The following is a 57,671-nucleotide window of genomic DNA, read 5'->3' as shown; positions in this document are numbered from 1 at the left end:
CGTTACCCGCACCGCGGTCAAATTCGTCACGGCATCAGTGACGGTCTACTGCCCCAGTCATCAAGGCCAAATCCCCAGCTAGTGGTGCAGCACAACGATTTTCTACTTTCTGCTTGTTGCGGGCATCAATAAGGCGTGCCAGTCCCCGAAACACCCTGTGCCGTGCCATGGTTCGTGGCAGCGGCGCCTGCGCCCAGGATGCGCCGACCAGTATCGCGTAACCGACAACCGTGGCCGCAAGCGGTGTGGCTACATTTGCCGCACTCGGAACGGTTTTATAAGAGACCGATGCGCCTACCATGGCCAGGGAAACTGGTTGTGCCCCAGCCGTATTCGTCGGGATCAGCTTTCGACCTCGTCGTCGACTGGCCAGCCGACCGCGGCCAGTCGCCGCTTGACCCGCTCGGTGTCTTCGGGCGACGGCATCTCATCGGTCAGCTTGGTGATTGCGACTCGCACATCCGTGACGTCCACCGACGTGTTGTTGCGGGAGATCACCGCAGCGGCGACCGCGATGACATCGTCGTCGGAAAGGCGGCGACGAAGCAGGGCGAGTAGCGGCACGTAGTCACGCGTCGGAATACCTTCGGGATAGCCGGCCCGCAGGAAACCGACCGCCAGCATCACTACATCCGACAGCGACATCGACTCCCCCGCTCTTCGACTCCCTGGTTAACAACCCTTGCTGGTCCCACCACAAGGGGGGAACCCCTTTCACCCATCAGAAACGGCCTGTTAACAGGCTGTCCAACGGGGCCACCGTTTGTACCGGTCCGCTTAAGGTTGCCGCGTGCGTCGTCCTGAACTGCCGGTCGCCGAGTCGATGGACGGACGCGCCCGGTTTTCTGGTCCTTCAGGGTTTCGTCGATGTCAGAATAAAATTCGGCTGCACGGTTTCCGGCCGCCGATCGTTGTTCAGTAAAGGGGAGCTCGAGCGGATGGATCGCCCGAACAGCGGGATCAGCCGACGCGGACTGCTTTTCGCGGTCGCGGGTGCCATCGCGCTGACCGCGGTGAACCAGCCGACACAAGCGTCGGCGATCATGCAGAAGTCGTCCCCCGGCCCGGTGGGACCCGCGGAGCGCGCGGACCTGGCGGAGCGGGCGGTGATGGAACGACACGTGCACACGCTCTGGTGGCAGTCGGGGATGCAACTGGGCACGCTGCACTGGCCGTCGTCCGTGTTCGACCAATTGTTGTTGTTCCGTTGGTGTTACTGGTGGCAGGCGCACTTGCTGGACTGCGCCGTGGATGCCGCGTACCGCGCACGCACCCCCGAACGCATCGACCGCATCGGCGCCATCGCGCGCGGCATTCACACCCGCAATTTGGCCAGCTGGACCAATTCGTATTGCGACGACATGTCGTGGCTGGTGCTCGCGCTCGAACGCGCCGACAGGCTGCTCGGCGTCCGGTTCGGCGACGCGGTTCCGAAGCTGCGGACCGCCCTGCTCAATGGCTGGAACCCGGCCGTCGGCGCAGTGCCGTGGAAGATCGGCCACGACTACTACAGCACCTCCGGGGTTGGTCCGACCGGCATTGCGATGGCGCGCCTGGGTAATTTGTCCCGCGCCGAACGACTCGCCGACTATCTGCACACCCGGCTGCGCGACAGCGAAAGCGGTCTGATCTTCGACGGCGTGCACGAACCCAGCGGGCGGATGGACCGCTCGCTGCTGACCTACTGTCAGGGCGTGGCCATCGGGCTGGAGACCGAATTGGCGCTGCGCACAAACGATCCGAGCCATCGCGACCGCGCGGCGGCGCTGGTCGCCGGTACCTCCAACAGGCTCGCCGACGGGAGTGTGATCGCCGGGTGCGCCGGCAACGACTCCGGGCTGTTCATGGGCATTCTCGCCCGGTATCTCGCTCAGACCGCGCTGGCTCTGGGTGACAGCGTCGCCGCGCAGCTCGTGCACGCCTCGGCGCGGGCCGCCTGGGACAACCGCGCCGAAGTGGACGGGCTGCCACTGTTCGGTGCGCATTGGAACCGCCCGGTCACCGCGCCGGCGGGTCTGGAAAGCTTCACCCAGTTCGCGGACTCGGCGCACGCATCCCCGCCGAACCCCAGCCGCGATCTCTCGATACAGCTGAGCGCCTGGATGCTGCTCGAGGCGGATCACCAGCTGACCGCCGCCGGGCACTAACCTGCGGTCACTCACTCGCTTCGAGTTTGCGTAGCTGACTCAGCCGCGCCGAACTTGGACTCGGTCTCCAGCCTTTCGAGCGCCTGCGCAAGCAGGCGCACGTTGTCTGCTCCGACGCTATCGACGAAGTGAGACAACGCGGCGCGGCGGCCCGTTGAATCGGCGATCTCGGCCAGCGCACCGAGCATCAACTCGGCGACCAACTCGTCGAGGCCCTGCGCCGCACTGTATCGGTAGGCACGATCGTTGCGGTATTGGACGACGAGGCCTTTAGCTGCGAGTCGGCGCAGGACCGTCATCACCGTGGTGTACGCGAGATTGCGTCTCATAGAAACCGCGAGGTGTATCTCACGTACGGTCTTGGGCCCCGGATCGCTCCACAGCCGCTCCATCACGCAGCGTTCGAGCGGACCCACCAGCCGCCGGTCCGGCATGACCACACTCCTGCCCCGGATCAGTTCCGGTTCCACCGGGGCAACGGTAGCGACGACGGCGGCCGTGAGGCGTCACCCATCGGGTGGATGCACGGGGTGAGCGCACCGAGCGGGTCGATGTGTGAAACGGTTGACTGTCGGTCGCAAACTTACGCGGGAATGTCCTGCGAATCACTTGCAACTAATTCATCGTCGGCACTACTTTTGCATGGGGTTGCAAGCCGCGCCAAAGGAGCCGCTTCGTGGTAGATGGTGTCGGTGAACGGAAACGCTCACTGCGCTTTGGATGGCAGAGCGCATTAACGCCGCAGGAGTGGCGGCGCGTTTCAGCCATGGTCGCCGTGATCGTGGCGCTGCATCTCGTCGGCTGGTCCACCCTGCTGCTGATCGTTGAGCCGGCACGACTAAGCCCGGGCGGCAAGGCCTTTGGCATCGGCGTCGGGCTGACCGCCTACGCGCTGGGTCTGCGGCACGCCTTCGACGCCGACCACATCGCCGCCATCGACAACACCACCCGCAAGCTGATGAGCGACGGCCAGCGCCCCCTGGCCGTCGGGTTCTTCTTTTCACTGGGCCACTCCACCGTGGTGTTCACGCTGGCGATGCTGCTGGCCATCGGGACCAAGGCGATCGTCGGGCCGGTCCAGGACGACTCCTCGGCGCTGCATCACTACACCGGACTGATCGGCACCAGCGTCTCGGGGGTGTTCCTCTACCTGATCGCCATCCTCAACGCCATTGTGCTGGTCGGAATCCTGCGGGTCTTCCTGCGATTGCGCCGCGGCCAATACGACCCGCGCACCGATGCCGCCGAACTGGAACGGCAACTGGAGCACCGCGGATTTCTCAACCGCTTCCTGGGCAGACTAACCCGTTCGATCACCAAGTCCTGGCACATGTACCCGATCGGCCTGCTGTTCGGCCTCGGTTTCGACACCGCCACCGAGGTCGCCCTGCTGGTGCTGGCCGGCACCAGCGCCGCCGCCGGGCTGCCCTGGTACGCGATCCTGTGTTTGCCGGTGTTGTTCGCCGCGGGCATGTGCCTGCTGGACACCATCGACGGCTCGTTCATGAACTTCGCCTACGGCTGGGCGTTTTCCAACCCGGTACGCAAGATCTACTACAACATCACGATCACAGGTCTGTCCGTCGTCGTCGCGTGGGTGATCGGCAGCATCGAACTGCTCAACCTGTTCACCGAACAACTGGGATGGCGGGGCCCAGTCTGGGACTGGCTCACCGGCCTCGACCTCAACACCGCCGGGTTCGTCGTGGTCGCACTCTTCGTCGCCACCTGGGCGCTGGCGCTGCTCGTGTGGCGCTATGGCCGCATCGAAGAGAAATGGACCGCCCCTTCGGACAGCACGCCCTAGATTCGCCGGGTATCCGCGTCCGCACGTGCTGGGCGGCGGGCGACATCCTTTCCAGCAGTTACTCTTTCGTCTCCCCCATTCAGGGGTGATGACCAGGCTAAGGCCGACCGTAGGGTATCGCCAACCCCCGGCTGCGCCTGTCGGCGTGGCCGAATCTGCAGAAAGACCAAGGTGATCGACAACCAGGCCAAGATCGTGTCGTGGTATGACAACGAGCGGGGATACGCCAACCGACTCGTTGACCTGGTCACACTGGTCGGCACGCCGCCGCACCAGCGGTGACGTCCGTGGTCTCGCTCGCAACGTCGCACGACTGCTTATTACTCGACCTGGACGGCACGCTGTTTCGCGGAGCACGCGCAATCGACGGCGTCGCTGAAGCACTTTCGCGGACCACCACCCGCAACCTTTTCTTGACGAACAACGCGTCACGCAGCGCAGCCGAGGTCGCACGACACCTGTGCGAGTTGGGCTTTGACGCGAGTCCGCACGACGTAGTCACCAGCGGCCGGTGCGCGGCACTTCTGCTGGGTGCCGAGTTGACCCCGGGCTCGCGGGTGCTGGTCATCGGCTCGGACGCACTGGCAGCCGACGTCAACGAGGTTGGCCTGCAGCCCATCCGGCGGTGGGCCGACGGCCCGGATGCGGTGGTCCAGGGATTCGCCCCGGACATCGGTTGGCGTGATCTGGCCGAGGCGGCCCTGGCGATTGGCGCCGGGACACCGTGGATTGCAACCAACCCCGATCTCACCCTGCCGACCGAGCGTGGCCTGGTGCCCGGAAACGGTTCTCTGGTGGCGGCGCTGCGTGCGGCAACCGGCGCCGAACCGCGAGTAGTCGGCAAGCCACACGGCTTCATCTTCCGGGAAGCGCTGTCTCGCGGCGACTTTCAGCGGCCGTTGATGGTCGGAGACCGGCTCGACACCGACATAGCCGGTGCGAACTCGGCCGGGCTGCCCAGCCTGTTGGTGCTAAGCGGGGTGAGTAGCGCAGCCGACGCGGCGTGTGCGCAGCCGGCACACCAGCCAACGTACATCGCTGCGGACCTGCGCGGGATCCATCACGACGACCCGGCAAGTCTCAGCTTTCACCGCCGGTAAATCCGGCCATCGTGACGGGTCGGCGCCCGCGTGCCCCCGCCTGACCACCCGACCGGGGGATGAACGAACGTCTCGCCGGTCCGACCATGGGTAGGTATCCTGCTGCCCGCCGGAGGTTCCCGCGCATGCTCACCCGTCACACCACGCTGGTCAAGTTCCTGATCGAGGAACGCCGACGCCACCCTGAAGCCAGTGGCGAACTGAACTCGCTGATTCTCGACGTCGCCCTTGCCTGCAAAGCCATTTCGACCCGGGTGGCGCAGGGCGAGCTCGGCGGTGTCTTGGGTGCCGCCAATGTGGTGAACGTCCAGGGCGAGGAGCAGCAAAAGCTGGATTTACTGGCCAACGACTACTTCCTGCGCGCCAACGAGTGGGGTGGTCAGGTGGCGGGAATGGCCTCCGAGGAGCTGGCCGATCCGTATCTACTGCCCGCGCAATATCCGCGCGGCAAGTACCTGCTGGTCTTTGATCCGCTCGACGGCTCGTCGAATATCGACGTCAATGTGTCGGTGGGAAGTATCTTTTCGATCCTGCGCGCGGCCAGTCCAGGTGCGGACCCGTCGCTCGAGGACTTCCTACAGCCCGGCTCTCAGCAAGTGTGCGCCGGCTACGCGATCTACGGTCCGTCGACCATGCTGGTGCTGACGGTGGGTACCGGCGTACACGCCTTCACGTTGGATCCCACGCTCGGGGAATTCGTCCTGACCCGCCCGTCGATCCAAATCCCGAATTCCACGCGCGAGTTCGCTATCAATGCCTCGAACAGGCGGTTCTGGGAGCCCGCGGTCCAGCGATACATCGACGAGTGCTTGGCCGGCCGGACCGGTCCACGCGGCAAGGACTTCAACATGCGGTGGGTCGCGTCGCTCGTCGCGGAGACACACCGAATCCTGAGCCGCGGCGGCGTATTCCTGTACCCGCGTGACACCAAGGACCCGGAGAAGCCGGGACGCCTTCGACTGCTGTACGAAGCCAGCCCGATCGCGTTCTTGGTCGAGCAGGCGGGCGGGGCCGCCAGCACCGGCCGTCGACGCCTCCTCGACGTCGTCCCGACAAGCCTCCATCAGCGGGTGCCTCTGATATTCGGGGCGTGCGACGAGGTCAAGCTGATCGAGGACTACCACCGCCAGGACTACGTACGGCCGTCCACGTCACCGCTATACGGCGTCCGCGGCCTGTACCGCAGCGTAGTCGGCTAATCAATCGTTCAATCATTCTTGGAGGCAACATATGTCGCGTCTGCACCCGATCATCTCGGTTACCGGATCCTCCGGGGCGGGGACAACCTCCGTCATGCGGACCTTCGATCAGATCTTCCGCCGCGAAGGCATCAATGTCGCGTTCGTCGAGGGCGACAGCTTTCACCGCTACGACCGAGTCGCGATGAAGGCCGCGATCGCCGACGCACACGCGCGCGGCGATCACTCGTTCAGCCATTTCGGTCCGGAGGCCAACCTGTTCGACGATCTGCAAAACCTATTCGAGACCTACGGCGAGACGGGTACCGGCAAGGTGCGGCGCTACCTGCATGACGAACAAGAGGCCGAACCCTATGGACAGGAGCCGGGTACCTTCACGCCGTGGGAGGAGATTCCCGAGGACACCGACATGCTCTTCTACGAAGGGCTACACGGCGCGATCGTCACCGACGAGGTGGACGTCGCTGCGCATGCCGACCTGCGGATCGGCGTGGTGCCGGTGATCAACCTCGAATGGATCCAGAAGTTGCACCGCGACAAAGTGACCCGCGGGTACACCTCGGAAGCGGTGACCGACACCATTCTGCGACGCATGCCTGACTATCTGAACTACATGTGCACCCAGTTCTCGCACACCGACGTCAATTTCCAGCGGGTACCGGTCGTCGACACGTCCAACCCCTTCATCGCCCGGTCGATACCGACCGCCGACGAATCGATGCTGATCATCCGATTCCGCGACCCGCACGGCATCGACTTTCCGTATCTGCTTGCCATGTTGCATGATTCGTTCATGTCGCGCCCGAACACCATCGTGTGCCCCGGTGGCAAGATGGATCTGGCCATGCAGCTGATCTTCACGCCGATGGTGCTGCGTCTGCTGGAACTACGCAAAGCGCAGCTGTCGGCGGCGCACTAACCTCGCCTCGGCGGTGGCGCAACCGCATCGGTCCCGGTGTGGGCGACCGCCGGATTGATCACGTCCAGAGCGGGTTTCGGATACACACCCAGGACGACAAGCAGCACCAGCAACGGAACGACAACGGCCAGTTCACGTGGCCGCAAATCACGCAGCGCAGCGTCTTCTTGCCGCTTGGGGCCCGTCATCACCCGCTGGTATAGCCAAAGAACGTAAATCGCGGAAAGCACCAGCGCAGTCGCGGCCACCACCGCAAACGCGGGGTACCGGGTAAACGTGCCGACCAACACCAAAAACTCGCTGACGAAGGGCGCCAGCCCGGGCAAGGCCAGCGAAGCCAGGCCGGCGATCAGGAACGTTCCGGCCAGCACCGGAGCGACCTGCTGTATTCCGCCGTACTCCGCGATAAGGCGGGTGCCCTTACGCGACACCAGAAATCCGGCAGTCAGAAACAATGCAGCGGTCGCCACGCCGTGGTTGACCATGTACAGCGTCGCGCCGGATTGACCCTGTTCCGTCATGACGAAAAGACCCAGGACGATGAAGCCGAAATGGCTGATCGACGTGTAGGCGATCACCCTCATGATGTCGCGCTGCCCGATGGCGACCAAAGCGCCGTAGATGATCGCGACAACCGCGAGCGTCGCAACCAACGGCCGAAACTGAATTGCGCTGTCGGGAAATAGTTTCAGGCAGTAACGGAGCATCCCGAAGGTACCGATCTTGTCGACGACGGCCATCATCAACACCGCGGTCACCGGCGACGCTTCGGTGGCTACCCTCGGCAACCAGGTGTGCAGTGGCCACAGCGGCGCCTTGACGGCGAAGGCGAACATGAAGCCGAGAAAGATCAGGTGCATGACCGCGGGACTGGATGCGATGCCACCGGAGGTTACCGTGGCCACCATGGCGCGGAAATCGAAAGTTCCGCCCATCGCCAGGTTCAATCCGATCAGGGCGGCCAGCATCAGCAATCCACCAAACAGGCTGTACAGCAGGAACTTCAGCGCGGCACGAGGGGCGCCCGGGCCCCCGTAACGGCCGATCAAGAAAAACATGGGGACCAGCATCGCTTCGAAGAAGACGAAGAAGAGCAGGACGTCCAGCGCAAGCAGCGAGACGAGCATCATCGACTCGACCACCAGTATCAGCGCCAGATAGCCGCGCGGTTGTTCGGCGTCGTTCCACCCGGCGATCAGTAGGAACGGCATCAGCACCGTCGTCAAGATCACCAGCACCAAGGCGACGCCATCGACACCGACGACGTATCCGGCCCCGAAAGACCTTATCCATGGCTGGCTTTCGACGAACTGGTAGCGGGGTTCCGCCGGATCGAAGAGAACGGTCAACGTGCCGGCGATCACCAGCACGCCGGTGGAGACGCCGACAGCGGCGTACTTGACCGCCGTCGGCCGGTTGGCCGGCATCGACAGGACCAGAAACGCTCCCACCAGAGGCGTCAGCCACAAGGCACTCAATAAGGGGAACTGACTCATGCCAGCTTCCCCACCACCATGCTCAACAGCAGCATGGTGGCTCCGAGGAAGATCGCCAGCGCATACGAGCGCGCGAATCCAGTCTGGGCCCTGCGGATCTGTGTCGAGCCACCACCGACGAGGCGCGCAATGCCTTCGACCGCGGCGTCGATTCGCAGACGTTCCACGTCGACCAGGTGCCGCGAAAGGCGTTGGCCGGGCCGCATGAACGCGGCCTCGTTCACGCTGTCGCCAAACAGATCGCGGCGAGCCGCGACGACCAAGATCGACACCCACTCCGAGGCGGCGGTCGACACCGGGCGAGCGCCGTAGCTGCGATAACCGACGGCGACGCCGAGAGCGACGATGGTCAATGTGATACCCGTGAGCGCCCAGCCGGGCCCGGGCGGCGCCAACTCAGCCGAGTGGTTCGCGTCGGTCACCGGTTGCAGCCAGCGTTGCAGGGTTCCACCGACGGCAAGGGCCGCCCCGGCACCGAGTGAGCCCAGGGCCAGCACCATCATGGGTACCGTCATGACGACGGGTGATTCATGGGGGTGGGAGTCCGGGCGCCAGCGAGGTTGGCCGAAAAATGTCATCACCATGACCCGGGTCATGTAGAACGCCGTCAACCCGGCGCCGAGCAGCGCCGCGGTGCCCAGCAGCGCACCGCGGATACCGCCTGCCGCGAAGGCAGTTTCGATGATCGCGTCCTTGGAGTAGAACCCGGCCAGGGGCGGGGCTCCGATAATGGCCAGATAACCGAGCCCGAAGGTGGCGAAGGTGATCGGCATCGCCCTGCGCAGTCCGCCGTAACGGCGCATATCGGTCTCGTCATCCATACCGTGCATCACTGATCCGGCGCCCAAGAAAAGCCCGGCTTTGAAGAAGCCATGCGTGAGCAGATGCATGATCGCCACGGCGTAACCGGCCGGTCCCACACCGGCGGCCAGGACCATGTACCCGATCTGCGACATGGTCGAAGCCGCAAGGGCTTTCTTGATGTCGTCCTTGGCGCAGCCGACGATCGCACCGAATAGCAGTGTCACCGCCCCGACGATCACCACCGCAGTACGGGCGATGGGGGCCGCATCGAACACGGGACCCGAGCGTACGATCAAATACACACCGGCGGTAACCATGGTCGCCGCGTGGATCAACGCACTGACCGGAGTCGGCCCCTCCATCGCGTCGCCAAGCCACGACTGCAACGGAACCTGCGCGGACTTGCCACACGCCGCCAGCAGCAAGGCCAAGTCGATCAGAGTCAGCGTGTGCTGTGAAGCCGACGCCAGCTGGCCGAATACCCCTGCATAGGAAAGGTTCCCGAGGTTGGCGAACATCATCATCATCGCCAGCGCCAACCCCACGTCACCAACCCGGTTGACGATAAAAGCCTTCTTGGCCGCGGTCGCCGCGGCCGGTCTATCCGACCAGAATCCGATCAGTAGGTACGACGCCAAACCGACACCTTCCCAGCCCAAGTAGAGTCCGAGATAGTTGTCGGCCATCACCAACAACAGCATCGCCGCCACGAACAGGTTCAGGTTGCCGAAGAATCGGCGTCGCGCCGGGTCATCGCGCATATAGCCGATCGAATACAGGTGGATCAACGCACCGACACTGGTGATCAGCAGGACGAAACACACGCTCAGAGCATCCAGTTGTAGACCGAAGTCGACATTGAGCGTGGCCATCGGCACCCAGGTGAACAATGTCTCGTGCAGTACGCGATCCGGCGCGGCGCGCTGCAACATGCCTGCGAAAAGCCATAGCCCCCAGCCGAAAGACATCAGCACGGTGGCGCATCCAAGCAGGTGGCCCCAGGCATCGGTGCGCTTTCCGCCGAGCAGCATGATCGCCGCACCGGCCAATGGCAACACAATCACCAACCACATGAGCGGCGCCATTCGTCAATGCCTGCGCGTTTTGACGTCGTCCACGTCGACGCCCGGGTTGGCGCGGTGATCGTCACGGCCCGAAACCATGGTGGCGGTCAGCGAGACCGCCACCTCGCACACCACCGCTGCCGCGACCACTACGAGAACCATGATGAGAAGATGGGGATCCACACCTGTAGCTTGCGCATTCCCGCCGGCCCGTTGATCACCGAATCGGGGGATATACCAGGTGGTTTCGCAGGACCTTTCAGCGCCGGAGCGCGCCCAGGCCGGCCAGTCCCGGGTCGAAGGTTGCCCGTGCGGTCACGGAGGTGGCGGCGGCCGCCACGACGACGCCGGCCTCACCTTCGTAGCCTCTGGGAAAGACGATCTCGGCACTGTCGGGTCCGTCACGGTGGGCCATCAGCCAGTCGTAGAGCAGCCAGTCGACGGCACACGTGACGGCCAGCGGATCGGCCTCGGCGACCCGTGATGCCACGACCACCGATCTGAGCGCATCCAGGTGCTCCCGGCGTGCGCCGTCCTTGTTCACGCCCGAGCTGTCAAACATCAACATCGACAACGTGAGCGGAAATCGTTGTCCTGTATCGGTTCTCACCACCCACCGGCCACCCAGCCACGGCCGGTTGGGATCCACTTGCCGCATCTCCCCAAAGCCGCCCACCACCCCGAGGGTGGGTTCGTCCAGTTGCCCGTCCAGCGGTGCCGGTCCCAACAGGCCGAGCGACTGCCGGGCGCGGATGGAGAACAGGGCGGTGGTTCCGATGATCTTTCCAGCGCGCAGGTCGGGCTTGACCCCGGCGAGGTCGCCGGCGGCCGCGTACTCGAGACACAACCGGTCCAATGTCCGGTGCAGCTCAATCAGGAGGTCGCGCTCGGCGGCATCAGCGGGACTCCTTCCCCCGCCCAGGATTTCGCCGAACGACTCGGCCGCGAAGATCAACGCGTCGTCGAGTGCTTCCAGGTGCGTGGCCACCAGCCGATCGGCCTCGTCGTCGTCGGCCACCAGCTGCGGAAGCGAGGTGCGCATCCCCGCCGATGTGACCCAGTAGAACCCGGTCTGCCCGTCAGTCTGGACGATGCGCGGTCTCATCGCCGTCGCCAAATCACGACCCGATTGTTTCCCGAGTCCGCAACCGCCAATCGGTCCCCACTCAGCGACAGCCCGTACGGCCAACACAGGGTGTCACGCTGAACCGACGTCCAGCGGTTCTCGCCGTTGGCGCCGAAGTGCGGTTGGGCCAATACGTAATCAGCCGGGCGACCGTCGGAAGGAATGCTGTCCCACAACAGGATTCGGTTGTTGGCGGTATCGGCCACCGCCAGCCGGTCCCCCGCTAAACCGATCGCATAGGGAAACCGGAATCGGTCACCCGTGTGCGGACCGTATGGCCATTCCTGCGAACTGCTGAAGTCCGGCTGGCCAATCAAGACGCCGGCGGGACCGTCGAGGTCGGGCGGAGGTGACCAGCCGAGTATGCGGTGATTGCCGGCATCGGCGACAAGCAGGAGATCCCCGCGTCCCGCGATGTCGTGTGGCCAGCGGAAGCTCGCGGGGCCGGCAGTCTCGCCACGGTTCTCCTCCCGGTGTGCGGCGCTCGGCTGGCCTAGCACCACGTCGGCGGGTTGACCGGGGTCGGGAATTCCGTTGCGCCAACCGAGCACACGTCGATTACCGGTATCGGCGACCCAGAACGCGTCACCGATCACCGCGATGCCGAACGGCCAATAAAAGGACCCGGCCCAGCAATCGGCGCCGGCGTTGGGGTCCACCGAAGACGCGTCGGGCTGTCCCAGCACGATGTCGGGTGCGACGTCACTGCGTCGCGGTACTTCGTCCCAGATCAGAATGCGGTGATGCCACGCGTCGGCGACGATGAGTCGTCCGTCATGCACCAGGACCCCGGTGGGCAGGTTCATTCCGCGTTCGGGTCCGCGTCCGCCCGCCGCGCGTCCTTCCGTCGAGCCGTCCGGCTGACCCAGTACCACATCGGCCGGCTGCTCATCGCTTGTCGGTATCCCGTGCCATAGCAGAACGCGATGGTTTCCGGAGTCCGCGACCACCAGATGTTCATCCCCCAGGTACACCCCGCGTGGCGAATACATCCACGCCATGGTCGGTTTCGCCGGTGGCAGCGCCAGGCCGCCGGGGGCCGGTGCGCCCAGCCAGACGTCGGGCGACCAGCCGTCGGTGAGGTCGAGTTCGGCCACCGGGTCGACCCGCGGGGGTAGCGCGGTGATGTTGCGCCGGACCGTGTAGCGGCTCATCCGCGCACTCGGACCCAGACGTCTCCGTTGTCCACGCGCAGTGGCAGCTGTTCGAGTTGCGCGCCGGGTGCACTCAGGCATTCGCCCGAGGACGCGTCGTAGCAGAAACCGTGCCACGGGCAGGTCAGGGTGCCGTTGCCCGCGTCGAGGATCGCGTTGTCCAACGGCATTGCCTCATGCGCACATTCGTTGCGGTATGCGGACAACCGGTGCTCGACGCTGACGACGATCACCTCGGCCCGCTCTCCGGAATCGGCTGTCAGGCTGCACGCGGTCAACGCACCGTCGAGCAGTCCCGCGGCGGGACCGACCCTGGCCCACCCCTCGCGGCTGGAGGCCGGACCGATCCGGAGGGCTTCGATCGGGATCAGGGTGGGCGATGGGTCGTTGGGCAGCACCTCGACGGCCGAGATCGCGGGCACCTCCTGCACTAACGCGTCTTCGACGAGGTTGCGCAGGGTGACCGACGACATGGAGCAGCCGTTGCAGGCTCCGTCCAGGCGTACATAGGCGGTGCCGTCTTGCACCCGGACCAGGGTGACATCGCCGCCGTGGCTTTGCAGCTGGGGTCGCACCGATTCCAGCACCCGGCCGGCCTGGGTGAGCGGGTCAGGCCGAACGATCTCGTGCAGCGACAGCAGCAGATGCACCACCGGATCGTCGACCAGCTCGAAGAGCACCGCACGTGCGGAATCGTCCGCACGCATCCGGCGCACGATGGTGACCAGTCCCTCCCGGTGCACGGCCTCCAGGGCGGACTTGAGTTCTTCGGCCACGGCGCGCGCCTTCGGGTCGAGATCGGCCAACGCCGCGACCGCGTCGTCGACCCGCTTGGCCAGTTCTTCGACGCCGGGCGTCGACACCTTCGCGACCATCGTCATGTTAGGTCCTCGGAACGTAATAGCGCGCTCTGCCTGGCGATTTCGTCGAGGACGCCTCGAACCGCACGCACCGAATCGTGGTCCTGCTGCTCCTCGAAGAGGAACCGCGCCTCGTAAAGCTTGGCCTTGGCCTGGTCGAACATCCCGAGGTGGGCCAGAGCGTTGCCCTGGTTGGCCAGCACCCGGGCCCTGCCCAGCGGGTCGGTGTCGCGGCCGCGGGCCGCGAGCACGGCCTCGTACAGTTCCACCGCCTCGACGAGGTTGTCGGCCTGGTGTTTGGATGGCGTATACACCAGCGAATTAGCAAGATTCAGCTGGACGCTCGCCCACTGGTCGGGGTATCGCTCGGGTGTGTAGACCTTCAGCGCGGAACGCAGCGATTGCGCTGCCACCCCGAGACGCAGCTGGCCGGACGCTTCTACCATCGGCATCGTCAGGTACGCGGTCGCCAGGTTGGCGTGCGCCGACGCCCAGAGCAGCGGCGCCTCCTCGCGCAACACCAGCTGCAGCGCGGCGTGATAATGCGTTATCGCCTGGGCTAACAGGCCCGGATTGTCTTGGGCGCGTTCGTGTATCAGCGCCGCGATGCCCAGATGCAATTCCGCCCGCGCAACGCGCAGTCCATCGGCGCCGTCGAGCAGACGCAACGCCCGTTCGAGGCGCGGCTGCGCCTCCAATGCCGAAGCCTCATCCATATCGCGGCAGATCGATCCGGCCGCCCCAACCAGCACACCTTCAAGGCACGACGACACGTCGGCGGCGGCCTGGGCGGCGCGCTCCAGCAAAGCGACGGCTGCCGCTGAATCGCCTTGTGCCACAGCGTGACTGGCGTGTGCAGACAACGCCACGGCGGCAAGTTCGCCGGTCGCGCCGTCGACTTCGGGCACGGTGTCGCGCTCGCCGATCGTGAACAGCACCAGGTCGACCAGGATGCCGAATTCGCCTAGGTCGGCGCGCAGCTTGTCGGTGTCGACACCGTCGGGTGCTAGCACGAACCGGTTGTACCGGGTCACGGGATCATCGGTGGTCAGCCGGCCCAACGCCGCCTCGACATCACCGGAATGGGCAAGCTGCAGTGCCCGCAACCCGTCGGGCCAGGCGGCCGGTTCGTTTCCTTCCAACAGCGCCGTGCGCACCGCGTCGTGCTCGGATCCCGCGGGAATCAGCAGATACCCCAGCGGCAGCGGGAACGCCCCGAGCGGCTGCGGTCTGGCCGCCAAGGTGGTGGCGGGGTCGGCTTCAGCGGTACTGGTCATGGCGTTCACCCATTGAGCGGTCCTCGGATATTGCGTTCGGCGGCACGTTTGATCAGGTTGGCCGACAACTCGGCGCGGCGCTTGGTGGCGTGGCCGTCGATTCGCTTCCGCACCACACCGTCGGCGAACACCACGACGATCTCGACGAACCAGCGGCCGCATTCCTCGACGACGACGGTCTGCACGTCCAGGGCTTCGTCGGCCGAGCTGTCGGCGCGAACCACCGTCGGTGGGCGTTCCGGCTGTCCCCCGTCCGTCGGCCGCTCAGCCATCAGAATCACCCCGGCGGCTCCCGCCGGCCCTGCAACGGGACGCGCAGCGACTTGGTTGCATCGTCCCAGAATGCACCAGCGGTGCCCGACATTGCGCGGTCAGCGAGCACTTCGCGGATGAGCAGCGATCGGTCACCCGCGGGGTTGCGTTGCTTCAACAGCAGTCCCCCGCTGCGCGGACCGCGCAACGGGATCAGCCACAGGTCGCCGTCGCGGATCACGGCGGCGACCGCGTCGGAGGGAAATCGACTGGCCGCCAAAGCCGCATCCAGTCGCAGATAGCCATCGGCGGTGAATTCGACGACGGTTTCCGGCGCGGCGGCCGGCCGGAGGGCGGCCAGATGGTCGGCCTCGATTCGGTCGATGACCAGCTCCATCGCCGCCTGCACCGGTGCCGACAGGTCTGCGCCGAGTTCCACGGCTTCCACCTCGACGAGATAGACGGTGATGTCGGTCGGGCAGTCCTCGCCGAGCGCCCAGCGGGCGAACGCGATGGCGTGGTCCCATCGGAACGAGTGGGTATGCAGGCCCTGCAGTGGCGGTAGGTCCGCCAACTCCGCTCCGGGCACCTTGAAGATGGTGCCCGGCGCCGAACCCGTCGCCGCGGCGTCGACGATGACCACCCGCTGGGCGCCGCGCATCTGGAACGCCACGTCCATTCCCGCGGTACCGCCGTCGACCAGACGTGCGCCCTCGGGCATGCCGCGTTCCCAAAGATGGCGGATCAGAACGGGTCCGACACCATCGTCACCGCGCAACAGGTTGCCGCAACCGACCACCAACACCGCACACCCCGGGGGTGCGAGGTCGTCCGTGTCGTCGGCAGGTCCCAAGCCGCAGTCGTGCGCAGTCAGCGTCACACCATCCCGTTGATCACGAACCGGGACAACTCTTTACCCGTCTTGCCGTCATAGGCGTGCACGGTACACACCAGACACGAGTCGAAGCTGCGCGCGACGTGGCCGAGTTCCACCGGATCCTCGGGGTCCACGATCGGCGAGCCGACCAGCGCACTCTCGATCGGACCGAGCACCTGTCCACTGTCTCGTGGACCGATGTTCCACGCAGTGGGGGTTACCACTTGATAGTTCTTGATCTTGTTGTCCTCGAGCACAATCCAGTCCGAAAGCGCACCACGCGCGGCTTCGGTGGAGCCGAACCCCATGCCCTCGGCGTGCTCAATGGGCTTGGAGTAGAAGCTTTCCTTGAGGTCGAGCTGGTCGAGCCACTCGCGGGTCCACTTGTAGTACTTCGGGCCCTCGTGCATGCGTGCGAGCTGGCGGACCATGACGCTGGGTCCGATCTTGTTGTACATGTCCACGAAGAGCGGGTCGTTGTCCTGGTGTGCGGCGGCATTCGGACCACCGGCCGCCATCCGACGAGCCAAGGGGCCAGCTTCCAGAGGGATATTGCCCAGGTTGCCTACGGCATACCGAGGCGACTTGGCCCAGCTGTACTTGCCGTCTTTGCGGCCCTGCTCGGGGTCGATCGGAATGGTCTCACCTTCGAATGGATGCAACGCGCGGCTGCCCTCGTAAAACGAGTGCGTGACGTCCTCGCGAACGTTGGCCTGGTCGAACTCGTACCACTGACCCTTCGCGTACACACCGGAGCGGCCGATCAATGCGGCATTGCGCCCGTCAATGGTCGGATTCTCATACAGCGACGGGTCGAAGTAGGTGCCAGTGGCGATGTAGTTGCCGACGCCGGCGCCGTACTTGTCCAGCCCGACGTCCAGGCAATAGCGGATGAAAAAGCCGCAGTCGCTGTTGTATTGGGATTCGTTCTCGTCCACCCAGGCCAGCACGTCTTCCCAGGTCTTGTTCTCCAGCCAGCGGTCGATGGTGCACCCGAGCCAGCGCGCTTCCAGCCAATTGTCCTTCCAGTGCTCGAGGATCGCGATCGAGCGGGTGACGTCGGACAGGGTCGGCGCGCACATCACCCCGCCGGGCACCATGAAGCTCGAGTGCGGCCACTGGCCGCCGAAGATCGCGTACACCTCGACCGGCTTTGCCGAAAGCACCACGCCCGGTTGATAACTCGTACCGACGTAGGGGGCGAACCGACGCACCGCTTCGTCGTAGAGCTTGGACTTCCCGTAGTTCTTGTTGGTCAGGTCGATCGCGAACAGCGCGTAGAAGTAGCGCGGGATGGACTGCAGTGTTTCGCAGGCCTGGCAGATGTTGCGCACCAGGGTGGCGTTGGGCGGCATGTGCGTTCGCCACGCGGTGTCCAACGCGTACGCCGACTTGTAGAGGTGGCTGCCGCCACAGATGCCGCAGATGCGCGGACACACGATGAGGCCGGCCTGCGGATCCTTGCCGCGCAGGATGATTTCGAAGCCCCGGAACATCGCGGCCTCGGTCCAGGCCGACGTGACGACGCCGTCCTCAACGGTGACGCGAACGTCGAGGTCTCCCTCGACGCGGCCCAATGGGCTGACATAGAGGTCGAGCGCAGTCATAAAAGATCCTCTCTAGGGCTTACCGGGATTTGGAGCACTACCAGGGCTGTGGGTGTGGCGGTCGTCAGACCACGAACATGTCTTCTTTGGGCCATTGCGGGGCGGCGGTGCGGGCGGCCGCAGCGGGCGCCCTATAGGTCAGGGGATCCGATCCCTCCGGCCCTTCCCTCGGGATCATGCCGCTGACCTTCTGCGTCTTGAACACGGTCCCCGGCGCGAGATCGAAGTGCGGGAATTCCGGTTCGGTGCAACCCAGGCAAGGCATACCGGCTCGTGTCTTCGACGACTGGCGGTTCCACAGGATCCGGTTGCAGGGTGAGTGGGTCATCGGGCCACGGCAGCCGAACTCGTAGAACAGGCAGCCGGTGCGGGTGCCCTCTCCGAACGACGTCGTCGATTGCTTGTACTCAAAGAATTGCACTCGGGTGCAACCGGTCTGGGTGAACGTCTTGAAGAACGTCTCGGGCCGGTGTAGTTCGTCGAGGGTGATGTCGCCGGCTCGACCGGTGGCCAACGCGACGAGGATCTGCGTGATCCAGTCGGGATGGGCCGGGCATCCGGGAATGTTGATCACGGGCAAGCCCATCTTGGATCGGAAGTCCGGACCGAGAAATCCACCCTTGTCGCGCTTGTGGAATTGCAGACCCGTTGATGCCGACGGGTTGGGCTCCATGGCCGGGATGCCGCCGAAACACGCACAGTCACCGATCGCCACGACGATCTGCGCGGCCGCGGCGAGGTCGGTGACCCAGTCCTTCATCGCACGATCCGCGAACATGTCCATGCGGCCGGTGCCGTTTGGCGCCTCGATGACCGTGCCCTCGAACACGAATATGTCCAACGGTCGCTCGCCATTAGCGCAATCCCAGAAGACCTTCTGCGCATTCTTGCCGAGTTCGAGCCCCAATGACGGATGCCACAAGAGATCCAGTCCGAAATCGACAATCAAGTCGACGACATTTGGCTCCTCGGCATTAAGAAAAGACATCGTGTTTCCACTACACGCGCCGCCTTGAAACCATAAGACAGAAGCCATTGGAAACTCCTTCCGAAATGGCGGCCGTGGTCGCGGCCGCATTGCTGAATCGTGGGCTGAAGTCTGCTTTACTGCGGGAGACGCCTGCCGAATGCTCGCGCTACCTGTACCAGGAAACCCAAGCCGCGGTTGACGTCTTTGTCCTTGCTGACCCGCCACAGCCCGAACAAGCCTTTCGGTCCCCCGGGGTCCGCCGTGGCGGCCGCTTTCCCTACGACGAGGGCCTGGCCCACCTCTGCCAGCACATCGACGGCCTGCGGATCGACGAGCGGAGACCGCAGGATCTTGGTCAGCGCCGGCGCGGCAGTCGCCAGCGACGACGCCAGTTCCGACAAGCTCGCGGCCAGCGCCGGCAGATCGACCGACCCTGCGCCGGATGCCAAGCCGTCAAAGCCGGGCAGGCCGGCTATCGAGGCGCTGCGCGCTCCCGCGCGCAGCTCGCCGACGCTCGAGGCCAACGTCTCACTGATCTCGTCACCGCGACGCACGAAGCCGTCGAGGCCGGTCAGCAGGATCGCCAACAGATCGGCGTGGTCGAGCAGGCTGTTGAGCGCCGCCGCGACGGCCGGGTCGTCGAGCCGTTCGCGCAACTGGTCGTACGGCGACAGAGTGGTGACCTGACCGTTTGCCGACATGGCACCTCCTGGACGGATCGGGTGGGCTGTTCCCCGACTTCGCGGGGGCCGCAGCGAGCTGTGGCCCCGATCACAAACTAGCGGCCGGTCGGCGTTCTGCCTATCGCTTTCGCGCAGCAGCTGTCACGATTGCGAAGAGTTAAGCGCGTTGGTGCGCGCTCAGTTGCTGGGAGACTTGCATGATTGTCACCGATTGTTTAGTGAGCACTTCACCATTCGATGATGTGTCGATGCAGCTACAAGCAGGGGCTACGTGGTGTCGCGGCTGACCCGTCTGGGCTATATCGACGTCCGCCGCACGGCGAACCCGGTGCGGCGCAAGGTGCGTTCGCGAGGCGTCCCGCCGGCCCTCGCGGACAACGAGATCTTCTACACCGAGAACCCGGCCGAAGCCACCCGATTGATGGGCAAAGCGCTGGCGCCGTTGTCATTGCACGTGGGGCCCGATGACGCGGCCGGGTTTGCTGCGACCATGCACGGGGTGCGGCTGCGCAACGTCAGCATGCTGTACCTCGACGTGCATGTCGCGGCCACGGTCGACATTCCCGTGCTGGGCCAGTACTTCGGCGTGCACATGCCCATGAACGGACGTGCGATGGTCGATCACCGCGGCCGCAACTTCGAAGCCAACACGATCCGCGCGGTAGTGACCAGCCCGGGCGAGGCGCTGCGGATTCAGTTCGACCACGACTCCCCGCAGTTACTGATCCGGATCGAGCAGCGCGCCATGGCCGCCCACCTCACCCGGCTACTGGGCCGAACCCTGACACGGCCGTTGGAATTCGAACCCGAATTCGACCTTGCCAGCGAGGCCGCCATGCGTTGGCATACCGCGGTCCAGCTCATCCACAGCGAAGTGTTCCACCCCGGATCGCTGATCCAGCGGGGTCAGGGCATCGGTGCGATCGAGGAACTGGTGATGAGCACCCTGTTGCAGCTGCAGCCGTCCAATTACCACGAAGAGTTTTTGCAGCCGACGCAGCCAGATCCACGGCGGGCCGTCGTCCATGACGCCATGAACTTCATCGACGACCATCTTGCTGAGCGCATCACGATGGACGACCTCGCCAGAGTGGTCCACATGAGTGTCCGCTCGATCCAGCAGGGCTTCCGCGACGAGCTGAACATGACGCCGATGACCTACGTTCGCGAGCGCCGGCTGGAGCGCGTCCACGAGGAGCTCATGGACGCGATGCCCTCCGACGGGATCACCGTCACGGCTGTCGCCGAGCGATGGGGCTTCAACCATCTCGGGAGTTTTGCCGTGGAATACCGCAAGCGGTGGGGCGAGGCGCCCTCCGACACCCTGCGGCGTTGATCCCTCACCCGGTCGTTGCTAGGACGCGCGAGGCACCGCGCTCACCTGGCGCCAGCCGAGCTCGGGACGGGAGACCAGGTGCTCGATGAGCAACTCGGTGGCCATCGGTGGCGTGGGTTGGCTGACGACATGCCAGGGCCGCTTGATCGGAGTGCCCGGCACGGCTAGCTCCACGAGTGTGCCGGAGTCGAGCTCGCGCTGCACCGCCTGCCGCGACACCAGCGCGACGCCCAGCCCCGCAACAGCCGCCGCCACCACCGCACCGTGCGAGCCGAGGACCAGCTGTGGCGGCGCGACGTCGAGCTCCTCGAGCAGCGTCATCAGCGTCGAGCGGGTGCCGGAACCCTGCTCACGCAACAGCCAGGTAGCCGTCCCCGGCGCGAAGCCGCCGGCCAACTCCGGGCACCCGACGACGATCAGCGTGTTCGGGCTGATCGCGCGGACCCGGACTTTCTTGCGCAAATCCTCGGGCGGCCGACCCGCGAACACCAGGTCGACTTCGTGGCGCGACAGCATCGGCCACAGCGCGCTGCGCGCGGCCACCTCGACGTGCAGGACCACCCCCGGATGTTGCGCGCGAAACGACGCGAGCGCCGCCGGGATCAGCAACTCCCCCGCCGATGTCACCGCGGCCAGCCGGATCGAGCCGTTCTCCGGATCCGCCTCGCCGCGTGCGGCCAGAATCGCCTCGTCGTGCAGGCCAAGGATGCGGCGCGCGTACTCCACATAGCGCAGACCCGCCGGCGTCAACCGCACTCCCCGACCGTGCCGATCGACCAGCGTGATGCCGATGTCGCTGCTCAAAGCGCGCAACGCCGAGGAGATCGACGACTCGGTGACCACCAGGCGTTCGGCGGCCCCGCGCACCGACCCGGTATCAGCCACCTCGACCAGCGCCCGCAGGCGCGCGTTTGTTGTCATGCCGTCTCCCGCGTCTCGAACACCCGGCTGGCCAATAGATCTACCGCTTCGATCGTGGTCAGCTCGGCCAGACCGACCGGCGTGTCGGCGCCGGCAAGAAGCCGGCGCGCGTGCCGCAGCCGGGCCCGCTCCAGCGCGTTGCGTACGCTGCGGGCGTTGGCGAACCACGGCTGGTCGCGACGTAGCTGGAGGTATCTGTGCAGCACGCCGCGGGCCTCCTCGGAGAACCGGTAGCCCAGGCCGGCGATCATCAGTCCCGCGATGTCCTCGAGTTCGCCGACGGTGTAGTCCGGGAACGTGATGTGGTGGGCGATGCGACTCTGCATCCCGGGGTTGGCCGAGAAAAACTGGTCCATTTTGTCCGCGTAGCCGGCCAGGATGACCACCAGGTCGTCCCTGTTGTTCTCCATCACCTGCAGCAGGATCTCGATGGCTTCGCCGCCGTAGTCGCGCTCGTTCTCGACCTTGTAGAGGTAGTAGGCCTCGTCGATGAACAGCACGCCGCCCATCGCCCGCTTGATGACGTCCTTGGTCTTGGGTGCCGTGTGCCCGACGTACTCCCCGACCAGGTCGTCGCGGGTGACGCTGACCAGATGGCCGCGGCGCAGATAGCCGAGCCGGTGCAACAGGTCGGCCATCCGCGTTGCCACCGTGGTCTTGCCGGTACCGGGGTTGCCGGTGAAGCACATGTGCAGAGTCGGCTGAGCTGCCTGCACGCCGAAACGTTCCCGCATGCGGTCGACCAGCAGCAGCGCCGCGATCTCCGCGATGCGGGTCTTCACCGGCTCCAGGCCGACCAGCTCGCGGTCCAACCCCGACAGCACCTCATCGATACCCGAGGTGGCCCGGGCGGCCGCCAGGTCGACGACTGCACCCGGGTCCAGGGTTTCCGGCTTTGGTTCCGCTTCCGGCTCGGCGAGAACCGGCCGGCAGCCGAACGCGGTCATGACGACTCATACCTCTGCCCGCTCGGCCGCTCGGTGGCATAGGCGAACGTGGTGTAGCCGATCTGCCGGTTCGCCCGCTCGGCGCGGTCCAGCCGGAAGCCGGGCTCCTCGGCGGGCCGGTTGACGATGAACGACAGCGCCGTCGTCTGCCGACCCAAACTCGCGTCGTACGCGTTGAGGCGGATGTAGCTGTTCGGGTTTGCCGTTCGGCATGCGTTGACCTCGAGCAGCACGCCCGCCGCGTCCTTGAGGTCGAACATCGGGAGCCCCCACATCTCCCAATAGATGTTGCGCGGATGCGGGTCGTCGGTGAATTCGACCGACAGCGGCCAGCCGTGGTCGAGTGCGTAGTTGATCTGCGCGGTGATCTCCTCGTCTGTGAAGTCGGGCAGATACGAGAAGGTGCCCTGGGTGATGCGCATGATTGGCTCCTTTGGCTGTGTTGATAGTGGCGACCCGCTTCGCCCGGCTCGCGCCGGGCTCGCGATCGCCACGGCTCAGGCCCGAGTGGGCGTCGCGACAACGTCCGGGGTGTCGGTGGATTCGTAGTTGAAGGTGATGTCGCCCCAGGTGGCCAGCGCGGTGTCCAGCGCGCGGTTGCGTGCGGCGGCCTTCTTCAGGATGTCGGGGCCTTCCTGGTAGTAGTCGCGGCCTTCGTTGCGGGCCTTGATCATGGCCTCCAATGCGACCCGGTTGGCCTCGGCCCCGGCGGCGATTCCCATCGGGTGCCCGATCGTGCCTCCGCCGAACTGCAGCACCACGTCCTCGCCCAGGTAGTGGATGAGCTGGTGCATCTGACCGGCGTGGATGCCGCCGGAAGCGACCGGCATGACGCCGGGCATGGACGCCCACTCCTGGTCGAAGAACAGGCCCTTGACCGGGTCTGCTTCGACGCGGTCGAGGCGCAGGGTGTCGTAGAACCCGGCCGTGGTGTTGGGGTCACCCTCGAGTTTCCCGACCACCGTTCCGGCGTGGATGTGGTCGACCCCGGCCAGCCGCATCCACTTCGAGATGACCCGGAAGCTGACGCCGTGCGACTTCTGCCGCGTATAGGTGCCGTGCCCGGCGCGGTGCAGGTGCAGGATGACGCTGTTATCGCGGGCCCATTTCGCCATCGATTGGATCGCGGTGTAGCCGATCGTCAGATCGATCATCACGATCACCGAACCGAGCTCGGCGGCGAAGTTCGCCCGCGCGTACATCTCCTCCATCGTCCCGGCGGTGACGTTGAGGTAGTGCCCCTTGATCTCGCCGGTGGCGGCCTGCGCCCGGTTGACGGCTTCCATGCAGAACAGGAAGCGGTCTCGCCATCGCATGAATGGCTGGGAGTTGATGTTCTCGTCGTCCTTGGTGAAGTCCAGTCCACCGCGCAGCGCCTCGTAAACGACGCGGCCGTAGTTGCGCGCCGAGAGACCGAGCTTGGGTTTGGTGGTGGCGCCCAGCAGCGGCCGGCCGAACTTGCCGAGGTGCTCGCGCTCCATCACGATGCCGTGTGCGGGCCCCTGGAAGGTTTTGACGTAGTGCGTTGGGATCCGCATGTCTTCCAGGCGCAGCGCCTTGAGCGGTTTGAACCCGAACACATTGCCGATGATCGAACTGGTCAGGTTGGCAATGGAGCCCTCCTCGAACAGGTCGAGGTCGTAGGCGATCCACGCAATCCACTGTCCGGGCACGCCGGGCACCGCGTCGACGCGATAGCACTTGGCTTGGTAGTGCTCGAAGGTGGTGAGGCGGTCCGTCCACACCACCGTCCACGTCGCGGTGCTCGATTCACCGGCGACGGCGGCGCCCGCCTCCTCCGGAGGGACCCCCTCCTGCGGGGTGATCCGGAAGGCACAGAGAACGTCGGTGTCCTTCGGCTGGTAATCCGGCTGCCAGTAGCCCATCTCTGCGTACGGGATCACTCCCGCGTTCCATCTGTCGGTCATGGCTCGAATCGTGTCAGCGAACAATCAACCTGTCTATCGATAATAGGCGGCTGATACTTAGGTTATTAGTTAAGTGTCCAGCGACCCCCATTCTTTCCACCATTCGGGTGACGCCGCACTATCGGCGCTGCTCTTACGGTGTGCGCACCCCGAGAGACAGGAAGCATTGATGAGCACGTGCAGGAAGATCGCCCAGGCCATGACGGCGCCCGGCAAGGGCATCCTCGCCGCCGACGAGAGCATCACGACGATGTCGGCCCGTCTCGAGCAGGCAGGCGTCACCGCGACCTCGGACAGCCGGCGGAACTACCGCGAACTCCTGGCCAGCACGCCCGGGCTCGCGGACGGCGTCTCGGGGATCATCTTCTGCGACGAAACCCTGGGCCAGGTCTTCAGCGATGGGCGGCCGTTTCCGCAGCGGGTCCGCGAACTGGGCATGCTGCCCGGCATCAAAGTCGACACCGGCGCGAAGCCCTGCCCGGGTTTGCCGGGTGAAACGGTGACCGAGGGCTTGGACGGGCTCGCCGGCCGACTGGCCCGGTATGCGGAAATGGGCGCGGCGTTCGCCAAGTGGCGGGCCGTGTTCAGCATCACCGAAAGCACCCCGAGCTGGGGCGCCATCGCGTGCAACGCCAACGCACTGGCCCGCTACGCGGCGGCCTGCCAGGAAGCGGGCATCGTGCCGATCGTCGAACCCGAGGTGCTGATGACCGGCGACCACAGCATCGCCCGGTGCGCCGAAGTGACCGCCGAGGTGCACGCGGCGGTGCGCCAACAGCTGGGCCTGCTACGCGTGGACCTGGCCGGCATCGTGCTCAAACCCAACATGGTGATCGAAGGCGAAGACCACCCCACCCAGGCCACGGCGGAAGAGGTTGCCGCGGCCACGGTTTCGGTGCTGCGTGCCTGGCCGGCCGACCTCGCCGGGGTGGCGTTTCTGTCCGGCGGACAGTCGCCGACGCGTGCCACCAGCAACCTGACGGCGCTGCAGGCGCATCGCACACCGTGGCCGTTGACCTTTTCCTTCGGCAGGGCCTTGGTGTCCCCGGCGCTGGCGGCGTGGCGCGGTGATGAAACACGGGTCAGCACGGCGCAGGAGGCGCTATTGGGTCATGTGTCGGCCAACGCCTCCGCGGTGCGCCTGCGCGACCAGCTTCAGCCGGCCTGACCTGCGATGCCCGCGCCGTCCAGCGGGACCGTCACCGTGACGGTGGTACCCGATCCGGGCGTCGAGCGCACGGCCAGCCGCCCGCCCACCAGCTCGGAACGTTCTGTCATCGACAGCATGCCTCGTCACCTCGGTGTCGCCCGTGTCTCCCATGCTCCCCATCCTCCGTCCGCCTCCCCCCCGCGCCAGGACGCTGGTGCTGTAGAACCCCCCCGCCCCTCCCCCCCTCAGCGCCAGGAGTGTGGTCGGCAACCTCCAGTCGGGCTACGCCTGCCTCGACGGCAAAGCGCACCGTGGCGGTCATCGCGCGGGAGTGCTTTACGACGTTCTGCAGACACTCTTGTGCGATCCGGTATAGGGCCACCTCGACATGTTCGGGCAACCGTTCGTCAGCCAACTCCAGGTCGAGGTCTACCTCGGGGATCGTCGATACCAGGCTGGCCAGGCCGCCGGCCAGACCGAGGTCGTCCAGCACGGGTGGGCGGAGCCCGCCGATCGCCGAACGGGCTTCCGCCAGCGTGAGATCGACGAGATCACGGGCCTTTTCGAGCTGTTCAGTGGCCTCGTCCTGGTCGTCGGTCTCGACGGCGTGGGCGGCCGCATCGAGCCGGTAACTCAGGCTTACCAGCCGCTGAGAGATCCCGTCGTGAATATCGCCGGCCAACCGCCTGCGTTCGGATTCCTGCGCGGCGATCACCTGTTCGGCGAAACTGCCGTGCACCCGTTCCCGCGCGGCCAACTGCCGGTGCACCCGCGCTTGGTCGAACGCGCCGGCGGTCAACCGCCCGATCGCCAGCAACAGCTGAATGTCGCGGTCGGTGAACTCCCGGCGGGCCACCGTGTGCACATTGAGGACGCCGACGAGCCGGCCCGGTCCCGTCTCCATCGGCACCGACGCCATCGAAGTGAAGTCCGAGCCGCGCAACGCCGCGATCGGCACATAGCGAGGGTCTTCGTCTTTGCGGCTGGTGATCACCACGGGTTCACGGTGTTGCGCCACCCACCCCGAGACTCCTTCGCCAAGTCGGAGCTGAACCTGGCCGATGCATTCGTCGAACGGTGGCGTGGCGCCGGCCAGGGTCAGCGATCCGCCGGAATCATCGAGGACGTGCACGAAGCACACGTCGGACGCCGTGGCCGCCGTGATGAGGCGCGCGACCGCCGCCGCGACCGGCTCGATGGCCGGACCGCTGCCGGTGGCCGCCACGATGTCGAGCAGCAGTGCGACCTCGCGGTCGGCGTCCACCAGCCCCCGCACCGATCCCGTCACTGGTAGATCCCCTCGCGCAGCGCGACCGCCACCGCCGCGGTGCGGTCGTTGACGCCCAGCTTGCGATAAATGGAGCGCAGGTGACTCTTGACCGTCTCATCGCCGATGACGAGTTTGCTGGCTATGCCGCGATTCGACAGGCCGGCCACGACGAACGACAGGATTTCGCTCTCCCGCTGACTCAGGCCCTGTCGCGCGCCCGGCCAGAATTCGTCCCGTTGCAGCCGGGCCGCAGTGTCGGCGGCCCGCGCGGCAAGGCCCGCGTCGATGGCGGTCGAACCGCTCTGGACGTACTCCAGCTGCCGCACCAGCTCGTCGCTGTTGATGCCCTTCAGCAGATAACCCGACGCCCCGACCCTTAAGGCCTGGAACAAGTACTGCTCGTCCTCGTACACCGAAAGCAGGATGACCTTGCTTGCGGGGTTGCGTTCGCGGATGGCACGGCACAGGTCCAGACCGCTGGCGCCCTGCATTCTGACGTCGCAGAGCACAATGTCAGGTTGCAGGCTCTCGATGACCTGGAGTGCATTTTCGGCGCCCACTGCCTCGCCGACGACCCGCACGCGGTTCCGGAAAGAGGCGAGCATCGCTTTAAGGCCCTCGATAACCATTTCGTGGTCGTCAACCAAAACGACCCGAACGGGCCCGGTAATAGGCACTGCAGTAACCGCCGTCATGCGAACACGATAATTGCCGAGTACCAATGTCGTCATCTCCTTTTGCTGGATTTCACCGGTGAGAACATCACCCCGGATTCCCCCGCGTTGGGGGATTCAGCGTTGCCGCATTGCGCCCTAACGTGCTGGCAACGAGTTTCAGGGAGGAATCGCTTTGGTGACACCAACTTTGGTCGCGTCCGTGCTGCCGGCGGACTTCGCCGAACTGGGCCGCGACGTCGCAGAGATCGAGCGCGCCGGTGTCGACCGGATCCAGTGGGATGTCATGGACGGACGGTTCGTCCCAAATCTGACCTTCGGTCCCGACGTGATCGCGGCCTGCCGCGACCGAGTCACAATGGGTTTCGAGGCGCACCTCATGGTCGAGGATCCTGACCCGATGCTGCCGCGCTGGGTGATCGAAGCCGGCTGCGAAATCGTGATCGTGCATGCCGAGGCGTGTCGGCACCTGCACCGCACCCTGTCGAGCATCCGCGGCCTTGGCGCCCGCGCCGGCGTCGCCCTTAACCCGGCTACCCCGCTGGGCGCGGTCCTCGATGTGCTCGACGTCACCGACCTGCTGCTGATCATGACGGTCAACCCCGGGTTCGGCGGGCAACGCTATTTGACCAGCATGGAACCCAAGATCGCGGCCGCCAGAGCTGAAATCGACCGGCGCGGACTGGATATCGAGCTCGAGGTGGACGGCGGTATCGGACCGGGCACCATCGCCGCCGCCGCAGCGGCCGGAGCCGACGTGTTCTGCGCCGGTTCGGCGCTGTTCGCCGGACCGAACATGACCGAGGCGGCGCACGCACTTCGCGCAGCCGCCCGCGAGACCAACGGAAGGCTGGTGGCACCGTGACCATCACACCCAGAACGACCAGCACACCAGGAACCACACTGGCCCCCGACATGACCGAACCATCAACCGGCACGGACGAATTGGACCGGTTAGCCATCAACACGCTGCGGTTCCTGGCCGCCGACGGTGTGCAGGCCGCCGGCAGCGGACATCCGGGACTACCGTTGGGTGCCAGCGCGATCGCCTGGACGTTGTGGTCGCGCCCCCTGCGCCACGCCCCCGCCGATCCGCGTTGGCCCGACCGCGACCGCTTCGTGCTGTCTGCCGGCCACGGCTCGATGCTGCTCTACTCCCTGCTACACGTGTTCGGCTACGACATGCCGGTCGAGCAACTGCGGAAGTTCCGGCAGCTGGGCTCGCTGACTCCCGGACACCCCGAGTGCGGTCATACCGCGGGCGTCGAAACCACCACGGGCCCACTGGGACAAGGGCTTGCCAACGCGGTCGGAATTGCGTTGGCCGAACGGATGCTGGCCGCGCGATGCAATACCGATGAACACAGCGTCGTCGACCACCGCACCTGGGTGCTCGCCGGCGACGGCGACTTGATGGAAGGCATCAGCCACGAGGCCGCATCACTGGCCGGGCGCCTCCGGCTCGGCAAGTTGATCGTGATCTTCGACGACAACGACGTCACCATCGACGGATCGGCCTCCCAAAGTTGCACCGACGACGTCGAGGGCCGGTTCAGCGCCTACGGCTGGCGTGTGCTCGGCGTCCCCGACGGGAACGACGTGGCCGCCCTCGACCACGCGTTCACCGAGGCGGTTCGGACAGACGGCCGGCCCACCTTCATCCGGGTGGGCACGATCATCGGCTTTGGGGCGCCCGGCATCGAAGGCACCTCCAAAGCACATGGGAGCCCGTTGGGATCGGAAGTGCTGCATGCCATGCGCTCCCGTTTGGACTGGCCCGACGAGCATTTCCACGTGCCGCTCGCGGTCAGCGCGACCGCCGCCGTGGTGGCTGCGCGGGGCAGCGCGGCGCATGCGCGGTGGGCTCAGATGCATGCGGCGTGGCAGGTTGACCATCCGCAGCTTTCCGCGGACTTCCCGCTCGACACGGTTCCCGCCGCCGACGACCTGTCGGTGCTCACGCCGCTGGCCGACGGCCTGGCCTCGGGTGGAACGTCGGCCACTCGCAAGGCATCCGGTGCGGCACTGGCGGCGTTGGCTGCCGCCTACCCGGGGCTGGTCGGCGGATCCGCCGATCTGGCCGCCTCGACCAACACCGCGATCCCCGGTGGTGACATCACACCGGAGGACTACAGCGGCCGCACGATTCATTTCGGTATTCGCGAGCACGCGATGGCGGCGGTGATGAACGGCATCGCCCTGCACGGCGGGCTGCGCCCCTTCGGCAGCACCTTTCTGGTGTTCGCCGACTACCTGCGCCCGGCTTTGCGGCTCTCGGCGCTGATGAAATTGCCTGTGGTGTATGTGTTTACGCATGACTCCGTGCATGTCGGTGAGGATGGCCCGACCCATCAACCGGTTGAACAGCTGGAGTCGCTTCGACTGATTCCGGGGCTGACCGTGCTACGCCCGGCCGACGCTGCCGAGACCGCGCTGGCATGGCAGCTGGCGGCGGACAACACCGACGGCCCTACCGCTTTGGTGCTCAGCCGACAGGATCTTCCGGTACTCGGCGGTGCCGGGCTGGATGACGTCCGCCACTACGGCATGCGGGTGGTGCGGCCGGTAGCCGATACCGCTCATGTGATGCTGGCGGCCAGCGGCTCGGAGGTCGCCTTGGCACTCGAGGCCGCCGAATTGCTCAGCGAGCACGGGATATCGGCGATCGTCATCTCGGTGATGTGGCGCGAACGCATCGCCGCCGCGCTGCAGGCCGACGGCACCGCACTGCCCGATCTGCCGGTCGTGTGGATCGAAGCCGGCGTGAGCAGCGGCTGGCGAGCTCTGGCGCGGCCGGCGGACACGGTGATCGGCATCGACCGCTTCGGCGAGAGCGGGCCGGGCCCCGAGGTGGCAGCGCATCTGGGCCTGACCCCGGCGGCGGTCTTCGACGCCGCGCTGCGCAGTATCGCCGCGGCGTCCGGATGACTCGTGACGCTAGAGGCGGCCATCTTCGACGTCGAGATCTCCGGGCGGACCGGACCTAGCAGATGCGCGGAAGTTGCTCGCCCAGTTGACGTTCGATGACCTGTGTGGTGCCAAACGGCGTCCTGCCCACCACCAGGCCGGGATGTTCGGCGACAACTCGGCCGATGATCGCGGCGTTGGCCCCCTCGGGACGCGACCGCATGGCGTCCAGCACTGCCTCACTGTGCGCGGGGTCGATGAAAGCCACCATCTTTCCCTCGTTGGCCACCTGCAGCGGGTCCAGCCCGAGGAACGAGCATGCCGACGAAACCGTCTCGGGGACAGGGATTGCCGCCTGATCGAGTTCGATACCAACCGAGGCAGCGCGGGCGATCTCGACGACCGCCGCAACGAGGCCACCACGGGTAGGGTCGCGTAGCGCGTGCACGCCGGCACCGGCGGTGGCGAGCATGGCCGCAACCAGTCGGTGCAGCGGTGCGCTGTCGGTCGTGACGACGGTGCCGAAGTCGATGCCCTCGCGCACGCTCATGATGGCGACGCCGTGTTCGCCCAGGTTGCCCGACACGATGATGTGGTCGCCGACGCGGGCCCTCTCCGGCCCGACGTGCACCCCCGCCGGCACGACACCTATCCCGGCGGTGTTGACGAAAAGCTGGTCCGCACCGCCCCTGGCAACCACTTTGGTGTCACCGGTGACGATGCCGACCCCGGCGGTGGCGGCGGCCCTGCCCATGGTTTCGGCGACCGCGCCGAGCACGTCCAGATCGAGTCCCTCCTCGAGAATGAACCCGGCCGTCAGCGCGAGCGGTTGGGCTCCGCTGCAAGCCAAGTCGTTGACGGTGCCGTTGACCGCCAGGTCGCCGATGTTGCCGCCCGGAAAGAAAAGAGGTTGCACCACATAGGAATCGGTGGTCAGCGCGATCCGTCCGCCCGCGATGTCGACCAATGCGGAATCACGGGGCGCGCCGGCCGCGCCACCGAACGCGGGCAGAAATAGATTCTCGATCAGTTCCTCGGAGAGCACACCGCCACCGCCGTGGCCCAGCACAATGCGTTTCGTCTCGCGCAACGGCAGCGGACACACCCAGTCGGCCGGATCGGTGGCGACGCGAGACTCAGGCATGGGCAGCGGCTTCCAACCGCCGGAACTGGTAGTAGGCGGCGCAGGCGCCTTCGCTGGACACCATGGTCGCGCCGAGCGGCGTGCGCGGTGTGCATGATTTTCCAAACGCCGGACATTCGTTGGGTTTCAACAGGCCCTGCAACACTTCCCCGCTGTGACATTCCGCCGATTCGGAGACCCGCAGATGCCCGACCCCGAACTTCAATTCGGCGTCGAACTCCGCGTAGCGTGGGGACAGCGTCCATCCGGACTTCGGGATCAGGCCAATGCCGCGCCATTGTCGATCCGTCACCACGAACACCTCCGCGAGGGTCTGTTGCGCGACCGCGTTCCCCGCGGCGGTCACCGCGCGCGGATAGGCGTTGCGCAGCTGTGGGGTGCCCGCCTCCAGCAGGTCGACAGCTTGCCGCACGCCTTCGAGCAAGTCCAGCGGCTCAAAACCGGTCACCACGATGGGAACCCGGAATTCATCGACCAGCGGCCCATATTCGCCGGTGCCCATCACCGTGCACACGTGTCCGGCCGCCAGAAAGGCCTCGACCCGGTTGGTCGGAGAGCTCAAAATCGCCGTCATGGCCGGGGGCACCAGCACATGCGAGACCAGCATGGAGAAGTTGGTGAGCCCGAGTCGCTGCGCGTGCACAACCGCCATCGCGTTGGCCGGCGCGGTGGTCTCGAAGCCGACACCGAAGAACACCACCTGCTTGTCGGGATTGTCCGCCGCCACCCGAGTGGCGTCCAACGGCGAGTACACGATTCGGACGTCACCACCCCGAGCGCGCACACCGAACAGATCCTGACTACTGCCCGGCACCCGCAACATGTCACCGAAGGAGCAGAAGATCACGTCATCGCGGGCCGCGATCTCCAGCGCACGGTCGATCATCTCCAGCGGCGTGACACAGACCGGGCATCCGGGTCCGTGAATGAATTCCACCGCACCGTCCAGCAATTGGTCAATTCCGTTGCGAATGATCGAATGTGTCTGCCCACCACAGACTTCCATGATGGTCCAAGTCTTGGTGACGCGCCTTTTGATGTCGGCGACCAAGGTGCGCGCGGCCGCTGGATCACGGAATTCATCGAGATATTTCATGCCGGCTCCCTCCTGCCCTGGCCTTCGTCGCCGGCCAGCTCCTCGTCCAGCACGCCGAGTTCGTGGAACATTCGTAACGTCTCATTTGCCGAGGCCTCGTCGAGTCGGGTGATGGCGAATCCGGCATGAACGATGGTGTACTCCCCGATCTGCATGTCCGGAAGATAGGCAAGGCACACGGTTTTGGTGGTGCCGCCGAAGTCGACGGTGCACATCCGCGTCCCCGCCTCGTCCCAGGTGTCGATGACCTTTCCGGGAATTCCGAGACACATAGTTATGCCCCCCTTTCTTGCCGCCGTGCCGCGATCACGGCCTGACCTAACGCAAGTCCGCCGTCGTTGCACGGCAGCACCGCATGAGTCAGCACCTCGAAACCATTGTCGGCCAATTCGCTACGCAGACCGTCGCGCAGCACCCGGTTGACGAACACACCGCCGGTCAGCCCGACGGTACCGACGTCGCCGGCCACCTGACCGACCGCCTCAGCCGTGGCTCGGATGACGGCGGCGTGGAACCCGGCGGCGAGGTCGGCCGGCGTCGTGCCGGCTCGCAGTCCCCGCACCAACTCGGTGATCAACGGCATCGGGTCCAACTCACCGTCGGTCACCTCGAAGTCCAGCGGTGCCGGTCGGCCCCGGCGCGCCAGGTGCTCGAGTTCGACGGCCGCCTGCCCCTCGTAGCTCACCTGCTGGCACACGCCGAGCAGGCTGGCGACCGCGTCGAACAAGCGGCCCATGCTGCTGGTCTGGACGCATCCGATGCCACGCGGAAGCTGTTGGGCAAGGACGTAACGTGCCTGCGCACTGAGACTCTCGACGGCCGGGAGATCCGGCGCCCACTCGATTCCGGCGCGGTACAGCAGGTCCAGGGCGATGCGGGCCGGCTGACGCACGGCCCCGTCGCCGCCGGGCAGTGCGAACGTCTTGAGGTGTCCGACCCGGGTGCAGGCGGCCGGGTCGCTGACCATCAGCAGTTCACCGCCCCAGATGGTGCCGTCGGTGCCATAGCCGGTGCCGTCGAACGCGACCGCGAGCATCGGGGAGGCGAGCCGGCCGTGCTCGGCCAGCAGCGATACCGCGTGGGCGTGGTGATGTTGCACCCGCACGACCGGCCGCTCCTGCCGTTGCGCCCAGCCGGTGGTGGCATACGACGGATGCAGATCACACGCGATGACCGTGGCATGCCGGTCGGTCATGAACGCCAGGTGGTCGAGCGCCGACTCGAAACAGGTCTGGGTCCGCGGGTCGGCCATGTCGCCCAGGTGCGACGACAGGTGCGCGTTTCCGTCGGAGGACAACAGACAAAACGTGGTCTTGAGGTCCCCACCGGTTGCCAGCACGACGGGGGCGTCGGCCGCCGCGGGGACCGAGACTGGAAGCGGCGCGTAACCGCGGGATCGTCGGATCGGCACCACGCCGCCGTCGTCGTCAACCGTGAGGACCGAATCCTCGCACGGCACGTGGATGGGCCGGTCGTGCGTGAGCACGGCATCGGCCAGCCCGTCGATCCAGGTCAGGTCGCGATCGCGGAAGACGATCGGCGATCCCCCGTTGTTGGCCGACGTCATCACCAACGGCACCGGCCCCAAACGATCGAAGAGCAGATGGTGAACGGGCGAGTAGGCCAGCATCACGCCGATTTCGGACAGTCCGGGCGCCACGCCGGCGAGCATCGAGTCGTCCCGGGCGGCCCGCAAGACTATCGGCGCCGCGGGCGACTGCAGCAGTTCAGCCGACGCGGCGTCGATATGGCAAATACGTTGCGCCGCAGTGATATCCGCTACCATCACCGCAAACGGCTTGGCGGGTCTGCCTTTTCGGCGCCGCAGATCCGCGACCGTCGCGGCATTGTCGGCTCGGCAGGCAAGATGGAACCCGCCGATGCCCTTGATGGCGACGATCAGGCCGTTCTCGAGCGCGTGCGCGGCGGCGGCTAGTGGTTCGAGGCCACCACCGGGACCGCGCCAAGACAGCGTCGGTCCGCAGTCGGGGCAGGCGATGGTTTGCGCGTGGAACCGTCGGTCGGCGGGATCTCGGTACTCGGCCGAACAGGTGGCGCACATCGGAAACTGCGCCATGGTGGTCGCGGGCCGGTCGTAGGGCAGGTCGGTGATCACCGTGTAGCGCGGGCCGCAGTTGGTGCACGTGATGAACGGGTGACCGTGACGACGGTCGTCGGGGTCGCGGAGTTCGCGCAGGCAGTCGGCGCAAACGGCGATGTCCGGAGGCACCAGCGTGCGTCGGTCGGCGACGGTTCGGCTGTCGACGATGCGAAATTCGGATTCGCCATTCGGAGGCAGTGCGATGGCCTCGATGGAATCGATGCGAGACATCGGCGGGCGGTCGACGCTGATCGCCGAGACGGCCGCCTGGACCGCATCGGGAGCGCCCTCGAACTCGCAGTGCACCGAGCCGGAATCGTTGTACACACACCCCGCCAGGCCGTGACGTGCCGCGATGCGCGCGACCGCGGGGCGGAATCCCACGCCCTGAACGACCCCGGCAATATGGAGGCGCAATCGCACGCTCGCTAGCGCCCCACGCTGACTGCCCACCACCAACCTCCTGAGCAGCAAGGACCCCCGCGCCTATGGGCTGGCGGCACGGGCGGTCACGCCCAGGCTAGACCGGGCCCCGATGTGTCGACAATCACAATTTCGCACACAAAGTCTGCGTTTTTCCGCAGTTTATTTTCGCGACAGCGTTGTCCCCTGCGAGGCAGCATGGTGTAGTGCACGAACTGTCGCTGTGTAGGGCCATCGCCGGTGTCGTGAAGCCCCATGCGGCGAGTCGTCACGTCGATATCGTCCGAGTCCGAGTCGGCGCGCTACGACAGGTGGTGCCCGATTCTCTGGAGTTCTGTTGGTCGTTGGTGTGTCAGCACCTCGACGGCAACATGGTCGATGCCGAGCTGGAACTCGACCTGGTGCCCGCCGAGGTCCTGTGCCACACCTGCCGGCAACAGTCGCGGATTGAGTCTCGGTTCTCGGTCTGCTGTCCGAGTTGCTCGAGCACCGACGTTGACGTGGTGTGCGGCAACGAGTTTCTGGTCACGTCCGTCGAAGTGTCATGAAAGGGCAAGTGCGTGGGTAGATTTCATCGTCACGACGACGGCACGGTACACAGTCATGACCACGACCCCGAGGGTCACCAGCACGAGCACGGCGACCACAGCGGATATGCGTCCGGCTCACAGCGCATCGAGGTACTCGAGTCCATCTTCGCCGAAAACGACAGCCGCGCCGCCATCAACCGCCACGCCTTCGAGACCAACGGCATCCGCGCCTTGAACCTGATGAGCTCGCCTGGATCGGGAAAGACCACGGTGCTGGCCGCCACCCTGGACGCACTCGCCGCCGAATTGTCCCTCGGGGTGATCGAAGGCGACATCGCCACCGACCTCGACGCCGCGAAGCTCGACGGCCGGGGTGCCCAGATATCACTGCTCAACACCAGCAATGGCTTTGGCGGTGAGTGCCATCTGGACGCCCCCATGGTCAACCGAGCACTGCAGGGGCTGGAGCTGGCGGCACTGGACCTGGTCATCATCGAAAACGTCGGCAACCTCGTCTGCCCGGCCGAATTCGACGTCGGCGAGCACGCCAAGGCGATGGTCTACTCGATCACCGAGGGTGAAGACAAACCACTGAAATACCCGGTCATGTTTCGGTCGGTGGATGTCGTGCTGCTCAACAAGATCGACCTGGCACCCCACCTCGACGTCGACATCGCGACTTACGTCGACCACGTTCGACAGGTAAATCCGACCGCAGACATTCTTCCGATAAGTGCGCGCACCGGCGACGGCATGACGACGTGGTTCAACTGGTTGCGGCGGTTCTGCTCCCCAAATGATGCTGTCGCACCTGACCTCCTGATCCGTGAGACCGCGGATCAGTAGCTCGGGCGTCGCAAGGAATACACCGAAAGCCAACGGCTTTCAATCTTCAACACCCGACGATGCTCCAGCACGAGCCAAACCAGGCCGGCAACGATCGCTGGTACTCCGACCATAACCATCGTCAGCGTCCAGTCCTGGTGCCCATACGCTGCCGCGGCTACGCCGCCAACCAGCGACGCGACACCCAGCACTATCGCCATCAGCCCCGGCCAACACAGTCGGTCGATGAAGAATTCGCCGGCATGCGGACACGTCGTACGGAAATGATCGGTCGGATCTGCGGTGTCACCCATGGCTTCTCCTCGGTAGAGCTGAGACGAAGCTAGTGGTGACGACTCGATCGGCCGTCCCCCATCCGGGTGGTCGGCGACGTGATTCTAATTATGGCGTCAGCGATCCTCAGTGCCCGCTGAGCGTCAGCGTTCCCTTCGTTTGAAGCACTTTGCTGGCGGTGATTTTCTCGGTCTTACGCGCCTCGCGCTCCAGGTAGCGCTGCTTGGATTCGTCGAATTTGTCGGAGGCTTCTTCGAGTTCTTTGACCAGCGCGGCGAGATCGTCGCGCATCCGTGCGGCCTCACCGGAGAAGTCTTCCCGTTCGAAGATGCGCCACTTCTTGAGCACGGGCATGACCACCTCGTTGAGATGGATACGCGGGTCGTAAACACCGCCGACGGCGATAATTACCGCCTTACGCCGGAACTCCGGGACCGTGAACCCGGGCATCTTGAAGTTGCGCAGGATCCGGTGCACCGATTTCATCGCTTGATTGGGCGCGATGTCCAAACCTGCGGCGCTGACATCCCGGTAGAAGATCATGTGCAAGTTCTCGTCGTGCGACACCCTGGCCATGAGCTGTTCTGCGATCGGGTCATTGCTGACTTTGCCCGTGTTGCGGTGCGAGACGCGGGTGGCCAATTCCTGAAACGAGACATACATGACGGAATCAAACAAGCTCTCAGCAAACATATCGCCCTGCCGATTCTGGCCGGGGCTGAAACCCCGCGTCATTTGCTCGAGGCGGAGCTTTTCCAGCTCTACCGGGTCGACCGCGCGGGTGACCACCAGGTAATCACGCAGCGCCGTGCTGTGCCTGGACTCTTCCGCGGTCCACCGATTCACCCATTGCCCCCACGGGCCGTCCATGCTGAAGTTCATCGCGATCTCGCGGTGATAGGACGGTAAATTGTCCTCGGTCAGCAGGTTTTGAACAATCGCCACCTGGGCGACGTCGGGGAGCCGGGTCTGCCCAGGCTCCCAATCCTGGCCGTCGAGCGCATAGAAATTTCTGCCATCCGACCAGGGCACGTAGTCGTGCGGATTCCATTCCTTGAACATCGACAGGTGGCGGTTGAGTAGCTTCTCAACCACCGGTTCGAGTTCGCGGAGTAGCTGCACGTTAGTAAGGTCCTTGGACACGGAATCCCCTCAGTTATCTCTCTACATGATGTATATGTGTCGTACGGTTACATTAAGATGGCACACGCGGGATGAAGGGAAATAGGGTCCAAAGTCCTTTTACGACCCGAGCCGGCGTAGCGAGCGATCAGACGGCCACTGGCGCAGCCACTTTCGGCGCCGGGTTCAGACTCATGGCCGCGCCGGGGCATGATGGTCGCAGAGCGGTGCGATGAGCAAAGGTGAGGTCATGACCGGTCCGGAGAGCGGCACTGTAGCGGCGGCCGTCACGGGCAAAGGCCTCAGGGGCGGCGCGCTCGGACTGCTCTCCAGCGTGGTGGTCGGATTGGCGTCCATGGCGCCGGCCTACAGCCTTGCCGCGACACTGGGTCTCATCGTGGCTAGTGGCGGCGCGCAACTCTGCGGCGTCAAAGCCCCAGCCGTCGTTCTCATTTCATTCATCCCGATGTACTTGATCGCCACCGCCTACCAGGAACTCAATAGGGCCATACCGGACTGCGGCACCACGTTCACATGGGCGTCGCGGGCATTTGGACCCATCGTCGGCTGGCTGGGCGGCTGGGGCATCATCGCCGCAGAAGTGATTGTGATGGCCAACCTGGCCGAGATCTCCGCGGCTTATTCGTTCAGATTCGCCGCAGACCTGGGCTGGCTTTCGTTCGCGGACGGGACCAATAACGGGGTCTGGCCGACAGTGGTAGGCGTGTTATGGATAGCGACGATGACCTATATCTGCTACCGCGGAATCCAGGTCTCGGCCAGACTGCTGCACGCGCTGCTGGCCTTTCAAATCGTGGTGCTGGTTGTGTTCTCGGTGGTCGCACTGGTCAAGACGTATACCCTTGATGCACAGGGGGTTTCGCTGCACCCGTCGCTGTCCTGGTTTTGGCCCGGCGGTCTTGATTTCGGCACCACCATCGCCCCAGCAGCCCTGATGGCCATCTTCATGTACTGGGGCTGGGACACCGCCGTGGCATGCAACGAGGAATCCGACGACCCCAGCCGCACGCCCGGGCGCGCCGCCATCATCTCGGCTCTCCTGCTGCTCGCGACCTACACCCTGGTGACCGTGTCGGCCATCGCATTCGCTGGTGTCGGGACCCAGGGCATCGGACTGAGCAACCCCCACAACTCGAAAGACACCTTCGCAGCGATCGGTCCAGCACTGTTCGGCGACGGCATCTTCGGAAGGATCGCACTGCTGTTGCTGACGACGTCGATCATGACGTCTGCCCTGGCGTCGGCGCAGACGACGATCTTGAAGACGGCGCGCACCACCTTGTCGATGGGGGTCTTCAAGGCGCTGCCGGCGTCGTTCGCGAAGACGCACCACCGCTACCTGACGCCGACCACCTCGACCGTCGCGGTCGGCGTGGTGTCCGTCGTTTTCTACGTCCTTTTCACGCTCATCAGCGAGAACCTGCTCGCCGCGCTGATCGGATCGGTGGGGTTGATGATCGCGTTCTACTACGGGCTCACCGGATTTGCGTGCGCGTGGTACTACCGCAACACCCTCACCAGCTCAGTGCGAAATCTTGTGATGCGCGGCGTCATCCCGTTGCTGGGCGGCGTGACCCTGCTGATCGTTCTCATCTACGGGCTCAACCAGTACGCCCGGCCCGAGTGGCTGACCGACGACAACGGCAACAACATCACGATCCTCGGAGTCGGCGCCGTCGCAGCGGTTGGCATCGGCGCGCTGCTGCTGGGATCGATCCTGATGGTGATCTGGTGGGCGATCGCCCCGGACTTCTTCCCCGGCCGCACCATGACGGACGGCACCGCAGCGGATTCCGGCGCGGACGTCGCCTAATCGGCAGGCTCGTGATTGTTTCGGGGCGGGCCGAGATGGTTCGCCTGTCGGGCTGACCGTGTGGTGTTTCAGGACATGCGAATAGGGTCAAAGTGGGAAAGTAACGCCGGTCAGCTCCTCTGACACTGTCCAGAGTCGCTTCTGCAGCGCTTTGTCGTGCGATTGCTTGCTGGATCTGACTATCTTCGGATGACCGTGATTCTCGAGGATCCGGTCAGGCCCGTAGTAGTGCCCGCCCTGCGCCGCCGGGTCGGTGGCTGCACGCAGTGTCGGCAGCGCACCCATCTCCGCGCTCTGCGCCCACATGTTCCAGACCAGTTGCGCGGGTGGCCGAATCCATCCGGGCATGTTTCGCAGTAGCTCCGTCTTTGATCCGCCTGGATGCGCGGCAAGCGCAACGGTCGGGGTGCCTTTAAGGGCCAACCGGCGCTGTAACTCGTAGGTGAACAACAGATTTGCCAGCTTCGACTGGCCGTAGGCCTTGACGCGGTTATAGCTGCGTTCCGACTGCAGATCGTCGAAACGAATTTTCGCCAGGGTGCGGTGGCCGACACTGCTTACGGTCACTACCCGTGAGCCCTTGATCGGAAGCAGCCGATCAAGTAGTAAGCCTGTCAGCGCGAAGTGGCCGAGATGATTTGTGCCTAACTGCAGTTCAAACCCGTCGCGGGTGTAACCCTTATCTGTGTAGCACACACCGGCGTTGTTGATCAGCAAGTCGATACCTTCATACGCCGACCTGATCTCGTCCGCGGACTCGCGGATCGCCCGCAACGACGTGAGGTCCAGTCGTAGTACTCGGACACGGGCGTTCGGGTATTTCGCAGCGATCCGGGCCACGGCTTCTTGGCCCTTGGCCGGGTTTCGCACCGCGAGCACCACGTCGGCACCTTTGCCCGCTAGCGCGACAGCGGTGTGGAATCCGATGCCGGTATTGGCCCCCGTAATGACGGCGACGCGGCCTGCTTGGGAGGGGATATCGGCGGTGGTCCACTTAGTTCTCATCGGGAATTCTCCTAGCACTCGGTGTGCGTCTGAGGATCCATGGTTGCGCCGGTCGTCGGTTGACTAAGGATGATCTCGCGCCGCACGGCTCCGACATCGGTCGATGTCACGGTTCACCTGCGGCTGTCGTCGATGCTTTGGCGTGCAACATCGTCGCCCGAGTCGGCGGCGGCCATCCTACGTCGGGCTCGCTCCGATCCTCGGCCGATGACCCGGGCCATGAGACCGTATAGGCCTGGGCCGAAAGGCCATTGGGTCACGATGGCGCCATTCGCTCCGCGGTAATAGTTGTGAGCTGAACCCCACACCGTTCGGTTCACCTGGGTTTGAAGCCACGAGTGATAGCGATACATCCAGCCCGGCTTCACTTCGATCGCCGTGACGTGTCGCCGCTGCATCCGCTTCACGGCGCGCACGATGTACTCGGCTTGGTGCATCAGCATCGACAGGACTACCGCGCCATTGGTCCCCGGTCCATACATCATGAAGAAGTTAGGAAACGTCGGGACGGTTATGCCAAGGAATGCCTTCGGCTCTCCTTCCCAAAATTCTTGCAGCGTCTGACCGGTACTCCCCCGGACTTGCATTGTCCCAAGGTAATTCGTTGTTTGAAAGCCCGTGGCCATCACCAGCACGTCAACGCGGCGTTCGACGCCAGCCGCATCCACGATCCCGGTGGGCGTCACCGAGGCAACAGCATTCGAGACCAACTCGACGTTGTCGAGCTTGAGCGCGGGATAGAAGGAGGAGTTGAAGACCAAGCGCTTACCCCAGAACGGATAGTTGGGCGTCACGGCATCCTTGAGATCGGCCCGGTCGGCAAATTCCTTCTCAATGTTGCGCAACGCGGACCTTTGGCCAGCGTAATGGAATAACGTTCCCCGGCGAAAAGGAGTTCCACGAAGGTAGAACACCTCTGCCAGTGTCAACCACTTCAACCGAGCCCACCGGTATCCCCGCCACCCACCGATCGCAGCTCGCTCTTTAGGCGTGTAGTCGCGCGCATCTTTCGCGACAATCCAACCCGGCTCGCGTTGAAAAACATAGAGCTGCTTCACTATCGATGCAAGTTCCGGGACGATCTGGGTACCCGTCGACCCAGTCCCCACAACCGCGACTGTCAAATCCTTGAGATCGTGCTGGCTCTCCCACCGCGATGAGTGGAACTTAATGCCTTGGAATGACTCTAATCCTGGCCAGGTCGGGTAGTTCGGAATGTTCAGGAATCCCGTCGCTCCTACCAGTACGTGGCACCACGTCGTTTCACCCGTGCTCAGCGTCAGATGGTAGATGTGTGCTGACTCGTCCCACTGTGCTGATTCGACTCCCACGCCGCAATGCAGATGCGAACGCACTCCGAACTCATCGATCGTGTCATTGAGGTACCGCAGCAGCTCGGGTTGCTTGGCGTGGGTTCTGCTCCACTCGTTCGGCCTGAACGGATACGAATAAACAAACGAAACCGTGTCTACCTCGGCGCCGGGGTAGCGGTTGTGCCACCACGCACCGCCGGGCTGCTCAGCCTGTTCGTAGATTGTGAAGCTGTCGATGCGGGCCTTCTTCAGGAGCACCGCGAGGCCAATGCCGCCAAATCCCGCGCCGACTATCACGATCCGAGGCGTTCCGACGCCGCCGAACCGGCTGTGGTTGTCTGGCGCGCTCACGCTGCCGTCATCAGTTGTCGCCGAAATGGTACCCAGCGGGGCCGGCGCGGGTGTGTCGAACTGGCCGCTGAGGCGTTTGCGTTTACCGCCATTAGTGGATGTCCGTTGGTCGGCGCGTGCACGGGCCTAGAGCAGCCCGAGCAGACGCAAGTCGGTCGCGTACTTGATGATGGTCGATGCCGAAATGTGTGGGATGTCGTTGTCTGAACCAAGTTTCGCTTCCTTCACTGCAGCTCGGAATCGGTCCACCGGTGCGAAGGACCCGACTGTCGGTTCTGGGGGCTGGCCCTCCGTGGTATCACCCAACATCGCCAGCAACAGCGACAGCACCGAGTGGTGGCGCTGTCGCTCCGGCAGAGCCCGCAACCCAGTTTCGAATCGCTGTAACCACTCGCCGAAATCATCGATACGCTCGATCGAATAACCGGCATCGATCAGCCAGTCCACAAATTGGTCGAGCCCGATGCCGTCGTCGTGCGGGTTCATCACATGGTAGGTCTCGAACCCGTCGACCATTTGTGGCCCGAGCGCTGCGATCGCCTTAGACACGAATTCGATTGGCAGTCCGTCATAATGCGCGGGTCGCCGGTTACCGGCCGCATCAAGCTGGTAGAAGGATCGCGGTGCGAGACCGGTAGCCACCACACTGAGCACCATCCGAGTAACCATGTCCGCCAGATTGAGCTGGCCTGCATAAGTGGTGTCGGCCAATATCATGCTGCTGCGGAACACCGCGCCCGGCAGCCCGCATAGGTCGTGGGCCTCGCGCAGCAAGACCTCACCCGCCCACTTGCTATTGCCATAGCCATTGGCGTAGCTGTCGTCGACTATCCGGTGGGCGCTGATGACGCGGATATCGGCCTGCTCGGTGAACAACGAGGGCTCGATCTGGCGGCCGACGTCGTATGTCGAGACGAAGGTGTAGCGCTTGAGCTTTGTGGTGATCGCGAGGCGGATCAGTTCTGCGGTGCCCACCACATTGGGTCCGAAGAGTTCGCGGTAAGGCAAGACGAGGTTGACGAATGCGGCGGAATCGACGATCAGATCCACGCTTCCGGCCAGGCGCTGCCAAGTCTGCGGATTCATGCCCAGATTGGCCGCGCTCTTGTCGCCGGCGATGACCTCCAGACGGTCAGCGGCTAGTTCGCGGAAGCGCCGCAACATTTCCTGGTCGCCGCCGTCGAAGGTGCGGTCCAGTCGTTGCCGCGCATGGTCGTCGGACTCGGCCCTTATTAAGCAAATCAGCTTGCCTCCTTGTGGTCCGAGAAGTTTCAGCCATTCCAAGACGAGGTAGCGCCCGAGAAAGCCGGTTGCGCCCGTCAGTAAGACTGTCCTCACCTCGGGGCTCGGGACGGGCAGCGCCGGTGCGGCGGCCAGTGTGGCGGCGTCGATGAATTTGTCGAGCGTGAGGTCAGTGGCGTGCACCTCGTCGGAGTCGCCGTGTACGGAGGCGAAGTTGCGTCCGTGCGCTTGGCCTTTCACCAGCGAGCTCGTAATCACATGTTGACGCAGGCCTGCGACGGTCGGTGTCTCGAACACGGCGCGCACCAGAAGGTCAGCACCCAGCCTGGCGTTGATTGCTGCGACCAGACGCATCGCCGACAACGAATCCCCGCCCAACTCGAAGAACGAGTCGTCCACGCCGACCCGCTCCACGCCGAGCACCTGTGCGTAAATCTCGGCCAATACCTCCTCGACCGGGTCAGACGGCGCGCGGTAATCACTGATGCCCTCATACCCCGGTACCGGCAGGGCGCCCCGGTCGAGCTTGCCCGACGCGGTCATAGGGAACTCCTCGAGCACCACGAAATGCGCCGGCATCATGTAATCGGGCAACTGCTCGCTCGCCAGGCGACGAAGCGCGCTGATTGTCGTGTTGGTGTGGGGATTGTTGGTGTGTGCGGTGCGGCGGCGAGGCCCAGCGGAGTGGTACAGATCGGTCAGCGGTGAGATGTCTTGGAAAGCAGGGTCATTGGCTGGGACGAAAACGGCATCGAGCGTCCCGGATTCGGCGCCCCACGTGACAGCGGCGCTGTAGCCTGCGCTCGCGCCGACACGGTGCAATTGTTCGGGGGTAGCGACATCGCGTATGTCTAGGGCTTCGGCAAGCGCGTCGTCTAGCGGCATTCCCGCGGTAATAGCTCGTTCGATGTGGACGTCGGCGATCAGCCCGGCGCGCGGGATGCCGGTGACGCGGACGGTGTCGGGACGCTGTGACACCAAGTGGGTGCGCAGACCGCCTAGGCCTTCGCACTGAGTCCACGACCAGGCGGGAAAGATAGCCAGCGAGCGTACGGGGGTGGGCGCCTTGTAGACGACGACGTCGTAGCGATACCGGGTGAGTTCATTGTCGGCCAATTCGCGTTTGACTCGGATGTCCAATCCCGCCACCGATGGGTGGCCGGCGGCCCAGGAAGTGAAAAACTCTGGTGCCGCCAACAATTCGGTATCGCTGACCATCGCACGCTGGGCCCGTTCACGAATCGCGGCCGCGTCGCTACCCGGGTGACGGGCGATCGCGACGGCTGTTTGGAAGGCGCCCTGCAAGGTGTAGTTGCGCACGTCGCCGATAAACAGCGTCCCACCATTGGCCAGCCGTTCGAGTGCGTTGTCGAGGAGGTCGGTCAGGTACCCCCTGTCGGGAAAGTATTGGATGACCGAGTTGAGAATGACGGTGTCAAAGTAGTCGTGGGGCAGTGCTTCGGTGAGGTGGGCGGGTCTCGTCAACAACTCGACCCGATCCCGCCAGGGCAACTGCTCCAACGAGCGGGCGAGATTGTCGATTACCACCGGCGACATGTCGGTAGCGACGTAACGCTCACATCGTGGGGCGATCTGTGCCAGCAACAGCCCTGTTCCCGCGCCGATCTCGAGTACCCGTTGAGGCCGCAAGGCCATGATCCGTTCTACAGTCGCCGCACGCCATTCGATCATCTCCTCGAGGGGAATCGGTGCACCGGTATAGCTGCTGTTCCAGCCCCGGAAATCCGAACCGAATGCAGACTCTCCGACTGCGGCGCCATACACGTCGTCCCAAATATGTTGCCAGGCTTCGACGACCTTGGCGCCGTGGTCGGGGGTGGTGCCATGGTCGAGGCTGAGATAGGCGACGAGACGTTTGCCGGCGAAAGGGTCGTCGTGGGCGACGACCACAGCTTGCCTGACGCCCTCGAAGCTGGTTAGGGCCGTTTGTATTTCGCCGAGTTCGATGCGGTGTCCGCGGATTTTGACTTGCTCGTCGCCGCGACCGTGATACCGCAACTGGCCATCAGTGCCCCACGACACCAAATCACCACTGCGATACATCCGCGCACCAGGTGCCCCGAACGGACACGCCACAAACCGCAACCCCGTCAGCGACGAGCGCCGCCAATACCCCCCCCCCACACCAGCACCGGCCACATACAACTCACCCACCACCCCAGGCGGAACCAGCCGCAACCACCCATCAAGAACAAAAAACGCCGCACCCGGCACCGGCGAACCGATCGGCACCACACCAGTTTCGGGCACCAAGGGCGCACTCATCGCCACCCACATGGTCGTTTCGGTGGGGCCATACTGGTTGATCATCAGCCGTCCCGGCGCCCACTCATCGACCACCTCGGGCGGACAGGCCTCACCACCAACCAACAACGCCACCGACTCCAAACCCCGCGGCGACAACGCGGTAATAGCTGACGGGGTTTGACTGAGCACCGTGACCTGCTCGGCGACCAACAAGGCGTGCAAGTCCTGCGGTGAACGCACCACGTCATCAGGCGCCACCACCAACCGGCTGCCGTTGAGCAACGCCCCCCAAATCTCCCAACCCGAAATATCAAAACTGTAGGAATGCCACTGCGACCACACCTGCCCCGGACCCACCGGCACGCTGGCATCCAACGACATCACAAGCTGAGTGACATTACCGTGAGTAACCGCAACACCTTTCGGAGTTCCAGTAGTACCTGAGGTGTAAATCACATACGCAACATCGTCCGGCCCCGACCCCGGCAATGCGCTAGCAGGCCAGGAACCGGCGGCCAGATCATCGAGGTTGATCACCGCCACATCAAACCCGCCCAACCGGCCAGCCAGCTCGCTGGTCGTCAACACCACCAACGGCGCGGCATCACTAAGCACCAACCCGATCCGCGCATCGGGATATGCAGGATCCAAGGGCACATCCCCCGCCCCGGCCTTGAGTATTGCCAGCATCGCCGTGACCGCCTGCACTGAACGCGAACACAACAGCGCCACCAAGCATCCCCGGCCAACCCCGCGCCCAACCAGCAGATGCGCCAACCGATTCGACGCCTCATCAAGCTCTCGATAAGTGAGTCCGCGGCCCCCACACGTCACCGCCACCGCCCCCGGCGACCGGCCCACCTGCTCGGCGAACACCACCGGAATCGACCCCAATGCCGGCGACGGAGCACTCAACACCGCCCGATTACCCCACCGGGCAAGCACGCTGCGTTCCCGCTCACCAATCACATCGATCGACGACAACCGCCGCCCCGGCTCATCGACCATAGCCACCAACACCCGCCGCAACCGCTGCACCAACGTCTCAACGCTCACCACGTCAAACACATCAGTGCGAAACTCCACCGTCCCGCCGATCCCCCCAGGCTCACCAGACTCGGTGAAACGCTCAGCCAGTGAGAACATCAAATCCATGCGCGCGGTGTGGGTATCCACTGGCAGTGGCATGACACGCAACTCACCCAAAGACCCCGCTGCGGGGCCACCACTGAGTCCGGTGGTGTGTTGCCAGGCCAACAACACCTGGACCACAGGGTGGTGGGTCAACGACCGGGTGGGGTTGAGTCGTTCGACAAGCACTTCGAAGGGCACGTCCTGGTGTTCGTAGGCATCCAGGCTGCGCCGACGCACTTGGGCCAGCACGTCGGCGATAGTGGGATCGCCGGACAGATCCACGCGCAGCACCAAGGTGTTGACGAAGAAACCGATCAACTCATCCAGAGCCGGATCGGAGCGCCCCGCGATCGGGAAGCCGACTGCCACATCAGAACTCGCACTCAGCCGGGACAGCAGCACCGCCAAAGCAGCCTGCATCACCATGAAACTGGTCGCGTTATGTTCCCGTGCCAACGCAACGACCTGCTGCTGCAACTCGGCCGGCCAGTCGACGATAACCGTCGCACCACGATGATCAGCCACCACCGGGTAGGGACGATCGGTGGGAAGCGCCAATCGCTCAGGCATCCCCGCCAGCACATCCTGCCAATACGCCAACTGCGCCGCGACGCCACTGTCCTCGTCCTCGAGATCACCCAACCGGGCACGCTGCCACAACGTGTAATCGGCATACTGCACCGCCAACGGCGCCCACCCCGGCCCCTGCCCTGCACACCTGCTGGCATACGCCACACCCAAATCACGCACCAGCGGACCGAGGGACGAGCCGTCCCCGGCGATATGGTGGATGGCACCTGCTAGCACATACTCGCGCTCGTCGACACGGAAAAGCACTGCACGCAAAGGAATTTCAGCGGACAAATCAAAATGGTGCCGCACGACTCCGTCGATGGCCTCAGTCAATTTCGTCGCCGGCCAATCGGTGGCATCAACGACGACCCAACCGGAATCGACACGGTCGATCGGAAGAATCAGTTGCTGTGGTGCACCACCGGGCGCGGTAATAATCGTGCGTAGGCTCTCGTGGCGCGCTACGACATCGACTAGCGCCGCCCCCAGCGCCTCGGCATTCAAATTCCCGCACAGCCGCAACGCGATCGGCATGTTGTAAACCGGCGAAGGCCCTTGTAACTGCTCGATAAACCACAACCGCGACTGCGCAAACGATAACGGAATGACAGCAGGCCGCTCAACAGCCACCAACGGCTCACGCCTACCCTCAACCCGACCAATGCGCGGCGCCAACCGGGCCACCGTCGGCGCCTCGAATACCGCCCGCACCGAAACATCCGCATTCAAAGCCACGTTGATCGCCGCGACCAAGCGCATCACCGCCAACGAATCCCCGCCCAGCTCAAAGAATGAGTCGTGTACCCCGACCCGCTCCAGGCCGAGGACTTGGGCATAGATGCCCGCCAAAATTTCCTCGACAGGACCACCTGGGGCCTGATACTCAGCACTGCTGTATTCCGGTGCCGGCAACGCGGAGGTGTCGAGTTTGCCGTTGGCCGTCAACGGAATCGTGTCAAGAACCACGACCGCCGCCGGCACCATATAGGCCGGCAACCGCTCGCCCAGTTCAGTGCGGACACCATCCAAAGCAACAGCCCCCGTGGACGATTCAGTGACGTAACCCACGAGCCGCTTCACACCGGACGAATCCTCGCGGGCGATCACCACGGCCTGATCCACCCCGGCCACACCCGCCAACGCACTACGCACCTCCCCCAGTTCGATGCGGTGTCCGCGGATTTTGACTTGCTCGTCGCCGCGACCGTGATACCGCAACTGGCCATCAGTGCCCCACGACACCAAATCACCACTGCGATACATCCGCGCACCAGGTGCCCCGAACGGACACGCCACAAACCGCAACCCCGTCAGCGACGAGCGCCGCCAATACCCCACCCCCACACCAGCACCGGCCACATACAACTCACCCACCACCCCAGGCGGAACCAGCCGCAACCACCCATCAAGAACAAAAAACGCAAGGTGCTCCAACGGCACCCCGATAGGGCTGGCGATACCCTCGAGGTCGCCGGCCCCGATTTCGCGGAACGAAGCGTGCACAGTGGTTTCGGTAATGCCGTACATATTGATCAGCCGCGGCGCATCCGCATGACGGTCCAGCCACGACCCAAGACGCCGTGGCTCAAGCGCTTCCCCACCGAACACCACCGCCCGCAACGCAAGCTGCTGACCCAGCGCGGGCTGCAACCCATCAGCGGACTGCAACGCATAAAACGCCGACGGCGTCTGACTCAACACCGTGACCCGCTCAGCGACCAACAACGCATGCAAGTCCTGCGGTGAACGCACCACGTCATCAGGCACCACCACCAAACGCCCACCCGACAACAACGCACCCCAGATCTCCCACACCGACACATCGAACGCCAAAGAATGACACTGCGACCACACCGAACCGACATCGTTCGATGCTTTGCGCCCTCCAGTGGCCAACAGCTGGCTGACGTTATCGTGCGTGACGGCAACGCCTTTAGGGGTTCCGGTGGTGCCTGAGGTGTAAATCACATACGCAACATCGTCCGGCCCCGACCCCGGCAACGCGGTCGCCGGACCTTCCTGGATGGCCGGCTCCTCGACGTTGATGACCGGCAAGCCGTAGTCGGCTACCCGCTGCTCCAATCCTGCCGTCGTGAGCACCGCAACCGGTGCCGCGTCAGCGAGCATGAAATGCAACCGCGCCGCCGGCACCGCAGGATCGATCGGCACATACCCCGCCCCGGCCTTGAGTATTGCCAGCATCGCCGTGATCGCCTGCACTGAACGCGAACACAACAGCGCCACCAAGCATCCCCGGCCAACCCCGCGCCCAACCAGCAGATGCGCCAACCGATTCGACGCCTCATCAAGCTCTCGATAAGTGAGTCCGCGGCCCCCACACGTCACCGCCACCGCCCCCGGCGACCGGCCCACCTGCTCGGCGAACACCACCGGAATCGACCCCAATGCCGGCGACGGAGCACTCAACACCGCCCGATTACCCCACCGGGCAAGCACGCTGCGTTCCCGCTCACCAATCACATCGATCGACGACAACCGCCGCCCCGGCTCATCGACCATAGCCACCAACACCCGCCGCAACCGCTGCACCGACGTCTCAACGCTCACCACGTCAAACACATCGACGTCGTACTCGACGCGCAGCGCCAGTTCGTAACCGGGAGTGGCTTGCACGGTCAGCGGGTAGTGGTTGTGTTCTCGGCTGGTTAACCCGGTGACGGTGACTTCCTGCGTGTCGAGCAGTCCGGCCGTGTCGATGGGGTAGTTCTCGAAGACGAACAGGGTGTCGAACAGCTGGGCGTGGCCGGTAGCACCGTGAATCTCGTTGAGCGCTAGATGATGATGGTCGATGGTGTCGTTGTGGAATCCTCGCAGTTGGTTTAGGAGGTCGGTAACGCTGGTCGTTGCCTCGACACGCGCCCGGACGGGCACGGTGTTGATCAGCAAGCCGACCATCGATTCCGCACCAATCACATCGGCGGTCCGCCCAGACACCACGGTGCCGAAGGCTACGTCGAATTGACCAGTAACAACCGTGAGCAACTGTGCCCACGCGGCCTGCAAGACGGTACTCAAGGTGGTGTGACACGACCGTGCCAACTCACCTAGTGCCTGGGTGATCTCGGCTGAGACTCGTGCCGATCCGACGCCTCGTCGCCCGAACGTCAACAGCCCTGGCGAGGAAAGCAGGGTGGGAATCTGGAAACCATCGAAGGCCTTGGCCCAAACTGCCTCAGCCGCAGCGCGATCTTGGTCGGCCAACCAAATGAGGTACCTGCGGTAAGGCACAGCTTCGGGTAGGGGGTGCCCGTGATAGCCGCCGAGGATCTCCTGCAGCAGCACCGGCAGCGACCAGCCATCGAGCACGATGTGGTGGTTAGTCAATACCAACCGATGCTGGTCTCCTGCGGTGCGGATCAACGCGGCCCGGAACGCCGGTTGATCGGCGACGTCGCAGACCGCGATGCGCTCAACAGCGCACAGCCGCTCGATAGTGGCGTCGAAGTGGTTGTCGGCCCTGAGATCCAGGTATTGCCAGGCAAGATCTGGATGGGCAGGAATGACCTGCACCGGTTCGCTGAACGATGTGCAGAAGTCAGCGACAAGATGAGGATGCCTCTTTATGACTGCCTGCACCGCGTCCCGCAGCCGGTCCTGATCCAAGGCACCGGACAGAGCGATGTCGAGCTGCACTGCATACAGATCATCCTTCGATCCCTCCGCAATAGTGGCGTGGAATAGCAGGCCCTGCTGCAAGGGGGTCAAGGGCAGCACGTCCGCGATCCGATATTGCAGTTGCAGTTGGTCGATCTGCTGCTGGCTCAGGCGCGTTGGAACGATGTCCGAGGGACTCAGACCACCCCCACCGCGACGGACGTGTGCACAGATGCCCTGCAGTGCTTCAAACCATAACCGGCCGAGCAGGTCCATCCTCTCGTCGTCGAGTACCGAGGGCGCCCATGTCCAGTTGGCGTGTAAGCACGGACCGGCCTTGGTTTCGATGGTTGCCGAATCGAGGCTTACCGCATGTATCAACGACATGGGTATCGCCGAAGCGGCGCGAGCAAAAGACATGGCGTCCGGGTCGATAAGCCACAGTCCGTCGGAGAACTCGGCGGTACTCCCGGCTAGGCGCCCCAGGTAGTTGAACCCGATCGCGGCGTCGGAACCGCGTAGGTCTACGTCAGGATTCGAATAGCGCAGTAAGCCGTAGGTCAGCTCATCGGGCAGGCTGCGCAGCTGCTCCTTGACATCATTGACGACCGGCCCAAGTGCGGCATCCCCGGAAATGACTTGGATCCAGGACAGTTCACCGGCCGCGAGCGCAACCGGGTATTTGGCGGTGAACCACCCCACCGTTCGCGATAGGTCGACGTCGACGCCGACTCCTTCGTAACGGCCGTGACCCTCGACATCGACGCCGATCGGCGCACCTCGGGTACCGAGGAACTCGTTGCACGCCAGTCCGAATGCAATCAGCAAGATGTCTTGCACACTCGCGTGAAACGCCCGGGGCACCGGACCGAGTAGCTGCCGCGTAGTGTCGGTGTCCAACGACGCTGACAACCGCCCCGCTGTGGCGCAGGTGTCCACGTAAGGAGTCGCGGCCGATAACACCGGCGGGGTCGCCGCAACCTGACGCCATGCGGCCGCGAGCTCCACTACCGGGTCGCTGCACGCGTACTCGCGCAGCAATGTCGCCCAGGTGGCAAACGACGTTCCACCCGACGGCAACACTATACTCTGCCCGCCACAACGCTGAGCCCATGCAATGTTGATGTCTTCCAACAGGATTCGCCACGACACCCCGTCGACAGCCAAATGATGAGCGATCAAAGCAAGCTGATCCGAGCCAGTCGCCCACACCGCACTGAGCATGATCCCGGCCCCAGGATCCAGCCGAGATCGCGCCGTCACCAACGCATCCTCGGACAACGCATCCACCGACTGCAGACAGTCCGCAGCCCGCACCGATCCGACCTCGGGCACCACCAACGACCAACCACCAGCCCCGTCGTCGTCAACCCGCAGCCGCAACGCTGCATGTCGATCAAGCAGCGCCTGCAGCAGAGCGACGACGTCGGCCTGGGTCACCTTTGCCGGGGCCCGCACCACCACCGTCTGGTTGAACTCATCGACCGCGCCCTCCACATCGTGCAGCCAACTGATGATCGGAGTGACGAGCACTGGACCGACCCCCGCATCAGCAACGCCTGATTCACTGCCGGTGGAGGTCACGACTCGGGCCAGTTGGGCCACGGTCTGCTCGACAATCACGTCCCGCGGCCGACACAACAGGCCAGCGGCCCGTGCGCGAGACACCACCTGCATCGACATGATGCTGTCTCCACCTAAGTCGAAGAACGACTCGTCGATACCTACCCGCTCCACACCCAGCACTTGGGCGTAGACGCCCACGAGAACCTCTTCCACCGCAGTACGTGGCGCCCGGTAGGGCTCGTGGCCCCGATACAGGGGTGCCGGGAGAGCGCGGATGTCGAGTTTGCCGTTGACCGTCAGAGGCAGTGCATCGAGAACCACGATCGATGCCGGCACCATATACGGCGGAAGCAGGCCGACGAGTTGAGCCCGCATTCCGCTAGGATCGACTGACCCCATAAATGATTCGGTGATATAGGCTACCAGCCGTTTAACACCAGACGAGTCCTCGCGGGCGATGACGACCGCCTGATCCACCCCCGCCATGCGGGTTAACGCACCACGCACTTCGCCGAGTTCGATGCGGTAGCCGCGGATCTTGACCTGTTCATCCGCACGCCCGAAATACTGCAGCTGGCCATCCGGGCCCCAGGACACCAAATCCCCGGTGCGATACATCCGCGCACCCGGCGCCCCGAACGGACACGCCACAAACCGCGACCCCGTCAATCCCGAACGCCGCCAATACCCCACCCCCACACCAGCACCGGCCACATACAACTCACCCACCACCCCAGGCGGAACCAGCCGCAACCACCCCTCAAGGACAAACACCGCTGCGCGCGATATCGGCACGCCGATAGGCACCAAACCGGCCCCCGGTGTCAGGGGAGCACTGATCGAGGCGCATACGGTGAGTGCGGTTGGGCCATAGGCATCGATCATCACCCGCCCAGAGGCTGCCCACCGATCCACTATCTCGGTGGGGCATGCTTCACCGGCCACCACGACCGCCGTGGATTCCAGCCCTTCGGGCGAGAGCATCGCCACCGCGGACGGAGTGGTGGTAAACACACTGACCTGTTCAGCGATCAGCAGCGAGTGCAACTCCTCGGGGGTAGCTGCAACGGATTCGGGTATGACCACCACGCGTCGGCCCTGCAGTAGCGCCCCGAAGATTTCCCAAACCGAGTAGTCGAAGGCCGTGGAATGACTCTGAGTCCAGGTCCGCCCCGGCGGCAGGCTTTCGTCGAGTGCTCCGGCGAGCCACACGACGTTGTGGTGGGCGATGGCAACGCCTTTCGGCGTGCCGGTGGTGCCGGAAGTGTAGATAAAATAGGCGATATCATCTGGCGCCGGAACAGGTGGGACCGTCGCTGGCTGGGTGTCCATCGCAAGGTCATCGAGCTCAATGACGGGCCCTGCGAACTCGCTGAGCCGTGAGCGCAGAGCCGCGGTGGTGACGACCGCTGATGGTGTCGCGTCGGCGAGGACGAACTCGACACGCGCCGGCGGCAGGACCGGGTCGATCGGCACATAGGCGGCCCCGGTCTTGAGTACAGCTAAGATCGCGACGATCGCCTCATCGCAGCGCCGAAATACCAAAGCCACCCGTTCACCAGGACTCGCGCCATGCCCGATCAGCAGGTACGCCAACCGGTTTGATGCCTCATCGAGCTCCCGATAAGTCATGGTGTGACCGTCGAACGTCACTGCTCCCGCGTCCGGCGCCCGCGCCACCCGTGCGGCGAACACTTCAGGAATTGAGCTCGTTCTGGACAGGGACGCGGTCAGCGCCGATCGATTGCCCCACCCGTCGACCATGTCGCGCTCATCGGAATCAAGCAGGTCCATCGATGACAGTCGCCGCGCGGAATCGGCGACCATGCAAGCTAGCAAGCGTCGGAGCCGGCCGCCCAAATTATCGATGGCTGCATCGTCAAAGGTGTTGGTGTCGTATTCGACGCGGAGACGTAGTTCACGGCCGGGGGTGGCCTGCACCGTCAATGTGTAGTGGTTGTATTCGGTTGCAGTGAAATTGGTTACGACCAATCCTTGAGTGCCCAGTAGTGCAGCCACATCGATCGGATAGTTCTCGAATACGAAAAGGGTGTCGAACAGTTGGTCGTGGCCGGTGACACGCTGGATGTCGGCGAGCGCCAAATGCTGATGCTCGAGGGTGTGGTTGTGAGCGGACTGCAACTGATTCAACAAGCCTGAGACGGTGGTGGTAGAGGTGATGTTCGCCCGGACCGGCACCGTGTTGATCAGCAGGCCAACCATCGCTTCCACACCGGCAACGTCGGTCGACCTTCCCGACACGCTCGTCCCGAAGACCACGTCGTGCTGTCCCGTCATCTCGATCAGCAGCTGCGCCCACGCGGCCTGCAATACCGTGCTGACCGTGGTGCGTTGGTCGCGCGCCAACTCGCTAACGGCTCCTGAGGTCTCCGCTGAGACCGCGAAAGACTTGACGCCTCGTCGCCCGCGGTCCAAGCGCCCCGGAGAGCCGACGAGAGTGGGGGTTTCAAAACCGGCCAACACCTCCCCCCAGGACGCGCGTGCGGCTTCCAGATCGCGGCCGGCCAACCAGCTCATGAACCTGCGGTAGGGCGTGGGTTCGGGCAACCGGTGCCCGTTGTAGCTGCTGAAAATCTCCTGTGCCAGAACCGGTAGAGACCAGCCGTCGAGGACGATGTGATGGTTTGTCAGCACCAGCCGATGCCGATTATGCGTAACGGCGACGAGCGCAGCCCGAAAGGGCGGTTGGCTGGCGAGATCGCAGACGGCGGCCCGCTCGGCAGCACATAACTCTTCGATCTGCTCACCGACGTCGAGTTCGACGTATTGCCAATCGATTACGGGATCCGACGGGATGACCTGCACCGGCCGATCGAATTGGTCACAGAATCTCGCCACCAAGTTGGGGTGGCGGCTGATGCTGGTCTGCACCGCATCGCGCAGCCTGTCCCGGTCGAGAATCCCGACCATCGTGATGTCCAGCTGTACCGCGTAGACGTCCTCCCCCGAACCGTTCGCGAGTGTGGCGTGGAAGAGAAGACCCTCTTGTAGGGGCGTTAGAGGTAGCACATCAGCGACCCGATATTGCTGCTGCAACTCGTCGATCTGCCGTTGACTCAGCCGAGTAGGGACGATGTCGGAGGGGGTCAGTCCGCCCCCGCCCTCGCGGACATGGGTGCAGATGCCGGCCAAGGCGTCGAACCACAGCCGGCTCAGGCGGGTGATGTGCGCACGATTCAGAGCCGACGAAGCCCATCTCCACGCGGCGTGCAGACACGGGCCCGCTTCGGCATCCATGGTGCCGGCATTCAGCTCAACGGTGTGCGGCAACGGCGTTGACACAGCCGCGGCCACATTCGTCGCCCATAAGCTGTGCCCGCTGACACGCCACAGTTCGTCGGATACCCTCCCTGCGCCTGCTCCGAGACGCCCCAAGTAGTTGAACCCGATCACCGGGTCCGGACCGCGAAGATCGGCGTCGGGATTCAAATATCGCAGCAAGCCGTAGGTCAGGCCGTCAGGCAAGGCGCGCAGCTGTTCCTTGGCATCCTTGATCACTGTCCCCAGTGCCGCGTCACCGCCACAGACCTGTTCCCAGGGCAGCTCACCGACTGCCAGCGCCACTGGGTATTTGGTGGTGAACCATCCCACCGTCCGCGAAAGGTCGCTATCGGCGACCATTTCCTCGTGGCGTCCATGGCCCTCAACGTCGATACCGATCGACTTCCCGGCTGCGTCGAGGAATTCTTTGCAAGCCAACGCAAATGCGATTAATAAAATCTCCTGTACCCCAGCGTGAAACGCCGCAGGCACCTCACTGAGCAGCTGGCGGGTCGTGTCGGAGTCCAACGAAACTGACAGCTGACCGGCCGTGGCATGGGTGTCCGTGTCGGGATGAGCCGCCGGTAGCGTCGCAGGAATCGCTAAGACCTCGCGCCATGATTCGGCGAATGCCAGCAGCGCAGGACTGCGGGCATGCTCTGCCAACAACGACGACCAGCGGGCGAATGACGTGGTGGGCGCCGGCAAGCAGACGGGCTGCCCGCTGCGGAGTTGAGCCCAGGCGACGTTGATGTCTTCCAACAAGATCCGCCATGACACCCCGTCGACCGCAAGGTGATGAATGATCAACGCCAACTGCCCGGTGTGGGGCACCCACAGCGCGCTGAACATCGAACCTGCGGCCGGGTTCAATCGCAATCGCGCCGCCAGCAGCGCCTCTTCGGACAACACGTCCACCGAGTGCAGACAGTCCTCAATCCGCACCGATCCGACCTCGGGTACCACCAGTGACCAACCATTAGCTACGTTTTCGGCGGATTTCAGCCGCAACATGGCATGCCGATCGAGTAGTGCTTGCAAAATCGCCGACACGTCGGATTCGCTTACTCCCGCTGGGGCCTGCACCACCAGCGTCTGGTTGACCTGGTCGGTCGGGCCCCGCATGTCGTGCAACCAGCGCATGATCGGCGTCGCCACGACCGGACCGACACCCTCGTCGAGGACATCCGGCTCAGTACTAGTGAAGACGGCCACTTGGGCCAGACCGGCCACCGTCTGCGCGACGAACACGTCTCGAGGCCGACACAGGACCCCAGCAGCGCGGGCGTGTGCCACCACCTGCATCGACAAGATGCTGTCGCCGCCGAGATCGAAGAATGAGTCGTGTATTCCGACCCGCTCCAGGCCGAGGACTTGGGCATAGATGCCCGCCAAAATTTCCTCGACAGGACCACCTGGGGCCTGATACTCAGCACTGCTGTATTCCGGTGCCGGCAACGCGGAGGTGTCGAGTTTGC

At 64.5% G+C, this 57,671-nt stretch carries 41 protein-coding genes and 3 pseudogenes (1 of these 44 running past the window's edge); 14 read left to right on the top strand and 30 right to left on the bottom strand.

Features of this window, described 5'->3' with window-relative positions:
* A protein-coding gene (locus tag MAAFP003_RS12925; protein ID WP_165796399.1) for a DUF732 domain-containing protein crosses the window boundary here: on the top strand, positions 1-82 show its 3' portion. 317 nt of this gene lie to the left of the window's left edge; 82 of the gene's 399 nt are visible here — the last part of the coding sequence; the start codon falls outside the window, past its left edge; the stop codon is at positions 80-82.
* A gap of 260 nt (positions 83-342) precedes the next feature.
* Here the strand turns inward: MAAFP003_RS12925 and MAAFP003_RS12920 are convergent, their stop codons facing one another.
* Positions 343-645 carry a DUF3349 domain-containing protein gene (locus MAAFP003_RS12920; protein ID WP_096287478.1) on the bottom strand — a complete coding sequence of 101 codons (303 nt, stop codon included), beginning with the start codon at positions 643-645 and terminating at the stop codon, positions 343-345.
* 293 nt (positions 646-938) lie between these two features.
* On the opposite strand from MAAFP003_RS12920, the gene MAAFP003_RS12915 reads away from it, so the two are divergent.
* Complete coding sequence (locus MAAFP003_RS12915; protein WP_096287476.1) at positions 939-2,147, top strand: glycoside hydrolase family 76 protein; 1,209 nt, start codon at positions 939-941, stop codon at positions 2,145-2,147.
* 11 nt (positions 2,148-2,158) lie between these two features.
* Here the strand turns inward: MAAFP003_RS12915 and MAAFP003_RS12910 are convergent, their stop codons facing one another.
* Positions 2,159-2,581 carry a BlaI/MecI/CopY family transcriptional regulator gene (locus MAAFP003_RS12910; protein ID WP_096291105.1) on the bottom strand — a complete coding sequence of 141 codons (423 nt, stop codon included), beginning with the start codon at positions 2,579-2,581 and terminating at the stop codon, positions 2,159-2,161.
* A gap of 242 nt (positions 2,582-2,823) precedes the next feature.
* Between MAAFP003_RS12910 and nicT the strand changes: the two genes are divergently transcribed.
* From nicT to MAAFP003_RS12890, 5 genes and pseudogenes are all read left to right on the top strand, one after another.
* Entirely contained in the window at positions 2,824-3,954 is a 1,131-nt protein-coding gene (gene nicT, locus MAAFP003_RS12905) for a Nickel transporter NicT (protein WP_243394008.1), read from the top strand.
* A gap of 165 nt (positions 3,955-4,119) precedes the next feature.
* A pseudogene (locus MAAFP003_RS29600) lies at positions 4,120-4,236 on the top strand (hypothetical protein); the annotation flags it as partial.
* Positions 4,237-4,241: 5 nt separating this feature from the next.
* Positions 4,242-5,021: pseudogene (locus tag MAAFP003_RS12900) on the top strand (HAD-IIA family hydrolase); the annotation flags it as partial.
* Positions 5,022-5,179: 158 nt separating this feature from the next.
* A complete protein-coding gene (locus tag MAAFP003_RS12895) occupies positions 5,180-6,253 on the top strand; it encodes a class 1 fructose-bisphosphatase (RefSeq protein ID WP_096287472.1) in 1,074 nt (357 codons plus the stop codon).
* Positions 6,254-6,284: 31 nt separating this feature from the next.
* Positions 6,285-7,172 (top strand): phosphoribulokinase, encoded by an 888-nt coding sequence (locus MAAFP003_RS12890; RefSeq protein WP_096287470.1) that lies wholly within the window; start codon positions 6,285-6,287, stop codon positions 7,170-7,172.
* Here MAAFP003_RS12890 and MAAFP003_RS12885 read toward each other — a convergent pair.
* From MAAFP003_RS12885 to MAAFP003_RS12835, 12 genes are all read right to left on the bottom strand, one after another.
* Entirely contained in the window at positions 7,169-8,668 is a 1,500-nt protein-coding gene (locus MAAFP003_RS12885; protein ID WP_096287468.1) for an NADH-quinone oxidoreductase subunit M, read from the bottom strand. The two genes, MAAFP003_RS12890 and MAAFP003_RS12885, sit on opposite strands and share 4 nt — an antisense overlap.
* A complete protein-coding gene (gene nuoL, locus MAAFP003_RS12880; protein ID WP_096287466.1) occupies positions 8,665-10,557 on the bottom strand; it encodes an NADH-quinone oxidoreductase subunit L in 1,893 nt (630 codons plus the stop codon). Before nuoL ends, MAAFP003_RS12885 begins: the two co-directional genes overlap by 4 nt.
* A 3-nt stretch (positions 10,558-10,560) precedes the next feature.
* Complete coding sequence (locus MAAFP003_RS29155; protein ID WP_165796398.1) at positions 10,561-10,719, bottom strand: hypothetical protein; 159 nt, start codon at positions 10,717-10,719, stop codon at positions 10,561-10,563.
* Positions 10,720-10,795: 76 nt separating this feature from the next.
* Positions 10,796-11,641 carry a hypothetical protein gene (locus MAAFP003_RS12875; protein ID WP_096291103.1) on the bottom strand — a complete coding sequence of 282 codons (846 nt, stop codon included), beginning with the start codon at positions 11,639-11,641 and terminating at the stop codon, positions 10,796-10,798.
* Entirely contained in the window at positions 11,638-12,816 is a 1,179-nt protein-coding gene (locus MAAFP003_RS12870; RefSeq protein WP_096287464.1) for an NHL repeat-containing protein, read from the bottom strand. The genes MAAFP003_RS12875 and MAAFP003_RS12870 overlap by 4 nt, the downstream gene beginning before the upstream one ends.
* The gene (locus tag MAAFP003_RS12865; protein WP_096287462.1) at positions 12,813-13,691 is read right to left on the bottom strand and encodes a NifU family protein; all 879 of its coding nucleotides are present in this window, start codon (positions 13,689-13,691) and stop codon (positions 12,813-12,815) included. The genes MAAFP003_RS12870 and MAAFP003_RS12865 overlap by 4 nt, the downstream gene beginning before the upstream one ends.
* 2 nt (positions 13,692-13,693) lie before the next feature.
* Positions 13,694-14,953, bottom strand: a complete 1,260-nt coding sequence (locus tag MAAFP003_RS12860) for a tetratricopeptide repeat protein (protein WP_096291101.1) — start codon at positions 14,951-14,953, stop codon at positions 13,694-13,696.
* A 5-nt stretch (positions 14,954-14,958) separates the two neighbouring features.
* Complete coding sequence (locus MAAFP003_RS12855; RefSeq protein ID WP_096291102.1) at positions 14,959-15,225, bottom strand: hypothetical protein; 267 nt, start codon at positions 15,223-15,225, stop codon at positions 14,959-14,961.
* A 5-nt stretch (positions 15,226-15,230) separates the two neighbouring features.
* Entirely contained in the window at positions 15,231-16,004 is a 774-nt protein-coding gene (locus MAAFP003_RS12850; RefSeq protein ID WP_096291100.1) for a hydrogenase maturation protease, read from the bottom strand.
* Between the two features lie 77 nt (positions 16,005-16,081).
* On the bottom strand, positions 16,082-17,689 hold the full coding sequence (locus MAAFP003_RS12845) for a nickel-dependent hydrogenase large subunit (RefSeq protein ID WP_096287460.1): 1,608 nt from the start codon (positions 17,687-17,689) through the stop codon (positions 16,082-16,084).
* 64 nt (positions 17,690-17,753) lie between these two features.
* Entirely contained in the window at positions 17,754-18,725 is a 972-nt protein-coding gene (locus MAAFP003_RS12840) for an NADH-quinone oxidoreductase subunit B family protein (protein WP_096287458.1), read from the bottom strand.
* 68 nt (positions 18,726-18,793) lie between these two features.
* A complete protein-coding gene (locus tag MAAFP003_RS12835; protein ID WP_096287456.1) occupies positions 18,794-19,360 on the bottom strand; it encodes a DUF1641 domain-containing protein in 567 nt (188 codons plus the stop codon).
* Between the two features lie 253 nt (positions 19,361-19,613).
* Between MAAFP003_RS12835 and MAAFP003_RS12830 the strand changes: the two genes are divergently transcribed.
* Positions 19,614-20,678 (top strand): AraC family transcriptional regulator, encoded by a 1,065-nt coding sequence (locus tag MAAFP003_RS12830; protein ID WP_243394002.1) that lies wholly within the window; start codon positions 19,614-19,616, stop codon positions 20,676-20,678.
* Between the two features lie 18 nt (positions 20,679-20,696).
* Here the strand turns inward: MAAFP003_RS12830 and MAAFP003_RS12825 are convergent, their stop codons facing one another.
* The 4 genes from MAAFP003_RS12825 to MAAFP003_RS12810 form a co-directional block, all read right to left on the bottom strand.
* Positions 20,697-21,599: a LysR family transcriptional regulator gene (locus MAAFP003_RS12825; protein WP_096287454.1), complete on the bottom strand. Its 903-nt coding sequence runs from the start codon at positions 21,597-21,599 to the stop codon at positions 20,697-20,699.
* Positions 21,596-22,546 (bottom strand): CbbX protein, encoded by a 951-nt coding sequence (cbbX, locus tag MAAFP003_RS12820; RefSeq protein ID WP_096287452.1) that lies wholly within the window; start codon positions 22,544-22,546, stop codon positions 21,596-21,598. Before cbbX ends, MAAFP003_RS12825 begins: the two co-directional genes overlap by 4 nt.
* Complete coding sequence (locus MAAFP003_RS12815) at positions 22,543-22,968, bottom strand: ribulose bisphosphate carboxylase small subunit (protein WP_096287450.1); 426 nt, start codon at positions 22,966-22,968, stop codon at positions 22,543-22,545. Before MAAFP003_RS12815 ends, cbbX begins: the two co-directional genes overlap by 4 nt.
* Positions 22,969-23,043: 75 nt before the next feature.
* A complete protein-coding gene (locus MAAFP003_RS12810) occupies positions 23,044-24,474 on the bottom strand; it encodes a form I ribulose bisphosphate carboxylase large subunit (protein WP_096287448.1) in 1,431 nt (476 codons plus the stop codon).
* A 169-nt stretch (positions 24,475-24,643) separates the two neighbouring features.
* Here MAAFP003_RS12810 and MAAFP003_RS12805 point away from each other — a divergent pair, with 169 nt between their 5' ends.
* A complete protein-coding gene (locus MAAFP003_RS12805) occupies positions 24,644-25,642 on the top strand; it encodes a class I fructose-bisphosphate aldolase (RefSeq protein WP_096287446.1) in 999 nt (332 codons plus the stop codon).
* Here MAAFP003_RS12805 and MAAFP003_RS29930 read toward each other — a convergent pair.
* Genes MAAFP003_RS29930 through MAAFP003_RS12795 form a run of 3 tightly spaced genes read right to left on the bottom strand, consistent with a single transcriptional unit; the run spans position 25,630 to position 27,589 of the window.
* Positions 25,630-25,752 carry a hypothetical protein gene (locus MAAFP003_RS29930; RefSeq protein ID WP_279304465.1) on the bottom strand — a complete coding sequence of 41 codons (123 nt, stop codon included), beginning with the start codon at positions 25,750-25,752 and terminating at the stop codon, positions 25,630-25,632. The two genes, MAAFP003_RS12805 and MAAFP003_RS29930, sit on opposite strands and share 13 nt — an antisense overlap.
* Complete coding sequence (locus tag MAAFP003_RS12800; protein ID WP_243394000.1) at positions 25,749-26,912, bottom strand: GAF domain-containing sensor histidine kinase; 1,164 nt, start codon at positions 26,910-26,912, stop codon at positions 25,749-25,751. The genes MAAFP003_RS29930 and MAAFP003_RS12800 overlap by 4 nt, the downstream gene beginning before the upstream one ends.
* Positions 26,909-27,589 carry a response regulator gene (locus tag MAAFP003_RS12795; RefSeq protein WP_165796397.1) on the bottom strand — a complete coding sequence of 227 codons (681 nt, stop codon included), beginning with the start codon at positions 27,587-27,589 and terminating at the stop codon, positions 26,909-26,911. The genes MAAFP003_RS12800 and MAAFP003_RS12795 overlap by 4 nt, the downstream gene beginning before the upstream one ends.
* Before the next feature lie 157 nt (positions 27,590-27,746).
* On the opposite strand from MAAFP003_RS12795, the gene rpe reads away from it, so the two are divergent.
* A complete protein-coding gene (gene rpe / locus MAAFP003_RS12790; protein WP_243393999.1) occupies positions 27,747-28,433 on the top strand; it encodes a ribulose-phosphate 3-epimerase in 687 nt (228 codons plus the stop codon).
* A 50-nt stretch (positions 28,434-28,483) separates the two neighbouring features.
* On the top strand, positions 28,484-30,496 hold the full coding sequence (gene tkt, locus MAAFP003_RS12785) for a transketolase (protein ID WP_096287442.1): 2,013 nt from the start codon (positions 28,484-28,486) through the stop codon (positions 30,494-30,496).
* 55 nt (positions 30,497-30,551) lie between these two features.
* On the opposite strand, the gene hypE is transcribed toward tkt, so the two are convergent.
* From hypE to hypF, 4 genes are read right to left on the bottom strand one after another with little or no spacing between them, the layout of a single operon-like run.
* The gene (gene hypE / locus MAAFP003_RS12780; protein WP_096287440.1) at positions 30,552-31,619 is read right to left on the bottom strand and encodes a hydrogenase expression/formation protein HypE; all 1,068 of its coding nucleotides are present in this window, start codon (positions 31,617-31,619) and stop codon (positions 30,552-30,554) included.
* Complete coding sequence (gene hypD, locus MAAFP003_RS12775) at positions 31,612-32,715, bottom strand: hydrogenase formation protein HypD (protein WP_096287438.1); 1,104 nt, start codon at positions 32,713-32,715, stop codon at positions 31,612-31,614. The genes hypE and hypD overlap by 8 nt, the downstream gene beginning before the upstream one ends.
* Entirely contained in the window at positions 32,712-32,987 is a 276-nt protein-coding gene (locus MAAFP003_RS12770; protein ID WP_096287436.1) for a HypC/HybG/HupF family hydrogenase formation chaperone, read from the bottom strand. Before MAAFP003_RS12770 ends, hypD begins: the two co-directional genes overlap by 4 nt.
* Positions 32,988-32,989: 2 nt before the next feature.
* Positions 32,990-35,239 (bottom strand): carbamoyltransferase HypF, encoded by a 2,250-nt coding sequence (hypF, locus tag MAAFP003_RS12765; protein WP_279304464.1) that lies wholly within the window; start codon positions 35,237-35,239, stop codon positions 32,990-32,992.
* Between the two features lie 206 nt (positions 35,240-35,445).
* Here hypF and MAAFP003_RS12760 point away from each other — a divergent pair, with 206 nt between their 5' ends.
* Both MAAFP003_RS12760 and hypB read left to right on the top strand, forming a co-directional pair.
* A complete protein-coding gene (locus MAAFP003_RS12760) occupies positions 35,446-35,787 on the top strand; it encodes a hydrogenase maturation nickel metallochaperone HypA (RefSeq protein WP_096287434.1) in 342 nt (113 codons plus the stop codon).
* 12 nt (positions 35,788-35,799) lie between these two features.
* Positions 35,800-36,615: a hydrogenase nickel incorporation protein HypB gene (gene hypB, locus MAAFP003_RS12755; RefSeq protein ID WP_096287432.1), complete on the top strand. Its 816-nt coding sequence runs from the start codon at positions 35,800-35,802 to the stop codon at positions 36,613-36,615.
* Here hypB and usfY read toward each other — a convergent pair.
* Together usfY and MAAFP003_RS12745 are read right to left on the bottom strand one after the other, a co-directional pair.
* Positions 36,609-36,908 carry a protein UsfY gene (usfY, locus tag MAAFP003_RS12750; RefSeq protein ID WP_096287430.1) on the bottom strand — a complete coding sequence of 100 codons (300 nt, stop codon included), beginning with the start codon at positions 36,906-36,908 and terminating at the stop codon, positions 36,609-36,611. The genes hypB and usfY overlap by 7 nt on opposite strands.
* A gap of 106 nt (positions 36,909-37,014) precedes the next feature.
* Positions 37,015-38,031 carry an acyl-ACP desaturase gene (locus MAAFP003_RS12745; protein WP_096287428.1) on the bottom strand — a complete coding sequence of 339 codons (1,017 nt, stop codon included), beginning with the start codon at positions 38,029-38,031 and terminating at the stop codon, positions 37,015-37,017.
* 211 nt (positions 38,032-38,242) lie between these two features.
* Between MAAFP003_RS12745 and MAAFP003_RS12740 the strand changes: the two are divergent.
* A pseudogene (locus MAAFP003_RS12740) lies at positions 38,243-39,802 on the top strand (APC family permease); the annotation flags it as partial.
* A gap of 129 nt (positions 39,803-39,931) precedes the next feature.
* Here MAAFP003_RS12740 and MAAFP003_RS12735 read toward each other — a convergent pair.
* From MAAFP003_RS12735 to MAAFP003_RS12725, 3 genes are all read right to left on the bottom strand, one after another.
* The gene (locus MAAFP003_RS12735; protein WP_096287424.1) at positions 39,932-40,849 is read right to left on the bottom strand and encodes an SDR family NAD(P)-dependent oxidoreductase; all 918 of its coding nucleotides are present in this window, start codon (positions 40,847-40,849) and stop codon (positions 39,932-39,934) included.
* A gap of 113 nt (positions 40,850-40,962) precedes the next feature.
* On the bottom strand, positions 40,963-42,513 hold the full coding sequence (locus MAAFP003_RS12730) for a flavin-containing monooxygenase (RefSeq protein WP_165796395.1): 1,551 nt from the start codon (positions 42,511-42,513) through the stop codon (positions 40,963-40,965).
* A gap of 126 nt (positions 42,514-42,639) precedes the next feature.
* Positions 42,640-57,671: non-ribosomal peptide synthetase (locus MAAFP003_RS12725; RefSeq protein WP_133160855.1), on the bottom strand; the 15,032-nt coding region annotated here is incomplete at its 5' end.

Source organism: Mycobacterium ahvazicum (assembly GCF_900176255.2).
Classification (GTDB): Bacteria; Actinomycetota; Actinomycetes; order Mycobacteriales; family Mycobacteriaceae; genus Mycobacterium; species Mycobacterium ahvazicum.
The sequence above is the reverse complement of the archived record's forward strand: the minus strand, read 5'-3'. Positions and strand labels throughout refer to the sequence as shown.

Excerpts from the sequence above, each read along its gene's own strand:
- MAAFP003_RS12920 (WP_096287478.1), bottom strand. The coding sequence starts at position 645 with ATGTCGCTGTCGGATGTAGTGATGCTGGCGGTCGGTTTCCTGCGGGCC.
- MAAFP003_RS12915 (WP_096287476.1), top strand. The coding sequence starts at position 939 with ATGGATCGCCCGAACAGCGGGATCAGCCGACGCGGACTGCTTTTCGCG.
- MAAFP003_RS12910 (WP_096291105.1), bottom strand. The coding sequence starts at position 2,581 with ATGCCGGACCGGCGGCTGGTGGGTCCGCTCGAACGCTGCGTGATGGAG.
- MAAFP003_RS12895 (WP_096287472.1), top strand. The coding sequence starts at position 5,180 with ATGCTCACCCGTCACACCACGCTGGTCAAGTTCCTGATCGAGGAACGC.
- MAAFP003_RS12890 (WP_096287470.1), top strand. The coding sequence starts at position 6,285 with ATGTCGCGTCTGCACCCGATCATCTCGGTTACCGGATCCTCCGGGGCG.
- MAAFP003_RS12885 (WP_096287468.1), bottom strand. The coding sequence starts at position 8,668 with ATGAGTCAGTTCCCCTTATTGAGTGCCTTGTGGCTGACGCCTCTGGTG.
- nuoL (WP_096287466.1), bottom strand. The coding sequence starts at position 10,557 with ATGGCGCCGCTCATGTGGTTGGTGATTGTGTTGCCATTGGCCGGTGCG.
- MAAFP003_RS12875 (WP_096291103.1), bottom strand. The coding sequence starts at position 11,641 with ATGAGACCGCGCATCGTCCAGACTGACGGGCAGACCGGGTTCTACTGG.
- MAAFP003_RS12870 (WP_096287464.1), bottom strand. The coding sequence starts at position 12,816 with ATGAGCCGCTACACGGTCCGGCGCAACATCACCGCGCTACCCCCGCGG.
- MAAFP003_RS12865 (WP_096287462.1), bottom strand. The coding sequence starts at position 13,691 with ATGGTCGCGAAGGTGTCGACGCCCGGCGTCGAAGAACTGGCCAAGCGG.
- MAAFP003_RS12860 (WP_096291101.1), bottom strand. The coding sequence starts at position 14,953 with ATGACCAGTACCGCTGAAGCCGACCCCGCCACCACCTTGGCGGCCAGA.
- MAAFP003_RS12855 (WP_096291102.1), bottom strand. The coding sequence starts at position 15,225 with ATGGCTGAGCGGCCGACGGACGGGGGACAGCCGGAACGCCCACCGACG.
- MAAFP003_RS12845 (WP_096287460.1), bottom strand. The coding sequence starts at position 17,689 with ATGACTGCGCTCGACCTCTATGTCAGCCCATTGGGCCGCGTCGAGGGA.
- MAAFP003_RS12840 (WP_096287458.1), bottom strand. The coding sequence starts at position 18,725 with ATGGCTTCTGTCTTATGGTTTCAAGGCGGCGCGTGTAGTGGAAACACG.
- MAAFP003_RS12835 (WP_096287456.1), bottom strand. The coding sequence starts at position 19,360 with ATGTCGGCAAACGGTCAGGTCACCACTCTGTCGCCGTACGACCAGTTG.
- MAAFP003_RS12825 (WP_096287454.1), bottom strand. The coding sequence starts at position 21,599 with ATGACAACAAACGCGCGCCTGCGGGCGCTGGTCGAGGTGGCTGATACC.
- cbbX (WP_096287452.1), bottom strand. The coding sequence starts at position 22,546 with ATGACCGCGTTCGGCTGCCGGCCGGTTCTCGCCGAGCCGGAAGCGGAA.
- MAAFP003_RS12815 (WP_096287450.1), bottom strand. The coding sequence starts at position 22,968 with ATGCGCATCACCCAGGGCACCTTCTCGTATCTGCCCGACTTCACAGAC.
- MAAFP003_RS12810 (WP_096287448.1), bottom strand. The coding sequence starts at position 24,474 with ATGACCGACAGATGGAACGCGGGAGTGATCCCGTACGCAGAGATGGGC.
- MAAFP003_RS12805 (WP_096287446.1), top strand. The coding sequence starts at position 24,644 with ATGAGCACGTGCAGGAAGATCGCCCAGGCCATGACGGCGCCCGGCAAG.
- MAAFP003_RS29930 (WP_279304465.1), bottom strand. The coding sequence starts at position 25,752 with ATGACAGAACGTTCCGAGCTGGTGGGCGGGCGGCTGGCCGTGCGCTCG.
- MAAFP003_RS12795 (WP_165796397.1), bottom strand. The coding sequence starts at position 27,589 with ATGACGGCGGTTACTGCAGTGCCTATTACCGGGCCCGTTCGGGTCGTT.
- tkt (WP_096287442.1), top strand. The coding sequence starts at position 28,484 with ATGACCGAACCATCAACCGGCACGGACGAATTGGACCGGTTAGCCATC.
- hypE (WP_096287440.1), bottom strand. The coding sequence starts at position 31,619 with ATGCCTGAGTCTCGCGTCGCCACCGATCCGGCCGACTGGGTGTGTCCG.
- hypD (WP_096287438.1), bottom strand. The coding sequence starts at position 32,715 with ATGAAATATCTCGATGAATTCCGTGATCCAGCGGCCGCGCGCACCTTG.
- MAAFP003_RS12770 (WP_096287436.1), bottom strand. The coding sequence starts at position 32,987 with ATGTGTCTCGGAATTCCCGGAAAGGTCATCGACACCTGGGACGAGGCG.
- usfY (WP_096287430.1), bottom strand. The coding sequence starts at position 36,908 with ATGGGTGACACCGCAGATCCGACCGATCATTTCCGTACGACGTGTCCG.
- MAAFP003_RS12735 (WP_096287424.1), bottom strand. The coding sequence starts at position 40,849 with ATGAGAACTAAGTGGACCACCGCCGATATCCCCTCCCAAGCAGGCCGC.